The sequence below is a fragment of the Rhodococcus antarcticus genome (assembly GCF_026153295.1).
GTDB classification, from domain to species: Bacteria; Actinomycetota; Actinomycetes; order Mycobacteriales; family Mycobacteriaceae; genus Rhodococcus_D; species Rhodococcus_D antarcticus.
Genome location: NZ_CP110615.1, coordinates 739,906 through 797,576 on the forward strand (window position 1 = coordinate 739,906; position 57,671 = coordinate 797,576).

Consider the following 57,671-nt stretch of genomic DNA (forward strand, 5'->3'; position numbering starts at 1 on the left):
CGGTCCGGCCGCTGCCCTCCGCCGCGGGATCGGCTACGTCATCCAGCAGGCCGGGCTGTTCCCGCACCGGAGCGTGCTGGACAACGTCGCCACCGTCCCGGTGCTCTCCGGCCAGAGCAAGAAGGCTGCCCGCACGCGGGCGGCCGAGCTGCTGGAGATCGTCGGGCTCACCCAGGAGATCGGCAGGCGCTACCCCGCGCAGCTCTCCGGTGGGCAGCAGCAGCGCGTGGGCGTGGCCCGGGCGCTGGCCGCTGACCCGCCCGTGCTGCTCATGGACGAGCCGTTCAGCGCCGTCGACCCGGAGGTCCGCGAGCGGCTGCAGGACGAGCTGCTGCACCTCCAGCTCGACCTGGGCAAGACCATCGTGTTCGTCACCCACGACATCGACGAGGCCGTCCGCCTGGGCGACAAGGTCGCGGTGTTCCGGCAGGGCGGGGTGCTCGCCCAGTACGACACCCCCGCCGAGATCCTGTCGCGCCCGGCCGACGACTTCGTGGCGGGCTTCGTCGGGCGTGACCGCGGCTACCGGGGCCTGAGCTTCACCGACGACGACGGCCTCGACGTGGAGCCGCTGCCCACCGTCGAGGTCGGCGGCACGGCCCCCTCGGCGGGGTGGACCCTGGTCACCCGGGACGGCGTGCCCGCGGGCTGGGCGCCGCCGGGCTCGGGCACCGAGGCGGGCCAGCTCGTCCCCGGCGGATCCCTGCACACCCGGGGTGGGGCGCTGCGCTCGGCCCTGGACGCCGCCCTCAGCTCGCCCAGCGGGCTCGGCATCGTCGTCGGCGCCGACGGGCGGGTGGTGGGAGCGGTCCGTGCGGGCCAGGTGCTGGAGCGCATCGACGCCCACCGTGCGCTCGAGGAGAGCCAACCGACCCCGGTGGCGGGCTCGTGAGGGAGTACCTGTCCAACGCGATCTACCGGTCGCAGCTGATCGACCTGTTCTTCCAGCACATCTACCTCGCCCTGCTGCCGGTCCTGCTGGCGGTGGTGATCGCGCTGCCGCTCGGGTGGGCCGCGCACCTCAACCGCACGGCCACCGCGGTCATGCTGGGCGTCTCCAGCGTCGTCTACACGATCCCGTCGCTGGCGCTGTTCATCATCCTGCCGCTCGCGATCGGCACGGCCTTCACCAGCACCATCAACATCGTCATCGCGCTGACCCTCTACACGGTGGCCCTGCTGGTGCGCACCGTGGTCGACGCGCTGGAGTCGCTACCGGGTCCGGTCCTGGCCGCGGCCACCGCGATGGGCTACCGGCCGCTCCGGCGTGCCGTCACCGTCGAGCTCCCGATGGCCATCCCGGTGCTGGTCTCCGGCCTGCGGGTGGCGGTGGTCAGCAACGTGAGCCTGGTCAGCATCGGTGCGCTGCTGGGCAGCGGTGGCCTCGGTCTGCTGTTCATCTTCGGGCTCAACCGCAGCTTCGTCGCTCCGCAGATCGCTGCCCTGGTGCTCAGCGCCCTGATCGCGCTGGTCGCGGACGCGCTGCTCGTGCTGGCCCAGCGCCTGGCCACGCCGTGGCTGCGCGTCAGGAGCGCATCGTGAGCTTCCTGGACACCCTCGTCACCACGTTCCACCTGCTGACCACCCGCGACCGCTACCTGGGCACCGACGGGATCGGCCGCTACCTGCTCCAGCACGTCGAGTACACCGTGGTGTCGCTGCTCATCGCCGTGCTGATCGCCGTCCCGCTGGGCGCCGTCATCGGCCACACCGGGCGCGGGGCCTGGTTCGTCGTCGGTACCTCGACCGCACTCCGTGCGCTGCCGAGCCTCGGGGTCGTGGTGCTGCTCGTCAGCACCCAGGGGATCAGTGCCACCTGGCTCGTGCTCACCCTGGTGGTCCTGGCGATCCCGCCGGTGATGCTGGGCACCCTCGCCGGCGTCGCCGGGGTGGACCCGGACGTGGTGGACGCGTCCCAGGGCGTCGGCATGACCGGTCGCCAGGTCCTGCTGCAGGTGGAGCTGCCCAACGCCATGCCGGTGCTCGTCGGGGGGGTGCGCACCGCGGCGCTGCAGATCGTGGCGACCGCCTCGATCGCCGCCATCGTCGGTTTGCAGGGCCTGGGCCAGCTGGTCATCAACGGTGTCTACAACCGTGACGTGCCCCAGGCCATCGCCGGCGCCATCCTCATCGCCCTGCTCGCCGTCGCCGTGGACCTCGTCCTCGCCGGTGTCCAGCGCCTCCTCGTGCCCACCGGTGTGCAGCTCCTCGCGGGTCCGCGCCGCACCCCGGTCCTCCTCCGTCGCGGACCCGCACGAGAAGGGACACCCGCATGAGAAGGACACATGGAGTGCGCGCCGTGGCGCTGCTGGCGACCGGGGCCGTCGTGCTCACCGCCTGCGGCAGCTCGTCGGACGCACTCGGCGGGGGGCAGGCCACCCAGGACAAGGTCATCGTCGCCTCGGCGAACTTCCCGGAGAACGAGCTCATCGCCGAGATGTACGCCGGGGCCCTGGAGTCGGCCGGAATCACGGTCGAGAAGAAGCTCAACATCGGTGCTCGTGAGCTGTACGTGCCCGCCATTCAGAACGGTGAGATCTCGGTGGTGCCCGACTACACCGGCAACCTCCTCCTGCTGGAGGACACCAAGGCCACGGCGGCGAGCTCGGCCGACGTGTACACCGCGCTCAAGGCCGCGCTCCCCGCCGACCTGAAGGTCCTGGACTACTCCCCGGCCGAGGACAAGGACGCGCTGGTGGTCACCCCGGCCATCGCCGCGCAGTACAAGCTCAAGTCGATCGAGGACCTCACGCCGGTGTGCAGCCAGCTGGTGGTCGGCGCCTCGGCGTCGTTCCCGCCGCGGCAGGCCGGTCTGGTCGGCATCACGGAGAAGTACAGCTGCACCTTCAAGGAGTTCCGCTCCCTGGACACCGGTGGGCCGCTCACGCTGAACGCCCTGCTGAACAACGACATCCAGGTGGCGGACCTCTACACCACCGACTCCAACATCCCCGACAACAACCTCGTGGTCCTCGAGGACCCGAAGAACGTGTTCCCGGCCCAGAACGTCGTCCCGCTGTACAAGGACGGTTCGCTGTCGGACGCGGCGAAGCAGAAGCTCAACGACGTGTCGAAGGCGCTGGACACCGCCACGCTGACGACGCTGCTGCGCCAGGTGACCACCGACAAGATGCCGGCCCAGACCGTCGCCATGAAGTGGCTCAAGGACAAGGGCCTGGTCTAGCCCCACCGCACGCACGACGGAGCCCCGGTCACGCTCGTGACCGGGGCTCCGTCGTGCGTGGGAGGTGCGTCTCCGGCCGGCGGGTCCGCCGGCGCGCGGGTCGTCCCGGCACGGCACGAACCGTGGCGTGACCGGGGATCAGTCGTCGAGCTCGTCGGACCCGTCGTCGTCGCGCGCCAGGAACGTCGCGAACCGGTCCGCGGCATCCTCGAACTCCGGGTGCAGGTCCACGAACACCCGCAGACGTCCCGCGAGCCACTCCAGGCTCACCTGCTCGCCACCGCGACGGGACTCCAGCTCCTCGATGCCCCGGTCGGTCGCATACATCAGCGACCTCCCGCAGCACGTGGCCGCCGGCTCACGCGAACGCCGCCCGGATCAGCTCCTCCTGCTCGACGGCGTGCACCTTGGACGAGCCCGCCGACGGTGCGGCCATCGCGCGACGGGAGACCCGGGTCAGCCGCGGCAGCACGTCGCCCAGCAGGTCCGGCAGCGCCAGCCCGAAGAACGGCCAGGCCCCCTGGTTCGCGGGCTCCTCCTGCGTCCAGCGCACCTCGGTGGCGCTCGGGTAGCGCTCGAGCATGGCGGCCAGGCGCTTGCGGGGCACCGGGTACAGCTGCTCCACCCGCACCACGGCGGTGTCGGTGATGCCGTCCTTGGCCTGCTTGGCCGCCAGCTCCCAGTAGAGCTTGCCGCTGCACAGCACGATCTTGGTGACGGCCGACGGGTCCGCGACGTTCGGGTCGTCGATGACGGACATGAACTTCCCCTCGGTGAAGTCCTCCACCGCGCTGACCGCAGCCTTGGACCGGAGCATCGACTTCGGGGTGAACACCACGAGCGGCCGGTGCACGCCGTCGGTGGCGTGCCGGCGCAGCAGGTGGAAGTAGTTCGCCGGGGTCGAGGGCACCGCGACGGTCATGGAACCCTCCGCGCACAGCAGCAGGAAGCGCTCGATGCGGCCGGAGGTGTGGTCCGGGCCCTGGCCCTCGTGGCCGTGCGGGAGCAGCAGCACCACGTCGCTGCGCTGGCCCCACTTGGCCTCGCCGGAGGAGATGAACTCGTCGATGATGCTCTGCGCACCGTTGACGAAGTCACCGAACTGCGCCTCCCACAGGACCATCGCGTCCGGGTTGCCCACCGAGTAGCCGTACTCGAAGCCCACGGCTGCGAACTCGCTCAGCGCCGAGTCGTAGGCGAGGAACTTGCCCTCGGCGCCGCTCAGGTTCTGCAGCGGGGTGTACTCCGCACCCGTGCGGCGGTCGATGACCACCGAGTGGCGCTGGGTGAACGTGCCGCGCCGGGTGTCCTGGCCGGAGAGCCGCACCGTCTTGCCCTCGAGCACCAGGGAGCCGAGCGCGAGGAGCTCGCCGTAGGCCCAGTCGACGCCCCCCTCCACCGACATCTTCGCGCGACGCTCGAGGACCGGCTTGACCCTCGGGTGTGCGGTGAAGCCCTCGGGCAGGCGGACGTGGGCTTCACCGATCGTGCGCAGGACGGAGGCGTCGACGGCGGTGCGCACGCTCGCCGGCACCACCTGGTCCTGCTCGACCGAGGGGCTGGGCTTGGCCGTGTACTTCTCCAGGTCGCGCACCTCGTTGAACACGCGCTCCAGCTGGCCCTGGTAGTCGCGCAGGGCGTCCTCGGCCTCCTTCATGGAGAGGTCCCCACGGCCGATCAGGCTCTCGGTGTAGCTCTTGCGGACGCTGCGCTTGGTGTCGATCACGTCGTACATCGCCGGCTGGGTCATCGACGGGTCGTCGCCCTCGTTGTGGCCGCGGCGGCGGTAGGAGATGAGGTCGATCACCACGTCCTTGCCGAACGCCTGGCGGAACTCCACGGCGATCCGGGCGACCCAGACGCAGGCCTCGGGGTCGTCGCCGTTGACGTGGAAGACCGGCGCCCCGATCATCTTCGCGACGTCGGTGCAGTACTCGCTGGAGCGGGAGTGCTCGGGCGCGGTGGTGAAGCCGACCTGGTTGTTGACCACGATGTGCACGGTGCCGCCGGTCCGGTAGCCCCGCAGCAGGGCCAGGTTCAGGGTCTCGGCGACCACGCCCTGGCCCGCGAAGGCAGCGTCCCCGTGCAGCATCAGGGGCAGCACGGTGAAGCCGGACTCACCCATGTCGATGACGTCCTGCTTCGCGCGGACGATGCCCTCGAGCACCGGGTCCACGGCCTCGAGGTGCGAGGGGTTGGCGGTCAGCGACACGGTGACCTCGTTGTCGCCGAACATCTGCATGTACTTGCCCTCGGCGCCGAGGTGGTACTTCACGTCCCCGGAGCCGTGCGCCTGGGTCGGGTTCAGGTTCCCCTCGAACTCGCTGAAGATCTTCGAGTAGGGCTTGCCGACGATGTTGGCGAGCACGTTGAGCCGACCCCGGTGCGGCATGCCGATGACGACCTCAGCGAGCCCGGCCTCGGCGGAGGCGTCGAGCACCGTGTCCATCATGGGGATGACCGACTCGCTGCCCTCCAGCGAGAAGCGCTTCTGCCCGACGTACTTGGTCTGCAGGAAGGTCTCGAAGGCCTCGGCCGCGTTGAGCTTGCTGAGGATGTACTTCTGCTCGGCGGTGCTGGGCTTGGTGTGGGGGGCCTCGACGCGCTCCTGGATCCAGGCCTGCTGCTCGGGCTCCAGGATGTGGGTGTACTCGACCCCGGTGGTGCGGCAGTAGGAGTCGCGCAGCACGCCCAGGACGTCGCGCAGCTTCATCCGCGCCTTGCCGTTGAACCCGCCCACCGGGAACTCGCGGTCGAGGTCCCACAGCGTCAGGTCGTGGTTGAGCACGTCGAGGTCGGGGTGGTTGCGGATGCCGTAGGACAGCGGGTCGGTGTCGGCCATGAGGTGGCCGCGGTTGCGGTATGCCTCGATGAGCTCGAGCACGCGGGCGGTCTTGTCGACCTCGCCCTCGGGGATGTCCTGGCGCCAGCGGATGGGCTCGTAGGGGATGTGCAGCGAGGCGTAGACGCGGTCGTAGAAGTCCTTCTCGCCCAGCAGGAGCTGGTGCACGGTGCGCAGGAAGTCGCCCGACTCCGCGCCCTGGATGATCCGGTGGTCGTAGGTCGAGGTGAGCGTCATGACCTTGCCGATGCCGAGGTCGGCCAGGCGCTGCTCGCTCGCACCCTGGAACTCCGCGGGGTACTCCATGGCGCCGGCACCGACGATCGTGCCCTGGCCCTGCACCAGCCGCGGCACCGAGTGCACCGTGCCGATGGTGCCGGGGTTGGTGAGCGAGATGGTGGTGCCGGAGAAGTCCTCGGCGGTGAGCTTGCCCTCGCGCGCCTTGCGGACCACGTCCTCGTAGGCGGACCAGAACTGCTGGAACGTCATGGTCTCGCAGTTCTTGATCGCGGCCACGACCAGCGAGCGGTTGCCGTTCCTGCCGGGCAGGTCGATGGCGAGGCCCAGGTTCACGTGCGCCGGCTGCACCACGGTGGGCTTGCCGTCGACCTCGGCGAAGTAGCGGTTCATCGACGGGAAGTCGTTGACGGCCTGGACGATCGCGTACCCGAGCAGGTGGGTGAAGGAGACCTTGCCGCCACGGGTCCGCTTGAGGTGGTTGTTGATGACCACGCGGATGTCGGCCAGCAGCTTGGCCGGCACGGCGCGCACGCTCGTCGCGGTGGGCACGCTGAGCGAGGCGCTCATGTTCTTCGCCACGGCGGCGGACGCGCCGCGCAGGACGGTCGAGGTGGGCTGCGCCTCGGTGTTCTCGGGCGGCGGACCGGCCGGGGCGGTGGTGGTCGGGTCCATCGGTGCGGAGGACTTGGCCGGCACGCTCGGGGTGGACGCGGGCCGCGCGGGGGCCGGCGGGGCGACCGTCGCCCGGATGGTCGGGGCGGCGGCGGGACTGCTCTGCACGGAGGCCTTCGGGGTGGTCTTCGGGGCGGGGGACGGCGCGGCTGCTGCGCTGCCGTCGTCGGCGGGCGCCGCGCTGGGGGTGGAGGCGGCGCCGGCGGTGGTCGCGGTGACGGGCCGGGTGCTGCTGGAGCGCCGCGAGCCGTTGGGACGCCCGCCGTTGTGAGCAGCCTCACCACCTCCCCCGGCGCTCTCGGGGGAGTAGTCGGCCAGGAACTCGTGCCAGGCCGGGTCCACGGAGGAGGGGTCCTCCTGGAACTTGGTGAACATCTCGTCCACCAACCACTGGTTGGAGCCGAACTGGGAAGCGGAACTGCTGGACACGGACGGTGTCGCCTCGTTTCGTGCTCGATGCCTGGCTGACTGCGCTCGGCGTCCGAGGTTAGTCCTCCGAGGCAGGAGCGTGGGGCAGGGGGACTCCCGCCGCGGCGCGGGCTCAGACCGCGGCGACCACGGCGCCGGAGCGCCACAGGCGGGCGTAGTTGCCGTCCGCGGCGAGGAGCTGGGTGTGGGTGCCCTGCTCCACCACCCGGCCGCCGTGGACCACCACCACGAGGTCGGCCCGGGCGGCCGTGGCGAGGCGGTGCGCGACGACGACGGCGGTGCGGCTGCGGGCCAGGCGGTCGCTCGCGTCGAGCACCGCAGCCTCGGTGGAGGGATCGAGCGCCGCGGTGGCCTCGTCGAGCAGCAGCAGGTCCGGGTCGACGAGCTCGGCGCGGGCCAGGGCGACCAGCTGGCGCTGCCCGGCGGAGAGCCCCTGCCCCCGCTCGCCCGTCGGCTGGCGCAGTCCCGAGGGCAGGGCCCCGAGCACGCCCAGCGCGCCCACGTCGCGGACGGCCGCCTCGATCTCCGCGCGGGTCGCACCGGGACGGCCGAAGGCGATGTTGCTGGCCACGTCCCCGGTGAACAGGTGCGCCTCCTGCGGCACGACCCCGAGCCGGTGCCGGTAGCCGGCCAGGTCGAGCTCGCGGACGTCCGTGCCGTCGACCAGCACCGCACCGGCGGTGACGTCGTAGAAGCGGGCCAGCAGCTTCACCACGGTCGACTTGCCCGCCCCGGTCTCGCCGACGAGGGCGACCGTGGTGCCGGCCGGGATGTGCAGGTCCACGTCGGTCAGCGCGTCCGTGTCGGCCCCGGCGTAGCGGAAGCTCACCCCGCGCAGCTCCACGTCGCCCCGCAGGTGCGCCGGGACCGCGCGGGGGTGCTCGGCGGCCAGCACGGTCGTCGGGGTGCGCAGCAGGTCCCCGATCCGGGACAGCCCCACCCGCGCCTGCTGGTAGCCGTCGAACACCTGGGAGAGCTGCTGCACGGGCGTGAAGAACAGCCCGAGGTAGAGGACGAAGGCGGTGAGCGCACCCGCGGACGTCTCACCGGAGGCGACGCGTCCGGCGCCGACGAGCAGCACCCCGGCCTGGGCTGCGTCGGCGAGCAGGCCCACGAACGGGAAGAACACCGAGATGGCCGTCTGCGCGCGCATCCGGGAGCGCCGGTAGTCCGCGCTGCGACCGACGAAGCGCTGCGCGGAGCGGTCCTCGCGCACGTAGGCCTGGGCGGTGCGCATGCCCGCGACGTTCTCCTGCAGGTCGGCGTTGACGGTGCTCACCTTTTCGCGCGCCTCGGTGTAGGCCACCGAGGACCAGCGGCGGAACACCCACGTCGCCACCAGCAGCACCGGCAGGACGGCCAGCGCCAGCCCGCCCAGCGTCGCGTCGAGCAGCAGCAGCGCCACGGAGATGCCCACGACGGTGATGACGCTGACGACGGCCGTGGCCAGGCCGGTCTGCAGGAACGTCGAGAGCGCGTCGACGTCGGTGGTCATCCGCGTCATGATCCGGCCGGCCAGCTCGCGCTCGTAGTAGTCCAGGCCCAGGCGCTGCAGGTGGGCGTAGCTGCGCACCCGCAGCGCGTAGAGCACCCGCTCGCCGGCCCGCGCGGTGAGCACGGTCTGCACCGCCACCACCAGCCAGTCGGCGGCCACCACCACCAGGCCCAGGACGGCCGCGACCTGCAGCGCACCCACCGAGCCGCCCACCACTCCCGCGTCGATGGCGTGCTTGACCAGGGAGGGGAAGGCGATGGTGGCGCCGGCGTCCAGCGCCACCAGGGCGACGACGCCGGCGAGCGCCCACCGCACCGGGCGCAGCAGGGAGCTCAGCGCGAACGCGGGGTCGGGGGCCCGCAGGTCGGTGCCGTCGAGCCCGGGGGAGTCGGTGGCCGGCGGCAGGGCGGCAACGGCGGCGGCGAGTCCCGGGGTGAGCGGAACCCCGGCCAGCGCCCCGCTGATGGTGCCGCCGCCGCCCCCGCCGGTGGGGGCGTGCCGGTGCTCGACGCTGGTGTCGGCGACCTCGGGCCACAGCTCGCGACCGGTGTCGATCGTGGTCAGCGCCTCGTCGAGCCCATCGCCCGGTCCGGCGAGCAGGGCGCGGAACAGGGCGCAGCGGCGGGTCAGCTCGGCCTCGGTGCCCACGTCGAGCACGGCACCGTCCTGGAGCACGGCGATGCGGTCGGCCAGCTGCAGGGTGGAGCGTCGGTGGGCGACCAGCAGGGTCGTGCGCTCGGCGGTGACGGCGCGCAGGGTCTCCTGGATGGCGGCCTCGGTGGTGGCGTCCACCGCCGAGGTGGCGTCGTCGAGCAGCAGCACCCGGGGGTCGGTGATGAGCGCGCGGGCCAGGGCGATGCGCTGGCGCTGCCCGCCGGAGAGGGTGAGCCCGCGCTCGCCGACCACGGTGTCGTAGCCCAGCGGCAGGGCCCGCACGAACTCGTCGGCCTGGGCCATGGCGGCGGCCGCCCGGACCTGCTCCAGCGTCGCGTCCGGCCGGCCGTAGGCGATGTTCGCGGCCACGGTGTCGGAGAACAGGAACGCCTCCTCGAACACCACGCCCACCGCCGAGCGCAGCGAGTGCAGCTCGAGCTCTCGCACGTCCACCCCGCCCAGGCGCACCGAGCCGGTGTGCACGTCGTAGAACCGCGGTAGCAGCAGCGACACGGTGGACTTTCCCGAGCCCGCGGGGCCGACCAGGGCCAGCGTCTCCCCGGGAGCCACGTGCAGGTCCACCCCGCGCAGCACGGGTTCGCCGGGGGTGTAGCCGAAGCCCACCCCGTGCAGGTCGAGGGCCACCGGTCCGTCGGGCAGCGGCCGTGCGTCGGGGGCGTCGGTCACCTCGGGCTGGGCGTCGGTCACCTCGAAGACCCGCTCGACGGCGGCGCGGGCGAGCTGGGCGCTGACGATGAGCGCGGCCAGGGTGCGGGCCACCCCGGCGAGCGCGGTGACGTAGGTGGCGAAGGCGAGGAAGGTGCCGACGGTGATCTCCCCCCGCAGGGCGAGGTAGCCGCCGAGGGCGATGACCCCGACGAGCCCGAGCTGCGGCAGCGCGGACAGCGTGGGGGCGAAGCGGGAGTTCAGCCGCGCCACGCGCAGCCGCTCGGCGTACAGGGTCCGGGCCGCGCCCTCGAGCTCGGTCACCGCGCGCTGCTCCTGGCCGAACCCCTTCACCACCCGCACCCCGGTCACGGTCTCCTCGACGTGCTGGGCGACGTCCGCCGCCCGCTGCTGGGCCGACCAGGTGGCGGGGAACAGGGAGCGGCGCGACACCGCGGCGGACACCCCCACCAGGGGCGCCACGACGAGCGCGACGACGGTGAGCAGGGGGGAGAGGTACACCATGGCGGCGATCGAGATGGCCAGCTGGAGCAGCGAGCCCAGGGCCAGCGGGACGATCGCGAGCAGTCCCTGGACCAGCTGCAGGTCGGTGATGGAGCGCGAGACCACCTGCCCGGTGCGCAGCCGGTCCTGGGCCGCCCCGTCCAGGCGCTGCAGGGCCAGGAAGACCGCGGTGCGCAGGTCGTGCTGGACGTCGAGGGAGAGCCGGCCCGCGAGGTAGCGGCGGGAGAACAGCGCACCGAACTTCAGCAGCGCGAGCACCAGCAGCGCGACGACCACGGGGGCGACCACGCCGGTGGTGCCGGCCACCGCCCCGTCCACGGCACGGCGCGTGAGCAGCGGGACCGTGGCCTCCGTGCCCGTTCCGATCGCCGAGACCACGAGTGCACCCACGACCAGGCGGGGGTGGCGCCAGCACGCGGCGACGAGGCGCCGTGACCACGAGGCCGCGGGTGGGGTCGGGTCCGACGGGAGAACTGCTCGGGTGGACTGCGCGACACTCACTGGTGCGAGGTTAGCCCGGCGCGGCCGCGCCGCCCGCCGGGACGCGTGGGCCCCGCTCAGCCCACGTCGCGCACCCGGTTCAGGGCCCACCCCCCGGTGCACAGCGCGACCGCCCACCCCGCGAGGGTCAGCAGCCCGCCCCACCACGGCAGGAAGGTTCCGTCGCTCTCGACGACGACGCCGACCAGCGCACCCAGGGTCGCCTGCTGGGGGAGGAGCTTGGTGACCTCCCCGGCCCCGGCCGAGCTCAGCAGCGCGCTGACCAGGAGCTCGCCGAGCAGGTAGTAGACGACGATGCCGATGGACGAGCCGACCGAGCTGGCGAGCACCGTCCCGAGGCCCGCGCCGAGCAGCGTCCAGAGCACGGTCACGGCCATCGCCACCAGCAGGAACCCGACCACCTGGCCGTCCACGCCGGGCAGCGGGCCGTCGCTGACGAGGGCGATGAGCGCGAGGGTGACGATCTCGACGACCACCGCGTAGAGCAGCCCGACCAGTGCGCTCACCGCCAGCTTGGCCGCCAGGGAGCGCCCTCGGGAGCTGGTCGTCAGGAACGTGGTGGTGATCGTCTTGTGCCGGTGCTCCCCCGAGGAGTTCAGCGCACCGAAGATCGCGGCGAACATGAGGAGGAAGTACAGCGCCGTGAACAGCCCGATGACGCTGCTGAAGCCCGCCCCGCCGAGGTCCCCGCCGCCGGCGCCACTGCCGGCACCACTGCCGAACACGGCGAGGGAGAAGGAGCCGGCGAGCACGCCGACGGCCAGCGGGCCCAGGCCCATCGCCCACCAGAGCTTGACGGTGAAGGTCTTGCGCAGCTCCGAGCGCAGCAGGTCGGTCACCACGACTGCCCCCGACCCTGGTGCCGGCCCTGCGGCGGGCCGTACCCGGGGGGAGCGCCGTAGCCCTGCGGCGGGCCGTACCCCGGGGGAGCGCCGTAGCCCTGCGGCGGGCCGTACCCGGGCGGAGCGCCGGTGTACTGCCCGGCGGTGAGCTGCAGGAACTCCTGCTCCAGGTCCGGGTGCTCCTCGGTCATCCCCCAGATCGCGATGCGCGCCTCGAGCGCCACGGACCCGAGGTGCTGGACGTCGGCACCGGTGACGGCGAGACGACCGTCCTCGAGCACGGTCACGTCCCTGGTGCCCGCCGCGACCAGCGCCGAGTGCAGCCCGACCTGGTCCGCGCTGCGCAGCAGCACCCTCGAGCGACGCCGGCTTCCCAGCTCGGCCATGGTGCCCTCGTAGACGCGGACCCCTCGGCTCATGACCACCAGCGAGTCGACGGTCTGCTCGATCTCGCGCAGCCCGTGGCTGGACACCAGCACCGTCCGCCCGGTGCGGGCGAAGCTCTGCAGGAACCCGCGCAGCCACACGATGCCCTCGGGATCGAGGCCGTTGGAGGGCTCGTCGAGCACCAGCACCTGTGGGTCGCCGAGCAGGGCGGTGGCCAGCGAGAGCCGCTGTCGCATCCCCATGGAGAAGGCGCCCGCCTTGCGCCGGCCGGCCGAGCTGAGCCCCACGAGCTCGAGCACCTGGTCGGCGCGCGCGTCGGGGACCCCGGACGCGGCGGCGTACACGCGCAGGTGGTCGCGGGCGGAGCGGCGGGGGTGGAAACCCTGCGTGTCGAGCACCGCACCGACGGTCCGTCCCGGGTGCGCGAGACGGTGGAAGGGCACTCCGCTGATGGTGACCGAGCCGGCCGACGGGGTGATGAGCCCGAGCACCATGCGCAGCGTGGTGGTCTTGCCCGAGCCGTTGGGGCCGAGGAAGCCGGTGACCGTCCCGGGGTGGACGACGAAGCTGAGGTCGCTGACGGCGTGCACGGAGCCGAACTGCCGGGAGAGGTTCTGCACCACGATGCGACCGCTGCCGTTCTCCCGGGCGGTGGGTGCGACCGGAGCCGGGCCCGGCTGTGCGTACGTCATGTGCGTCCTCCCCGCGTCCGACCCCACGCGGTCGACCGTCGGCGGTCATCCTGCCCGAGGCGGCAGTGGGGGAGGAGGAACCGAGGTGGTGCGTGCCGCGCTGTGTGCTGGTGCCCCCGGCAGGATTCGAACCTGCGCCTACGCCTCCGGAGGGCGCCGCTCTATCCCCTGAGCTACGGGGGCGGGCCGGTGACGGCCTGCCGCTGGTGCGCCGCAACACTAGCGCACCGGCGCGGGACCTCCCGCCGCGCCGGGCGCCCGGACGCTCAGCTCGTGAGGGGCGCTGCGCCCCGCTGGGACAGCAGCTGAGTCATGTAGGTGGCTTCGGCGGACTGGGAGGAGCCGACCTGGGAGGCGAAGCTGCGCACCACCGGGTCGCCCGCCCGGTCGGAGGCGTAGGTCAGCATCTCGGCGCCGCCCTGGTGGTGGCGCAGCACGAGCTGCAGGAACAGCACGTCGAGAGAGGGCCCGGTGGCCTGCTTCAGCGCGGTGAGGTCCGCGGTGCTGGCCATCCCGGGCATCACCGCCACGGTGCCGTCGGAGCCGGCGGCCATCGACGTCCCGTTCATCGAGTGCCCACCCGCGTCCGACATCCATCCCATGTAGCCGCCCGTGCGCAGCAGCGGCTGGCCCCACAGGGAGAGCCAGCCCTGCATCTGGCCGATCTGGGTCTGCTGGGTGGAGGTGATGTCGAAGGCGAGGTTGCGCACCACCGGATCGGTCGAGCTGACCAGGGCCTGGTTGGCCATGGTGACGGCCTGGGTGTGGTGGACGATCATGTCCTGGGCGAACCCCACGTCGACGGAGTCGGTGGCCGGGATGCCGATGTCGCCGCCGCCGAGGGGAGGGCGGACCAGCGAGCCCAGCGCGAAGCCGACGGCCAGCACCGCCACGGCGGCCAGCACGAGCAGTGCCGGACGCTGTGAGCGGCGTGCGGGTCGGTCGGTGTCGTCCAGGGCGGGGACCTCTGAGAGGTCGCTCACGGTGTCCTCCGTCGGGCTACGAGGTCGGGGCTGCGGCGGTGGGTACGGCGGCGCCGGTGGGCACCGTCCCACCCGCCGACGGGGCGACCGGGGACGGCTCGGCCGAGGCGGCCCCGCCGACCGAGGCGGCACCGGTACCGTCCATCTGGACCGCGTCGGCAGGGACGGGGCCGGAGTCGGCCGGCGGCGGGTTCGTCGGGTCGAACAGCGTCGGCGAGGAGGTGTCGCAGGTCGCGCCCGGCTCGGGGTAGATGGACTGGTTGCCGCGCACGGCGCTGATGAACTCGCCGATCCGCTTGTCCGTGGGGTCGGTGAGCTTCAGCTGGCGGCCCCAGCCCTGCAGCGACAGCGGCTGGTCGAGCCCCGGGTAGGGCGACATGAGCAGGAACGGCTTGTTCTCGACCTTGCTCGCGAGCGTGGTGACCTGGTCGGCGGTGAGGTCGTCCGGGTTGTAGGTGATCCACACCGCGCCGTGCTCCAGCGAGTGCACCGCGTTCTCGCTGCGCAGGGCGTTCGGGTAGACCACGCCGTTGCAGGTGGCCCAGATCTGGTCGTGCGGACCGCCGAAGGGCGGGCTCTGGTCGTAGTTGACGCGCTGGGTGCCGGTGACGTGCACCCCGGCGGAGTAGGTCATGGAGACGACGCCGTCGATGCTCGTGGACGGGTCCGGGTTGGCCGCGCTGGGCACGAACTTGTCCGCCGCGGCCTTGCTCTGGAACTTCGGCACCAGGGCGACGGCGATGCCGGCCACCAGGAGCACCACGACGAACGCCGCGGCGATGGTCACCCAGGGGATGGTGCGCTGCTTGACCACCGAGGCCTGCGAGCCCTTGCGCGCGCCGCCGCTGCGGCTCTTGGCCGCCTGGAGCGCCTTGGCCGACTTGGCTGCGGTGGCCTTGTCGTCGTTCTTGCTGGTGCCGCTGGGCATCGGGGTGGCTGTCCTCACTCACCCGGCGCTGGAGGCCGGGCTCTCGGCGGGCGTGCACGGGTGCGTGCACGCGGGTCGGTCTCGTCGGGAGCCACTCTACGAGCACCCCTGGTCACACCTGCGTGAGCGCGGGGTGCACCGGGGCCGAGCAGCGGCGGTGGAGAACCTAGGATCGACCCCCGTGACTCCCGACGACCTCGCGCTCCTGCTCCGTGCCACCGCCGCCCGGGTGCTGGAGCGGCGCGGCCTGGACACGGGCGTGCTGCCCGAGCAGGTCGTGGTCGAGCGTCCCCGCAACCCCGAGCACGGCGACTACGCGACGAACCTGGCCCTGCAGGTGGGGAAGAAGGCCGGGGTGGACCCGCGGGAGCTGGCCGGCTGGATCGCGGCCGCGCTGGCCGAGGCCGTCGGGGTCGACTCCGCCGAGGTCGCCGGACCCGGCTTCCTCAACGTCCGGCTCTCCGCGCAGGCCCAGGGAGCGGTGGTGGCCGTGGTGCTCACCGAGGGGTCCGCCTACGGCCACGGCACGGCGATGGCGGGCACCCGGGTCAACCTGGAGTTCGTCTCGGCCAACCCGACCGGCCCGCTGCACATCGGGGGCGCTCGCTGGGCGGCTGTGGGTGACGCGCTCGGACGCATCCTCGCGGCGGAGGGTGCCGAGGTCACCCGGGAGTACTACTTCAACGACGCCGGCGCCCAGATCGACCGTTTCGTGCGCTCGCTGCTGGCCGCTGCGCTGGGCGAGCCAACGCCGGAGGACGGGTACGCGGGCGCCTACATCGCCGAGATCGCCGCCGAGGTGCTCCGGGCGCACCCCGACGCGCTCGCCCTGCCCGCCGCCGACCGGCACGAGACCTTCCGGGCCGTCGGCGTCGGGCTCATGTTCGACGAGATCCGGGCGAAGCTGCACGAGTTCGGCACCAACTTCGACGTGTACTTCCACGAGAAGTCGCTGTTCGACTCCGGCGCGGTCGAGAAGGCGGTGGACACCCTCAAGGCCAGCGGCTCGCTGTACTTCGAGGACGGCGCCTGGTGGCTGCGCTCCACCGAGTTCGGCGACGACAAGGACCGCGTGGTCGTCAAGAGCAACGGGGAGTCGGCCTACATCGCCGGCGACATCGCCTACTTCCAGGACAAGCGGGCCCGGGGCTTCGACCTGTGCATCTACATGCTCGGGGCGGACCACCACGGCTACATCGGCCGCCTCAAGGCCGCGGCCTCGGCCTTCGGCGACGACCCCGACACCGTCGAGGTGATGATCGGGCAGATGGTGAACCTGAGGTCCGGGGGCACCACGGTCAAGATGAGCAAGCGGGCCGGCACCATCGTGACCCTGGACGACCTCGTGGAGGCCGTCGGGGTGGACGCCGCCCGCTACGCGCTGATCCGGTCCTCGGTGGACTCCAACATCGACATCGACCTGGACGTCTGGGCCGCCCAGAGCAACGACAACCCGGTGTTCTACGTGCAGTACGCCCACGCGCGGCTCTCGGCGCTGCTGCGCTCGGCGGGCGAGCTCGGGATCACCTGGGACGCACCCGAGCTCGGCCTGCTCACGCACGAGCGGGAGGGCGCGCTGGTCCGCACCCTCGGCGAGCTGCCCCGGGTGGTCGCCAGCGCCTCCGAGCTGCGCGAGCCGCACCGCGTGGCCCGCTACCTCGAGGAGCTCGCGGGCACCTACCACCGGTTCTACGACTCCTGCCGGGTGCTGCCCCAGGGCGACGAGGAGCCGGCCCCGCTGCACTCGGCGCGCCTCGCCCTGTGCGCGGCCACGCGCCAGGTGCTGGGCACCGGCCTGGGCCTGCTGGGCGTCAGCGCCCCGGAGCGGATGTGAGGGCGCACCCCGCCGGCCCGCGGCACGCCGACGTCGCCCCGGCCGATGCCCGCCCCGAGCGCCCACAGTCCGCGCAGGCCGTCTCCGAGCTGCCCGTGCAGGTGTGGCCGCGCGGGGCCTGCCGTGGGGACGACGGCGTGGTCACCCTGGCCGGTGTGGACGTCCGTGAGCTCGCCGAGACCTACGGCACCCCGCTGTTCGTCATCGACGAGGACGACTTCCGCGGCCGCTGCCGCGAGATGGCGGTCGCCTTCGGTGCGCCCGAGAACGTGCACTACGCGTCCAAGGCGTTCCTCTCGGTGGAGATCGCGCGTTGGGTCGCCGACGAGGGCCTCTCGCTGGACGTGTGCTCCGGCGGCGAGCTGGCCGTGGCCCTGCACGCTGGGTTCCCCGCCGGCCGGATCGCCCTGCACGGCAACAACAAGTCCCTCGCCGAGCTCCGGGCCGGCGTCGCGGCCGGCGTCGGGTCGGTGGTCGTGGACTCGCTCGTCGAGATCGCCCGGCTCGACGCGGTGGCCGAGGCCGCCGGGCTCGTGCAGGACGTGCTCGTCCGCGTCACGGTCGGCGTGGAGGCCCACACCCACGAGTTCATCGCCACAGCGCACGAGGACCAGAAGTTCGGCTTCTCCCTCGCCGGTGGGGACGCCGCCGAGGCCGCACGCTGCGTGCTCAACGCCCCGCACCTGCGCCTGGTGGGGCTGCACAGCCACATCGGCTCGCAGATCTTCGACGTCGACGGCTTCGAGGTGGCCGCGCACCGTGTCATCGGGCTGCTGCGCGCCCTCACCGACGAGCACGGTGCGGAGAAGCTGGCCGCCCTCACCACCGTCGACCTCGGTGGCGGCATGGGCATCAGCTACACCGCCTCCGACGACCCGCCCCCGGTGGCGGAGCTCGCCGCCAAGCTGGCCCGCATCGTCGAGGCGGAGTGCGCAGCGCACGGCCTGGACCGTCCCACCATCACGGTGGAGCCCGGGCGCGCCATCGTCGGACCCGGCACCGTGACCCTCTACGAGGTGGGCACGCTCAAGGACGTGCGTCTCGGGGCCACGAGCGCCCGGCGCTACGTCAGCGTGGACGGGGGGATGAGCGACAACGTGCGCACCGCCCTCTACGACGCGATCTACGACTGCCGCCTCGTCTCCCGCGACAGCGATGCCGCCCCCGCCCTGTCCCGGGTGGTCGGCAAGCACTGCGAGAGCGGGGACGTCGTGGTCCGCGACGCCTGGCTGCCGGCCGACACCGCACCGGGGGACCTGATCGCCGTGGCGGCCACCGGTGCCTACTGCTACTCCATGTCCAGCCGCTACAACCTGCTGACCCGGCCCGCCGTGGTCGCCGTCCGCGACGGGAGCGCGCGGCTCGTGCTGCGCCGGGAGACCGTCGAGGACCTGCTCAGCCTGGAGGTCTCGTGAACACCCGTCCCATCGGAGTGGCCCTGCTCGGCTGCGGGGTGGTCGGCAGCGAGGTCGTCCGGCTGCTCACCGAGCAGGCCGACGAGCTCACCGCCCGCACCGGCGCGCCCATCGAGCTGCGTGGCATCGCCGTGCGCAAGCTCGGGAAGCACCGCGACGTGCCCGCCGAGCTGCTCACCACCGACTCGGCCGCCCTGGTGGCCCGCGAGGACGTGGACGTGGTGGTCGAGGTGGTCGGGGGTATCGAGCCCGTCCGCACGCTGCTGCTCCAGGCGCTCAGGGCCGGCCGGTCGGTGGTGACCGCGAACAAGGCGCTGCTGGCCGAGCACACCGCCGAGCTGGCCGAGGCCGCCGACGCCTCCGGCGCCGACCTGTACTTCGAGGCGGCCGTGGCCGGGGCCATCCCCATCGTGCGACCGCTGCGGGAGTCCCTCGCCGGTGACCGGATCACCCGCGTCGTGGGGATCGTCAACGGCACCACCAACTTCATCCTCTCGGCCATGGACGCCACCGGGGCGGGGTACGCCGAGACGCTGGAGGAGGCGGGCCGCCTGGGCTACGCCGAGGCCGACCCCACCGCGGACGTGGACGGCTTCGACGCGGCGGCCAAGGCGGCGATCCTGGCCAGCCTGGCGTTCCACACCCGGGTCACCGCTGCCGACGTGCACCGCGAGGGCATCCGCGACATCACCGCCTCCGACCTGTCGGCCGCCCGCGCGCTGAGCTGCACCGTCAAGCTGCTGGCGCTGTGCGAGCGGGTGCCGCAGGCGGACGGCAGCGAGCGGGTCTCGGCCCGGGTGTACCCCGCGATGGTGCCGCTGAGCCACCCGCTCGCCTCGGTGGACGGCGCGTTCAACGCCGTCGTCGTCGAGGCCGAGGCCGCCGGCCGTCTGATGTTCTACGGCCAGGGCGCCGGCGGTGCCCCCACCGCGTCGGCCGTGGTCGGCGACCTGGTGGCGGTGTGCCGCAACCAGGTGCAGGGTGGGCGCGGACCGCGCGAGTCGGCCTACGCCCAGCTGGCCGTCTCGCCCATGGGGGACACCCCCACCCGGTACCACGTGAGCATGGAGGTGGCCGACGTCGCCGGCGTGCTCGCGACGGTGGCTGGGGAGTTCTCCCGCCGCGGGGTGAGCATCTCCACCGTGCGCCAGGCCGTCCGCGGCGACGGTGCCACCCTGGTGGTGGTGACCCACACCGCGCCGGACTCCGCCCTGGCGGCCACGGTCGCGGCCCTGCACGAGCTGGAGCACGTCACGTCCGTGACCAGCGTCCTCCGAGTGGAAGGTGACACCCCGTGACCGCACCCGTGCAGGCTCCCGAGCGGACCGGCCCGATCCACCGCCCCTGGCCCGGACTCATCGAGGCCTACCGGCACCGGTTGCCGGACGCCCGCGACTGGACGGCCATCACGCTGCTGGAGGGAGCGACCCCGCTCGTGCCGGCCCGGTACCTCTCCGAGCTGACCGGGTGCGAGGTGCACCTGAAGGTCGAGGGCGCCAACCCCACCGGTTCGTTCAAGGACCGCGGCATGACCATGGCCGTGACCGATGCCTGGACCAAGGGCCAGCGCGCGGTCATCTGCGCCTCGACGGGCAACACCTCCGCCTCGGCCGCCGCGTACGCCGCCCGAGCCGGCATGACGTGTGCGGTGCTCGTGCCGCAGGGCAAGATCGCCCTGGGCAAGCTGGCCCAGGCGGTGATGCACGGCGCGAAGATCATCCAGGTCGACGGCAACTTCGACGACTGTCTCGAGCTCGCCCGCAAGACCACCGCGGAGTTCACCCAGATCGCCCTGGTCAACTCGGTGAACCCGGTGCGCATCGAGGGTCAGAAGACCGCGGCGTTCGAGGTGTGCGACGCCCTGGGCCGAGCGCCGGACGTGCACGCGCTCCCCGTGGGCAACGCCGGCAACATCACGGCCTACTGGCGCGGGTACTGCGAGTACGCCGCCGACGGCACCACCGACCGCCGCCCCCGCATGCTCGGCGTGCAGGCCGCCGGGGCCGCCCCGCTGGTCCACGGTGCGCCGGTGAGCAACCCCGAGACCATCGCCACCGCCATCCGGATCGGCTCGCCCGCGTCCTGGAACGGGGCCGTGGCGGCCAAGGAGGAGTCGCACGGGGTGTTCCGCGCGGCCACCGACGAGAAGATCCTCGAGGCCTACCACCTGGTCGCCGAGCACGAGGGCGTGTTCGTCGAGCCCGCCTCGGCCGCGAGCATCGCGGGGCTGCTGGCCGCGCACGCCGAGGGTTGGCTCACCGCGGGCAGCACCGTGGTCTGCACCGTGACCGGGCACGGGCTGAAGGACCCCGCGACCGCGATCGACGGGATGGTCGAGGTGGAGGCGATCCCGGTGGACCCGGTGGCCGTGGCCCGCGCGCTCGACCTGTGAGCGCCACGACTCTCGTCCAGGGTCGCAGCGTCACCGTCCGCGTGCCGGCGTCCTCGGCGAACCTCGGCCCCGGCTTCGACTGCCTCGGCCTCGCCCTCGGGCTGCACGACGAGGTGACCGTGACCATCGGCGCTCCGGGGGTGCGGGTGACCGTCGAGGGTGAGGGTGCCGGCGCGGTGCCCACCGACGCCACCCACCTCGTGGTCCGGGCCGTCGTGTCGGGTCTGCAGGCGGCCGGCGCGATCTCCGACGGCGCCCCCGTTCCCGGGCTGGACGTCCACTGCCGCAACGCCATCCCGCACTCGCGCGGGCTCGGTTCCTCAGCGTCTGCGGTGGTCTGCGGGCTGCGCGCGGGGGTCGCGCTGGCGGGGGTGGAACTGGTCGACGAGGTGCTCGTGCAGCGGAGCTCGGAGTACGAGGGCCACCCGGACAACGCCGCCGCGAGCGTGCTGGGCGGGGCCGTGGTGGCGTGGACCGAGATCGGCCCGAGCGGACCCCGCTACCGCGCCGAGCGCATCGAGGTGCACCCGGAGATCGTGCCGGTGGTGCTGGTACCCACCGAGCAGTCCTCCACCGAGGCCACCCGCGGGATGCTGCCCGCTCGGGTGCGGCACGCGGACGCGGCGTTCAACGCCGGCCGCAGCGCCCTGGCCGTGCTGGCCCTGACCACCCGTCCCGAGCTGCTCCTGCCCGCGACCGAGGACCGGCTGCACCAGGCGCAGCGGGCGCCCGCCATGCCGACGACGGCGACGCTGGTCGCCCGGCTGCGCGCGGCCGGTGTCGCCGCCGTGGTCTCCGGGGCCGGCCCGAGCGTGCTGGCCCTGACGCTGGGTGGGCTCGAGGAGGTGCTGTGCGGGGTGGCCCGCAGCCACGGCTGGTCGGTGCTCGAGCTGCCGGTCGCGGACGGCGTCGCGCTGCTCTGAGGCCCGCACCCGACGACACGCACGGGGGCGACGTTGCTGCTGGTCTCGGAGCCGTCTACGCTCGGAGCCGTTCAGCCACCGTGCGTGTTGACGCCGGTGCCCGCTCCGGGGGTTCTCCTCGGGGATCGATCATCCGCAGGTCTTCTCGGGGGAACGGTCAGGCACCGCGTGCGCTCCAGCTCGCGCGCTGGTGGACCTGTCGCCGGCCCGGTCGGGGTGCGGCGGAGCCTTCCGAGCACGGCGACCTGCGTCGTGACCCGGGCCCGAGACCTCTGCGCTGCAGGACTGCAGGCCGAGGAACGAAAGGACCTCCGTGACCGATACGGACCTCAGCACCGCCCCGGCCAGCGTCGACGCTGCGGCCCCGCGCAAGCGCGCCGGCCTCACCGGGATGGTGCTCGCCGACCTGCGCGCGCTCGCCGACCAGGTCGGGGTGAGCGAGGCGGCCGGCATGCGCAAGGGCGATCTCATCGCGGCCATCAAGGAGCGCCAGAGCCCGACCGACACCCCCGTCCCCCCGTCCACCGCTCCCGCGCGGACCCGCGCACCCCGCACGTCGCGCGTGGAGGCCGCACCGGTGGTGCCCGCGTCCTCCACCCCCACGCCTTCCGCCGCGGAGACGCCTTCCGCCGCCGAGACGCCCGCCACCGCGGAGACGCCCCCCGCTACCGAGGCCCCCCGTCGCACGCGGCAGCGCCGCACCGCCACCCGGCCCACCGGTGCCCCCGAGGCCACCGGGTCACCCGAGCCCGCTGCCGAGGCCGCTCCCGAGGCCCCGTCGACCACCACTGGCCGCCCCCCCGAGTCCTCGCCGCCCGAGCGCGACGGCGTCCCGTCGCACGGTTCGGCCCAGGATGGTGCGACCCAGGACGGTGCGACCCAGGACGGTGCGACCCAGGACGGTGCGGCCCAGGACGGTGCGCAGGGTGCTGGGGCCGAGCGGGGCGAGCGGCAGGGTCGGCGTGAGCGGCAGACCCGCCGCGACCGCGGCGACCAGGACAGCGGCAGCCGCGACGACAGCAGCCAGAACGGTGGCGGCCCGAACGGCCAGGTTGCGCGGGACGGCCGCGGCCACGTGGCCCAGGGCAACCGCGACGTGGCGCAGGGCAACGGCCAGCTGACCCAGAGCAGCAGCCAGGGGTCGGGCCAGAACGGGAACGAGGCGAACGGAAACGGCCCGCAGAGCGGGGGCCGCACCAGCGCCGGCACCGACGACGAGGGGGAGGGTCGCGGACGCCGCGGCGGCCGTCGCTTCCGCGAGCGTCGCCGTGGGCGTGACGCCGGTGTCCAGGTCGCCAGCGGGGGGCAGGTCCGCGAGGACCGGGAGCTCGAGGTCCGCGAGGACGACGTGCTGCAGCCCGTCGCCGGCATCCTCGACGTGCTGGACCAGTACGCCTTCGTGCGCACCTCCGGCTACCTCGCCGGCTCCAACGACGTCTACGTGGCGATGAACATGGTGCGCAAGAACGGCCTGCGCCGCGGCGACGCCATCACCGGTGCCGTCCGGATCCCCCGCGAGGGCGAGGCGCCCACGAACCGGCAGAAGTTCAACCCCCTGGTGCGCATCGACACCATCAACGGCGGCGACGCCGAGGCCGCCCGCAAGCGCCCGGAGTTCGGCAAGCTCACCCCGCTGTACCCGAACCAGCGCCTGCGCCTGGAGACCACGCCGAACATCCTCACCACCCGGGTCATCGACCTGGTGATGCCGATCGGCAAGGGTCAGCGCGCGCTCATCGTCAGCCCGCCCAAGGCCGGCAAGACGAGCGTCCTGCAGGCCATCGCGAACGCCATCGCGGTGAACAACCCGGAGTGCCACCTCATGGTCGTCCTGGTCGACGAGCGGCCCGAGGAGGTCACCGACATGCAGCGCTCGGTGAAGGGCGAGGTCATCGCCTCCACCTTCGACCGCCCGCCGGGCGACCACACCGCCGTGGCGGAGCTCGCCATCGAGCGCGCGAAGCGGCTGGTGGAGGGCGGCATGGACGTCGTGGTGCTGCTCGACTCCATCACCCGGCTGGGCCGCGCCTACAACAACTCCTCGCCCGCCTCGGGTCGCATCCTCTCCGGCGGTGTCGACTCCACGGCGCTGTACCCGCCCAAGCGCTTCCTGGGTGCGGCCCGCAACATCGAGAACGGTGGCTCGCTGACCATCATCGCCACGGCCATGGTGGAGACGGGCTCGACCGGCGACACGGTGATCTTCGAGGAGTTCAAGGGCACCGGCAACGCCGAGCTCAAGCTCGACCGGAAGATCGCGGAGCGCCGGGTGTTCCCCGCCGTGGACGTCAACCCGTCCGGCACCCGCAAGGACGAGCTGCTGATGAACCAGGAGGAGTACGCGGTGGCCCTCAAGCTGCGCCGGGTGCTCTCGGGCCTGGACTCCCACCAGGCCATCGACCTGCTCATCGACCGGCTGCGCAAGTCCAGCTCCAACGCCGAGTTCATGATGCAGGTGGCCAGGACGGCGCCGGCCGGGACGGCCGCCTCCGACGAGAGCTGACCGTCGCGCGCCCGGGCGCTCCGGGAACACCCGGGCCCGCGGCTCGGTTGAGGAGATCGACGGTCGCTCTGGCACACTGGGCGATCGAGCACGGTTCCGGTTCACGGTCCCGATCTGCGAGACCGACCCGGCGACCACGACGAAGGGCACACCCATGAAGACCGGTATCCACCCCGCGTACAACGAGACGACCGTGACCTGCGGCTGCGGCAACTCGTTCACCACCCACAGCACCAAGGCGAGCGGCACGATCAACGCCGAGGTGTGCTCCCAGTGCCACCCGTTCTACACGGGCAAGCAGAAGATCCTCGACACCGGTGGTCGGGTGGCCCGCTTCGAGGCCCGTTACGGCAAGCGCGCCGGCTCGAAGGTTCCCGTCGAGTCCGAGTAGCTCCACCACCAGCGCCCGTCCTGCCCAGGCAGGGACGGGCGCTTCTGCTTTCCCACCCCGTCTCCCGGGAGGACCTCCGGTGACCACCCCGTCCACCAGCACGGCGATCGACGACCTGCTGGCCGAGCACGCGGGCCTGCAGCAGCAGCTCTCCGACCCCGCCCTGCACGCCGATGCGACGGCCGCGCGACGGGTGGGCAAGCGCTTCGCCGAGCTCGGCCCCCTCGTGGCCACCCACGACCAGCTCGTGGCGGCGCGGTCCGACCTCGAGGCCGCCACCGAGCTGTCGGCGGAGGACCCGTCCTTCGCCGAGGAGGCTCGGCAGCTCGTCGCCCGGGTCGCCGAGCTGGACGTCCGGCTGACCGACCTGCTGGCCCCGCGCGACCCGCACGACGGCGACGACGTCGTCCTGGAGGTCAAGTCGGGGGAGGGGGGCGAGGAGTCGGCCCTGTTCGCCGCGGACCTCGTGCGGATGTACGTGCGCTACGCGGAGCGCCACGGTTGGCGGACCGCGGTGCTCGACGCCACGACCTCCGACCTGGGCGGGTACAAGGACGCCACCGTGTCGGTCAAGGCCAGGGCCGACGACGTCGAGGGGGTGTGGGCCAGGCTCAAGTTCGAGGGCGGCGTGCACCGGGTGCAGCGCGTGCCCGTCACGGAGTCGGCCGGACGGATCCACACCTCGGCCGCCGGGGTCCTCGTCTACCCGGAGCCCGAGGACGTGGCGGCGGTGGAGATCGACGAGGGCGACCTGCGCATCGACGTCTACCGGAGCTCCGGCAAGGGTGGGCAGGGCGTGAACACCACAGACTCGGCCGTTCGCATCACCCACCTGCCCACCGGTGTGGTGGTCACCTGCCAGAACGAGCGCTCGCAGCTGCAGAACAAGGCCCGGGCCATGCAGGTGCTCGCCGCCCGGCTGCAGGCGGCGGCGGAGGAGACGGCCCAGGCCGAGGCCTCGGCGGGCCGGCTCAGCCAGGTGCGCACCGTGGACCGCTCCGAGCGGATCCGCACCTACAACTTCCCGGAGAACCGGATCGCCGACCACCGCATCGGCTTCAAGGCGCACAACCTGGACGCGGTGCTCGACGGTGAGCTCGACCCGCTCCTGGACGCCCTCGGGGCGGCGGACCGGGCGGAGCGCCTCGCCGCCGAGTGACCGGTTCCACGTGCCCGCCCCGGACCCTCCCCGTGGCACGCTGACCAGGTGAGTCGTCAACCGCTGCGCCTGGCCGTGCTCGAAGCCACGTCGACGCTGGAGGCGGCCGGGGTCGGCAGCCCCCGGGTGGACGCGGAGCTGCTCGCCGCGCACGTGGTCGGGGTCGAGCGCGGCCGGCTGCCGATGGTCCCGCTGGTGGACCCGCTGACCATCGAGACCTACCGCCGCCTCGTCGCCCAGCGGGCCGCGCGGGTGCCGCTGCAGCACCTCACGGGGTGGGCGGCCATGGGGGCCATCACGGTGGAGGTCGGCCCCGGGGTGTTCACGCCGCGACCGGAGACCGAGCTGCTCATGGCGTGGGCGCTGGCCGAGCTCGAGGGCACCCACGACCCGGTGGTGCTGGACCTGTGCACCGGCTCCGGGGTGCTGGCGCTGTCGATCGCCCAGGCCCGGCCCGACGCCCGGGTGCACGCGGTGGAGTCCGATCCCACCGCCCTGGCGTGGGCGCGTCGCAACGCCGACGCGCGCGCCGGGCGGGGGGACACACCCGTGCGCCTGCACCAGGGTGACGTCACCGACCGGCGCCTGCTCGTGCAGCTGGAGGGACAGGTCGACCTCGTCGTGGCCAACCCGCCCTACGTCCCGCTCGGCACCCCGGTGGAGCCGGAGGTGGCCGACCACGACCCGGCTGCGGCGGTGTTCGGCGGCGCCGACGGGCTCGCCGTGCTCCGTCCGATCGTCTACTCGGCGGCCACCTGGCTCAAGGTCGGCGGGGCGGTCGGGGTGGAGCACGACGACAGCCACGGGGTGGTGGTCCCGGCCCTGTTCTCCACCCGCACCGTGTTCACCGACGTGCAGGTGCACACCGACCTCGCGGACCGTCCGCGCTTCACCACCGCCAGGCGGGTGTCCCGCTCCGGCTGACACCTGGGAGGATCCCCACGTGAGCACCGTCTACGACTGCACCAGCACCGACACCCGCGCCGACGGCCTCGCCGCGGCCTTCACCAGCCTGCGGGCCGGGCGGCTGGTGGTGCTGCCCACCGACACCCTCTACGGGCTGGGCTGCGACGCCTTCGACAGCCAGGGGGTGAGCAACCTGCTCAAGGCCAAGAACCGCGGCCGCGACATGCCGGTGCCCGTGCTCGTCGGCTCCTGGCACACCATCGACGGCCTCGTCCACTCCGTGAAGACCGAGGCGCGGTCACTGGTGCAGGCGTTCTGGCCGGGTGGGCTCAGCCTCGTGGTGCAGCAGGCTCCGTCGCTGGCCTGGGACCTCGGCGACACCCGGGGCACGGTGATGCTGCGGATGCCGCTGCACCCGGTGGCCCTCGACCTGCTGCGCGAGATCGGCCCCATGGCGGTCTCCAGCGCGAACGTCTCCGGCGAGCCCCCCGCCACCACCGTCCAGGACGCCCGCAACCAGCTCGGCTCGCAGGTGGACGTCTACCTCGACGGCGGACCGTGCGCCAGGGCCACGCCCTCGACCATCGTCGATCTCACCGGGGACCGGCCCCTGGTGCTGCGCGAGGGTGCGGTGGCGGTGGAGGCCGTGGCCGAGGTCCTCGGCTGCGCCGCCGACGAGCTGCGTCCCGCCTGAGCACGGGCTGCGCCTGCCGGACCGCCGCCTAGACTCCTCCCGAGCACCCACCAGCAGCCGAGTTCGAGGAGAGCACCGCGTGAGCACGCCGTTCTGGGGACCCGACTTCGACGCACTCGAGCAGACCGACCCCGAGATCGCCGGGATCGTCCTCGAGGAGCTCGACCGCCTCCGCGGTGGGCTGCAGCTCATCGCCAGCGAGAACCTGACCAGCCCGGCGGTGCTCGCCACCCTGGGCTCCACGCTGAGCAACAAGTACGCCGAGGGCTACCCCGGGCGCCGCTACTACGGCGGCTGCGGGGTGGTCGACCAGGCCGAGACGATCGGGATCGAGCGGGCGAAGGCGCTGTTCGGCGCCGAGCACGCGAACCTGCAGCCGCACTCCGGGGCCAACGCGAACCTCGCCGTGTACGCCGCGTTCTGCCAGCCGGGGGACACGGTGCTGGCGATGAGCCTGCCCCACGGCGGGCACCTCACCCACGGCTCCAAGGTCAGCTTCTCCGGCAAGTGGTTCAACCCGGTGCCCTACAGCGTCCGCAAGGACACCGAGCTCATCGACTACGACGAGGTCCGCGACCTCGCCCGCACGCACAAGCCGAAGATGATCGTCGCCGGCGCCACCGCCTACCCGCGCCTGATCGACTTCGCCGCGTTCCGCGAGATCGCGGACGAGGTGGGCGCCATCCTCTGGGTCGACGCCGCCCACTTCATCGGCCTCGTCGCCGGCAAGGCCATCCCCTCGCCGGTGCCCTACGCCGACGTGGTCTCCGCCACGACGCACAAGGTCCTGCGCGGCCCCCGCGGCGGCATGTTGCTCTCGCGCGAGGAGCACGCCAAGAAGCTCGACAAGGCCGTGTTCCCGTTCACCCAGGGCGGCCCGCTGATGCACGCCGTCGCGGCGAAGGCCGTCGCCTACAAGGAGGCGGCCACCCCGGAGTACCAGGCCTACGCCTCGTCCGTGGTGGCCAACGCGGCGGAGCTCGCGAAGTCCCTCGAGGGGGAGGGCATGCGCGCGGTCTCCGGCGGTACCGACACCCACCTCGCCCTGCTCGACCTGCAGGGCCTGGGCATCTCGGGGGCGGACGCGGAAGCGCGGTGCGACGCGGCCGCCATCACGCTGAACAAGAACGCCATCCCCTACGACCCGGCGCCGCCGATGGTGGCCTCGGGCATCCGGGTGGGTTCGGCCGCCCTCACCACCCAGGGCATGGGCCAGGCCGAGATGGCCGAGGTCGCCACGCTGGTCGCGCGCGCGGTGAAGGCTGTCCACGGCACGGCCGACGGCGACGCCGAGCTCGCTGCCGTGCGCGTCGCGGTGGGCGAGCTCGTGGCTCGGCACCCCGCCTACCCGCGGGGCTGAGGGGCCCGGACCCGCACCGCGGGTAGCGTCGGACCCCGTGCACACCCCCGCCCTGACGCTGCTCGCGCAGCAGCAGGGCAGTGCCGGGGTCCCGCTGCGGGAGCTCTCCCTCGTGCTCGTGACCGCTGCGGCGGTCACCTTCCTGGCCACCGGGGTCATCCGGGTCCTCGCGGTGCGGGCAGGAGCCGTGGCGCGCCCCCGGGAGCGCGACGTCCACGTGACCCCCACCCCCCGTCTGGGCGGGATCGGGATGTACGTCGGCGTGGTCGCCGCCTTCGGGCTGGCCACCCAGCTCCCGTCGCTGACGCGGGGCTTCGCCTACAGCAGCGACGTCACCGCGGTGGTGGCGGCGGGCGGGGTGATCGTGGTCGTCGGTGCACTCGACGACCGGTTCGGCCTGGATGCCCTGACGAAGTTCGCCGGCCAGGTCACCGCGGCCGGGGTGATGGTCTACCTGGGGTTGAGCTGGGTGCTGCTGTACGGCCCGCTCGGCGACGGTGGCGCGATGGTGCCGGTGATCCTCGACCAGCTGCAGGGCGGCCTGGTCACCGTGCTGGTCACCGTGCTGCTGGCCAACGCCGTGAACTTCGTCGACGGCCTGGACGGGCTCGCCGCGGGTATCGGGCTCATCGCCGCGCTCGCCACGTGCGCGTTCTCCCTCGGCCTGCTGCACGACCAGGGCGGCGAGGTGAGCACCTACCCGCCGGCCGTGATCGCCGCGGTGCTGGCCGGGGTGTGCCTCGGCTTCCTGCCGCACAACTTCCAGCCCGCCCGGATCTTCATGGGCGACTCGGGCTCCATGCTCATCGGCCTCATGCTCGCCGCGGCCTCCACCAGCGCGTCCGGCAAGGTGCTGCCCACCGACTACAACCCGGGCGACCTGGTGGCGCTGTTCAACCCGCTGCTCGTGGTCGGTGCGGTGGTGTTCATCCCCGTGCTGGACCTGCTGATGGCCATCGTCCGGCGCACCAGGGCCGGACGCAGCCCGTTCAGCCCCGACAAGATGCACCTGCACCACCGCCTCCTGCAGCTGGGGCACTCCCACCGACGCTCCGTGCTGCTCATCTACACGTGGACCGCGCTGATCGCCTTCGGCACCGTGGCCACCACCCTCGTCGACCCACGGCTCGTGGCCGTCGTGGTCGGGGTGGGTGTGCTCGGCGCGCTCACGGCGTCCTTCCTGCCCCACGTCCGCGACCCCCGCCCGCCCGGCGTCCCGCCCGCGAGCACCCCGCCCGTCACCACCACCAGGAGCGCCTCGTGAGCACCGCCGCCGCCGACCCCTCCGCCCCGCTGCGCGCCGCCGCCCGCCACGGCGTCCTCGGGCTGGTGGTGCTCGCGGTGGTCGCGGCTGTCGTGGGCGGGCTGGCCGCAGGAGCGCCCGGGGTGTGGGGAGCCCTGCTCGGGGCCGCGGTGTGCGGGGCGTTCGTCCTGTTCACCGTGGCCGTCGTGCTCAGCACGACCGGATCGGCGCCGACCACCACGGCGGCGGTGCTGATGGGCACCTGGCTGCTGAAGCTGGTCGCGCTGATCGTGGCCCTGGCGGTGCTGCGCAGGTTCGACTTCTACGACCGCACCGCCTTCGGGGTCGTCGTCATCGTGGGGGTGGTCGTCCTGCTCGGCCTGGAGACCCTGGCCGTGGTCCGGACCCGGAACACCTACGTCGATCCGGTCCCCAGCGTCTCCGACGGCGAGTAGTACCCCGCGGTCGGGAGTGTCCCTGGCTGTTGGTAGGGTTCCGACCGCAGGCGAGGGACGAAGCGGACACGCGGTGCTCACGGGCACCGCGTGCTGGTGGCAGGCCCCCGTCGGATCCCGATTCCAGCGCCAGGCGCACGCATGGCAGACTCGGGTTCGTCGTCGACAACGTGGCCGGCACCGCAGGGGTGGCTCGCAGGAGCCCGAGGTGGTCCACGTGACGGCGATCGGCACCGTCCACGTCCGTACGAACCGGGAGCGCACTTCCGGCCCGACCACGGGAGAGACCGCTGAGCGTCATCGTCATGGCAGCCTCCGAGGGTGCTGGTTTCAGCCCACCCTCGCTGGCCGACTTCTACCCGCCCGCGATCCTCTTCGGCGGCACGCCGTTCGAGATCAACCGCGTCATGGCTGTCCGCCTCCTGATGACCGGTGTGCTCATCGGGTTCTTCTTCCTCGCGCTGCGCACCCCCAAGATCGTCCCGCGCGGCGTGCAGAACGTCGGCGAGATCGCGCTGGACTTCGTCAGGGTCCAGATCGCGGACGAGATCCTCGGCAAGAAGAACGGTGGACGGTTCCTGCCCGTCATCACCTCGATCTTCTTCATGGTGTTCGTCATGAACATCACCGGGGTCATCCCGCTGCTGAACATCTCGTCGAACGCCGTCATCGGTGCCCCGATCGCCCTCGCCGTGCTGGCGTACATCACGTTCAACTACGCCGGCATCAAGCAGAAGGGCTTCGGCGGGTACATGAAGAGCTCGGTGATCGTGCCGGGCCTGCCCCCCGCGCTGCACGTCCTGGTGCTGCCGATCGAGTTCATCTCGACGTTCATCCTCCGGCCGATCACCCTGACCATCCGGCTGCTGGCCAACATGCTGGCGGGTCACATCCTGCTGGTGCTGTTCTTCAGCGCCACCAGCTACTTCCTCTTCGAGGCGAGCGCCGGGCTCAAGGTCATCGGCCCCCTCACCCTCGTGGTGGGGTTCGCCTTCACGCTGTTCGAGATCCTGGTGGCGTTCCTCCAGGCCTACATCTTCGCCCTGCTCACCGCGGTCTACCTGGACCTGGCGCTGGCCGAGGAGCACTGACCCTCACCACCGGTCGGCACCCACGCCGGCACACCACCTGACCTGCACCGGGAGCTCGAGCCCGGTCCGGGCCAACCGAAAGGGAAACGGGAACACTGATGGACCTCGCTCAGACCCTCGCTCAGGCCAACGACTTCAAGGCGACCGGCTACGGCGCCATCGGCTACGGCCTCGCCGCGATCGGCCCCGGCATCGGCATCGGCATCGTCGTCGGCAAGACCATCGAGGGCATGGCGCGCCAGCCCGAGATGGCCGGCCAGCTGCGCACCACGATGTTCTTGGGCATCGCGTTCACCGAGGCCCTGGCCCTGATCGGCATCGTCGCCGGCTTCATCTTCTGATCCGGCCATGACCCCCACGACTGCGTTGCTCGCCGCCGAGGACATCAATCCCCTCGTGCCGGCGACGTACGACATCGTCTGGTCGTTCGTGTGCCTGATCGCGATCGTCTTCTTCTTCTGGAAGTACGCGCTGCCCGTCTTCAAGAAGGTGCTGGCAGAGCGGACGAACGCGATCGAGGGCGGGATCGCCCGGGCCGAGCAGGCCCAGGTCGAGGCCAAGGCGGCGCTGGACAAGTACAACGCCCAGCTGGCCGAGGCCCGGGGCGAGGCCGCACGCATCCGCGACGACGCCCGCGCCCAGGGACAGAAGATCATCGAGGAGATGCGCGAGCAGGCACAGCAGGAGAGCCAGCGGATCGTGGCCACCGGTCAGGCGCAGCTCGCCGCCCAGCGTCAGCAGATCGTCGCCGAGCTCCGCGCCGACCTCGGCCGCACCGCGGTCGACCTCGCGGAGCGGGTCGTGGGGGAGTCCCTCGCGGACGACGCCCGTCGCTCCGGCACGGTCGACCGTTTCCTCGACGAGCTCGACGCCATGTCCGGCTCCGCCCGGGCCACGACCGCAGGGGAGTGATCTGCTGATGCACGCCACCAGCCGTGACGCGCTCGCCGCCGTCCGGGAGCAGCTCGCGCCGGAGTCCGCGGCCGAGGTCGGGACCGAGCTCTTCTCGGTCGTGACCCTGCTGGACTCCGAGCGCGGTCTGCGCCGGACGCTGGCCGACGGGTCGACCGACCCCGACGCGCGCTCGGGCCTGGTCGGGCGGTTGTTCCAGGGCAAGATCTCCGACGCCACGCTCGCCGTGCTGACGGTGGTCGTGCGCCAGCAGTGGTCGAGTGCCCGCGACGTGGTCGATTCCCTCGAGCTGCTCGGCCGCGAGGTCCTGCTGCGCAGCGCCGAGCGCGACGGCCAGCTCGACACGGTCGAGGACGAGCTGTTCCGCCTCGGCCGCATCGTGGCGGCGAGCCCGAGCCTGGAGCGCGTGCTGGCCGACCGCAGCGCGGTGGCGGGCCAGCGCACCTCGCTGGTGCACAGCCTGCTGGACGGGAAGGTCGCCGCGGTGACCTCGGCGCTGGTCACCCAGGTCGTCGAGCGGCTCCGGGAGGAGCCGGCGGATGCCTTCGACGCGCTGTCCACGCTGGCCGCGCGCCAGCGCGAGCAGTCGGTCGCCCACGTGCGCAGCGCGGTGGCGCTGTCCGACGCCCAGCTCGAACGCCTCACCCGCACGCTGACCACCACCTACGGCCGTACCGTGACCGTGCACGTGGAGGTCGACCCCGCGCTGACGGGAGGGCTCGTCGTGCAGGTGGGCGACGAGGTCATCGACGGCAGCGTGGCCGGGCGCCTCGACGCCCTCCGCCGGAGGCTGGCCGGCTGAGCCCGCACCGCCCCCCGACGAGCACGTGCCCTTCCGAACACGAGACACCGAGAGCAGGACTGACATGGCGGAGCTGACGATCTCCTCCGACGAGATCCGCAGTGCGATCGAGAGCTACACCGCGAGCTACACGCCGGAGGCCTCCCGCGAGGAGGTCGGCGTGGTGACCGACACCGGCGACGGCATCGCGCACATCTCCGGGCTCCCGTCCGCGATGAGCAACGAGCTGCTGGAGTTCCCCGGCGGCATCCGTGGCGTGGCCCTCAACCTCGAGTCGCGCGAGATCGGCGCGGTCATCCTCGGCAACTACGAGGGCATCGAGGAGGGCCAGGAGGTCCGCCGCACCGGCGCCGTCCTCTCCGTCCCCGTCGGCGACGGCTTCCTCGGTCGCGTGGTCGATCCCCTGGGTCGCCCCATCGACGAGCTCGGTGACATCGAGTCCACCGAGGAGCGGGCCCTGGAGCTTCAGGCCGCCTCGGTGCTCGAGCGCCAGCCGGTGAAGCAGCCGATGCAGACCGGGATCAAGGCCATCGACGCCATGACACCGATCGGCCGCGGCCAGCGCCAGCTCATCATCGGCGACCGCAAGACCGGCAAGACCGCGGTCTGCGTGGACACGATCATCAACCAGAAGGACGCCTGGGCCACGGGTGACCCGGAGCAGCAGGTCCGCTGCATCTACGTCGCCATCGGTCAGAAGGGTTCCACCATCGCGGGTATCAAGACCGCGCTGGTCGAGGCCGGTGCGATGGACTACACCACGATCGTCGCGGCCCCCGCGTCCGACTCGGCCGGCTTCAAGTGGCTCGCGCCGTACGCGGGCTCTGCCATCGGCCAGCACTGGATGTACCAGGGCAAGCACGTCCTCATCGTCTTCGACGACCTGACCAAGCAGGCCGAGGCGTACCGGACCATCTCCCTGCTGCTGCGTCGCCCGCCGGGCCGCGAGGCCTACCCCGGTGACGTGTTCTACCTGCACTCGCGCCTGCTCGAGCGCTGCGCGAAGCTCTCCGACGAGCTCGGTGCCGGCTCGATGACGGGCCTGCCCATCATCGAGACCAAGGCCAACGACGTCTCGGCCTACATCCCCACCAACGTCATCTCCATCACCGACGGGCAGTGCTTCCTGGAGTCCGACCTGTTCAACCAGGGCGTGCGACCGGCCGTCAACGTCGGGATCTCGGTCTCCCGCGTCGGTGGCTCGGCCCAGGTGAAGGGCATGAAGAAGGTGTCCGGCTCGCTCCGGCTGGACCTGGCGCAGTACCGGGAGCTGGAGGCCTTCTCGGCGTTCGCCTCCGACCTCGACGCCGCGTCCAAGGCCCAGCTCGACCGTGGTGCCCGTCTGGTGGAGCTGCTCAAGCAGGGCCAGTACGCGCCCGTTCCGGTCGAGGAGCAGATCGTCGTGATCTACCTCGGCAGCGAGGGCTACATGGACTCGGTGCCCGTCGGCGACGTCCGCCGCTTCGAGAAGGAGCTCCTGGAGCACCTGCGCCGCAGCGACGACGACGTGCTCGGTGAGGTCCGCTCGACCAAGGTCCTCGACGACGACAACATCGAGCGCCTGGTCCGCCAGGTCAACGACTTCAAGTCCCAGTTCACCGCGTCCGACGGGTCGTCGGTCGTGGTGAACGAGGCGGAGGCCGAGACGATGGACGCCGACGAGGTCGGCCAGGAGCAGGTCTCCGTCACCAAGCCGCGACCCGCGGGGAAGTGACCCCCCTGACATGCCTGCCCAGCTGAGAGAGCTGCGTCAACGGATCCGCTCGGTCAACTCGACGAAGAAGATCACCAAGGCGCAGGAGCTCATCGCCACGTCGCGGATCACCCGGGCCCAGGCCCGGGTGGCCGCCGCGCGTCCGTACTCGGTGGAGATCACCGCCGTGCTGTCCGCCCTGGCCAGTGCCGCGTCCTCCCTCGACCACCCGTTGCTGAACGACCGGGCCAACCCCACCCGGGCCGCGGTCCTCATCGTGACGAGCGACCGCGGCATGTGCGGTGGCTACAACTCCAACGTCCTTCGCGCGGCCGAAGAGCTCCAGCAGCTTCTCCGCAGCGAGGGCAAGGAGCCGGTGCTCTACGTCCTCGGCCAGAAGGGCGTGAGCTTCTACGGCTTCCGGGACCGCACGGTCGCGGGCTCGTGGACGGGCTTCTCGCAGCAGCCGGCCTACTCCGACGCGGCCGAGGCCAGCCAGCAGATGGTGGCTGCGTTCCTCGCCGGGTCCGACGACACGGTCGACGGTGGTGGCGCGGACGGTGTCCAGGGCGTCGACGAGCTGCACATCGTCTACACGCAGTTCGAGTCGATGTTGACCCAGACCCCGGTCGTGCGTCGGATGGCGCCGCTGGAGGTCACCTACGCCGATGATGTCGAGGCACCCACGGAGGGTGAGGGCGGCGAGGTCGTCGTGCCCGCCGCGCAGGGTCCCCAGCCGGGCTACGAGTTCGAGCCCAGCCCGGAGACGCTGCTCGGGGCGCTGCTGCCGAAGTACATCGGCACCCGGATCTACGCCGCACTGCTGGACGCCGCGGCGTCGGAGTCGGCGGCACGACGCACGGCGATGAAGGCGGCGACGGACAACGCCAACGAGCTGGTGCGCACGCTGAGCCGGGAGGCCAACCAGGCCCGCCAGGCTCAGATCACCCAGGAGATCAGCGAGATCGTCGGTGGCGCGGACGCGCTGTCCGCGGGCGCGGAAGACGAGTGAGGGAAACACTGACATGACTGCAGCAACCACCCACGAGGCCGACAGCACCGCTGCCGCGGACCGCGCAGGGCGCGTCGTCCGGGTCATCGGCCCTGTCGTCGACGTCGAGTTCCCCCGGGGCGCGATCCCCGAGCTGTTCAACGCGCTGCACGCGGAGATCGTGCTGTCCACGGTCGCCAAGAGGCTGACCCTGGAGGTGGCACAGCACCTGGGCGACAACCTGGTGCGCACCATCTCCATGCAGCCCACCGACGGCCTCGTCCGCGGCGCCGAGGTCACCGACACCGGCGGGCCGATCTCCGTGCCCGTCGGCGACGTCGTCAAGGGGCACATCTTCAACGCCCTCGGTGACTGCCTGGACGCCCCCGGCACCGGCCGCGACGGCGAGCAGTGGGGCATCCACCGCAAGCCTCCCGCGTTCGCGCAGCTGGAGGGCAAGACGGAGATCCTCGAGACCGGGATCAAGGTCATCGACCTGCTGACCCCGTACGTGCAGGGCGGGAAGATCGGCCTGTTCGGCGGGGCCGGCGTGGGCAAGACCGTCCTCATCCAGGAGATGATCCGACGGGTCGCCCAGGAGTTCGGTGGTGTGTCGGTGTTCGCCGGGGTCGGCGAGCGCACCCGCGAGGGCAACGACCTCATCGAGGAGATGACCGAGTCCGGCGTCATCGAGCAGACCGCCTTGGTCTTCGGCCAGATGGACGAGCCGCCCGGCACGCGCATGCGCGTCGCGCTCTCGGCGCTCACCATGGCGGAGTACTTCCGCGACGTGAAGAACCAGGACGTCCTGCTCTTCATCGACAACATCTTCCGCTTCACGCAGGCCGGTTCCGAGGTCTCCACGCTGCTCGGCCGGATGCCGTCCGCGGTGGGCTACCAGCCCACCCTGGCCGACGAGATGGGCGAGCTCCAGGAGCGCATCACCTCCACCCGCGGCAACTCCATCACGTCGCTGCAGGCCATCTACGTCCCCGCCGACGACTACACCGACCCGGCGCCGGCCACCACGTTCGCCCACCTGGACGCGACCACGGAGCTCTCCCGAGCGATCACCCAGAAGGGCATCTACCCGGCCGTTGACCCGCTGAGCTCCACCTCGCGGATCCTGGACCCGATGATCGTGGGCGAGGAGCACTACCGCGTCTCGCAGGAGGTCATCCGGATCCTGCAGCGCTACAAGGAGCTCCAGGACATCATCGCGATCCTGGGCATGGACGAGCTCGCCGAGGAGGACAAGGTCCTCGTCGGTCGGGCCCGTCGACTGGAGCGCTACCTCGGCCAGAACTTCTTCGTCGCGAAGCAGTTCACCGGTCAGGACGGTTCGTACGTGCCGCTCAAGGACACCGTCGAGGCCTTCGACAAGGTGACCAAGGGCGAGTACGACCACCTGCCCGAGCAGGCGTTCTTCTCCACCGGTGGTCTCGACGACGTCGAGGCCAACGCCAAGAAGCTCGCCGGCAAGTGAGGGACTGAGCCGTGGCAGATCAGTCAGGGGCGCGGTCCATGAACGTCCAGCTCGTCGCCGTGGAGCGTCGCCTGTGGTCAGGTGAGGCCACCATGGTGGTCGCCCAGACCACAGAGGGAGAGATCGGGATCCTGCCCGGTCACGAACCGCTGCTCGGCCAGCTCGTCGAGGGCGGCACCGTCGCGGTGACCACCACCGACGGTGAGCGGATCGTGGCCGCGGTGCACGGTGGGTTCCTGTCGGTGACGGCGCAGTCCGTGTCCGTGCTCGCCGAGTCGGCCGACCTGTCCGGTGAGATCGACGTCGAGGCCGCCCGCAGCGCGTTGCGGGACGCCGGTGACGACGCCGGGGCCGCCGCGGTGGCCCAGGGACGGATCCGCGCCGTCGAGCGCGCGTAGATCGTCCGCGGCCGGAGCGACAGGAGGCGGCGGGGAGTGCACCTGGCAGAGGTTCTCTTGCTGGCGGTCGCGTCCCTCGCCGCCTCCTTCGTCGTCCACCGCGTCCAGCTCCTGCGCAGGGGCGGTACCGAGGTGGTGCTGCGCACGCTCCCGTCCGGCAGGGGGGCGGGCTGGCGCCACGGCGTCCTGCGCTACCGCGAGGACGAGGCGGTGTTCTTCCGCGTGGCGAGCGTCCGCCCCGGGTCTGACCGCACCGTCCCGCGCCGGACCCTGGAGCTGCTGGACCGGCGCAGCCCGGACGAATCAGAGCTCGACGTGCTGCCGGCCGGGTGCACGGTCGTGCGCTTCCGGGTGGGCGGGAGCGAGTCGGAGATCGCGCTCGGCGGCGGGGCGCTGACGGCCTTCCTGTCCTGGGTGGAGTCCAGCCCCCCGAACCGCGCGCGGCGCCGGGGTCCGGGCGCGGACGACTCCTAGACCGCGTCCGGGGTGGCGTCCTCGTGACCGCCTCCGGGGACCCACAGCACGTCACCGCCCGGGTTCGCGAGACGCCCGAGGATGAACAGCAGGTCGGAGAGCCGGTTGAGGTACGTGGCTGCGAGGGCGTTCGTGTCGTGCGGAGACGCGGTCACCTGGGCCCACGCCGCACGCTCGGCGCGCCGGGCGACGGTCCGCGCGACGTGCAGCAGCGCTGCGGCCGGGGTCCCGCCGGGCAGGATGAACGACGTCAGCGGGTCGAGCTTCTCGTTGAGCTCGTCGCACCAGGCCTCGAGCCGGTCGACGTAGGGCTGGGTCACGCGCAGCGGCGGGTACTTCGGGTCCGGGACCACGGGAGTCGCGAGGTCCGCCCCGACGTCGAACAGGTCGTTCTGCACCTGCCGCACGACGTCGGTGAGCCCGGGGTCGAGCTGGCCCATCGCGACGACCACGCCGAGTGCGGCGTTCGTCTCGTCGACATCGGCGTAGGCAACCAGCCGGGGGTCGTTCTTGGACACCCTGGAGAAGTCGCTGAGCCCCGTCGTCCCGTCGTCGCCGGTCCGGGTGTAGATCCTCGTCAGGTGCACGGCCATGTCGGCGAACGTACCGCCGCCGGGCCGGGTCCCGCCCGCCGGACGGGATAGTGTCGGCGTCCGTGAGCGAGCACTTCCGGGTGACCGGTGGAGGACGGCTGTCGGGCGAGGTCCACGTCGGAGGGGCGAAGAACAGCGTCCTGAAGCTCATGGCGGCGGCGTTGCTGGCCGAGGGCACCACGACCATCACGAACTGCCCGGACATCCTCGACGTGCCCCTGATGGCGGAGGTGCTCCGGGGTCTCGGCTGCACTGTGCAACTCGACGGCACCACCGCCCGGATCACCACCCCTGCCGACCTCAGCCACCACGCCGACTTCCCGGCCATGGGCAAGCTGCGCGCCTCGGTGTGCGTCCTCGGCCCGCTGGTGGCGCGGTGCCGTCGCGCGGTCGTGGCCCTGCCGGGCGGGGACGCGATCGGGTCCCGACCGCTGGACATGCACCAGGCGGGGCTGCGCCAGCTGGGTGCGAGCAGCAGCATCGAGCACGGTTGTGTCGTCGCCGAGGCCGAGGGACTGCACGGCGCAGAGGTGTGGCTGGACTTCCCGTCGGTGGGGGCGACGGAGAACATCCTCATGGCGGCCGTGCTCGCCGAGGGGACCACCACCATCGACAACGCCGCACGGGAGCCGGACATCGTCGACCTCTGCCAGCTGCTGAACGAGATGGGCGCGCGGGTCGAGGGTGCGGGCTCGTCGACGCTGACGATCACCGGCGTCGCGACGCTGCACCCCACCCAGCACGAGGTCATCGGCGACCGCATCGTCGCCGCCACCTGGGGGATCGCTGCGGTGATGACCGTCGGGGACGTGACGGTCCACGGGGTCGACCCGGCCCACCTGCACCTGGTGCTGCAGAAGCTCCGGGGCGCCGGTGCCGAGGTGACGACCGACGGTCAGAGCTTCCGGGTCCGCCAGGAGCGGCGGCCCAGGGCGGTGGACTTCGTGACGCTGCCGTTCCCCGGGTTCCCCACCGACCTGCAGCCGATGGCGATCGGGCTCGCCGCCATCAGCGAGGGCACGTCGATGATCACCGAGAACGTCTTCGAGGCCAGGTTCAGGTTCGTGGAGGAGATGGTCCGGCTGGGGGCCGACGCGCGGACCGACGGCCACCACGCCGTGGTGCGTGGCGTCCCGCGGTTGTCCAGCGCTCCGGTGTGGGCGTCGGACATCAGAGCCGGTGCCGGACTGGTGCTGGCCGCCCTCTGCGCGGAGGGCACCACCGAGGTGTGGGACGTCTTCCACATCGACCGTGGGTACCCGCGCTTCGTGGAGAACCTGCAGCGGCTCGGGGGCGACATCGAGCGGGTGGGGGCTCCACCGCGGGTCAGTCCAGGGAGTGACGGCTGAGCACCGTGCGGGCGTCGGCCTCGTCGGCCGGGAACACCAGCACCCGGTAGCCGCCGGCGTCACCGCGCGAGACGGTGGCGCGGACGCCGGACTCGGCGAGTCGGCGGCGCAGCACCGAGGCGGCATCGACGCTCGGGACCACGCTCACCTGTCGCAGCAGACCGTCGCCCTCACCGTGGGTGTTCGGACCGGTCTTGGAGGTCCCGAAGGTCCAGTAGAGCAAGAACGCCAGCAGTCCCAGCAGCGCTGGGGCGAGGACGAGCTCCGAGGGACCCACCCGCACATGGTGCGCCACGGGCCGCGGCCCGGCCAGCGGAGGTTGTGAGCAAGTGCACGGGGAGGGCGGGGTACCGGCCAGTACGCTCAGCCGGCATCTCGTCACCGACGACGGAGGTCTCCGTGCCGTACCCCACCGACCGTGAGCGCGACCGCCCCTGGGTGATGCGCACCTACGCCGGGCACTCGTCCGCCGCGGCCTCGAACGCCTTGTTCCGGCGCAACCTGGCCAAGGGCCAGACGGGGTTGTCGGTGGCCTTCGACCTCCCGACGCAGACCGGCTATGACCCCGACGACGAGCTGGCCAGGGGCGAGGTCGGCAAGGTGGGGGTCCCGCTGACCCACCTGGGGGACATGCGTGCGCTGTTCGACCAGATCCCGCTGGCCGAGGCGAACACGTCGATGACGATCAACGCGCCAGCGATGTGGCTGCTGGCGCTGTACCAGGTGGTGGCCGAGGAGCAGGCGCAGGCATCGGGCCTGGACCGCGAGACCGTGCTGGCGACCCTCGCGGGCACCACCCAGAACGACATCATCAAGGAGTACCTGTCGCGGGGGACCTACGTCTTCCCGCCAGGTCCCAGCTTGCGGCTGATCACCGACATGGTGGCCTACTCGGTGACGGCGATCCCGAGGTGGAACCCGATCAACATCTGCAGCTACCACCTCCAGGAGGCGGGCGCGACGCCGGTGCAGGAGGTGTCCTACGCGCTCTGCACGGCCATCGCGGTGCTGGACTCGGTCCGCGACTCCGGCCAGGTGCCGCCCGAGCGCTTCGGCGACGTCGTCGGACGCATCTCGTTCTTCGTCAACGCCGGCCTCCGGTTCGTCGAGGAGATGTGCAAGATGCGTGCGTTCTCCCAGCTGTGGACGGAGCTGGTGGCGGAGCGGTACGGGGTGAGCGACGCGAAGCAGGCGCGCTTCCGCTACGGGGTGCAGGTCAACTCGCTGGGCCTGACCGAGGCGCAGCCCGAGAACAACGTCCAGCGGATCGTGCTCGAGATGCTCGCGGTCACCCTGTCGCGGGACGCGCGGGCACGTGCGGTCCAGCTGCCCGCCTGGAACGAGGCGCTCGGGCTGCCGCGCCCGTGGGACCAGCAGTGGGCGTTGCGCATGCAGCAGGTGCTCGCGTTCGAGACCGACCTGCTGGAGTACGAGGATCTCTTCGCGGGCAGCCACGTGGTCGAGCGCGCGGTGGCGGACATCGTGGACGGTGCCCGTGCGGAGATCGACCGCGTGCAGGCCATGGGCGGCGCCGTCGCCGCCGTGGAGACCGGGTACATGAAGTCGGCCCTCGTGTCCTCGCTCGCGGAGCGTCGTCGGCGCATGGAGTCCGGGGACGACGTAGTGGTGGGGGTGAACCGGTTCGACGGATCGGAGCCGAGCCCGCTGCAGGCGGAGGGGGCCGGGGCGATCGAGGTCGTGGACCCGGCCGTCGAGGCGGCTGCCGTGGCCGCGGTGCAGTGCTGGCGCGCAGGTCGCGACCCGATCCGGGTGGAGGAGGCCCTCCGCGCTCTGCGGGACGCTGCCGGGACCGATGCCAACCTGGTCGGGGCCAGCGTCGTGTGCGCCCGAGCGGGGGTGACCACGGGGGAGTGGGCGGGTGCCCTGCGCGAGGTGTTCGGCGAGTACCGGGCGCCGACCGGGGTCTCGGCCGCCTCCGGGGGCGGGGACCCCGGCAGCGAGATCGCTCGGGTCCGGGAGAACGTCCGCGTGGCCGGTGAGCAGGTGGGCGGGCGGCTGCGGATGCTCGTGGGCAAGCCGGGCCTGGACGGGCACTCGAACGGAGCCGAGCAGATCGCCGTCCGCGCACGGGACTGCGGCTTCGAGGTGGTGTACCAGGGGATCCGGCTGACGCCGGCTCAGATCGTCTCCGCCGCGGTGCAGGAGGGCGTCCACGTGGTGGGGCTGTCGGTGTTGTCGGGGTCACACATGGAGGTCGTCCCCGCGGTCGTCGAAGGGCTCGCTGCCGCCGGGGCGGGCGACGTGCCCGTCGTGGTGGGCGGGATCATCCCCCCGGAGGACGCCGCCGCACTCCTGCGCAGAGGCGTGAGCAGGGTGTTCACCCCGAAGGACTACTCGATGACCGACATCATGGACGAGATCGTGACCGTGGTCGTGAACGCTCACACACCGTGAGCCGGGCGGGCTGTCCCACCGCCCCGGGAGCGTGACCAGGCGATTTGTGTTCCGGGGGTCCACCCCGTAGCTTTCTCCATGCACCGCACGACAGAGTGCGAACACGGTGGCCCTGGAGCCACGAAGTTCGCCCATCGACGTAGGTGCCACCCAGTTCGGAAGCTCGGAGCAATGCTCCGTGCCGGGCCAAGGTGCGAGACGGGCGGAGTTGCACTCCGCGGGCCGGATCGGGTAGGTTTGAGAGGTTGCCCCAGCGGGGCCGGGCGAACGGTCCGGATCCGAGGGTGTGCGTGTGTTCTTTGAGAACTCAACAGTGTGCCGATGATTGTCAGTGCCAATTGTTTGGATTTGGCTCTTGCGCATCTTTTGGGGTGTGTGGGGGTTGCTAGTTGAGTTTTAAGTGCAGTGATTGTTCTCTTCGAGAACTTACGGAGAGTTTGATCCTGGCTCAGGACGAACGCTGGCGGCGTGCTTAACACATGCAAGTCGAGCGGTAAGGCCCTTCGGGGTACACGAGCGGCGAACGGGTGAGTAACACGTGGGTGACCTGCCCTCCACTCTGGGATAAGCCTGGGAAACTGGGTCTAATACCGGATATGACCACATGTCGCATGGTGTGTGGTGGAAAGCTTTATGTGGTGGGGGATGGACCCGCGGCCTATCAGCTTGTTGGTGGGGTAATGGCCTACCAAGGCGACGACGGGTAGCCGGCCTGAGAGGGCGACCGGCCACACTGGGACTGAGACACGGCCCAGACTCCTACGGGAGGCAGCAGTGGGGAATATTGCACAATGGGCGAAAGCCTGATGCAGCGACGCCGCGTGAGGGATGACGGCCTTCGGGTTGTAAACCTCTTTCAGCAGGGACGAAGCGAGAGTGACGGTACCTGCAGAAGAAGCACCGGCCAACTACGTGCCAGCAGCCGCGGTAATACGTAGGGTGCGAGCGTTGTCCGGAATTACTGGGCGTAAAGAGCTCGTAGGCGGTTTGTCACGTCGGCTGTGAAAACCCATCGCTCAACGGTGGGCTTGCAGTCGATACGGGCTGACTTGAGTACTGCAGGGGAGACTGGAATTCCTGGTGTAGCGGTGAAATGCGCAGATATCAGGAGGAACACCGGTGGCGAAGGCGGGTCTCTGGGCAGTAACTGACGCTGAGGAGCGAAAGCGTGGGTAGCGAACAGGATTAGATACCCTGGTAGTCCACGCCGTAAACGGTGGGTGCTAGGTGTGGGTTTCCTTCCACGGGATCCGTGCCGTAGCTAACGCATTAAGCACCCCGCCTGGGGAGTACGGCCGCAAGGCTAAAACTCAAAGGAATTGACGGGGGCCCGCACAAGCGGCGGAGCATGTGGATTAATTCGATGCAACGCGAAGAACCTTACCTGGGTTTGACATACACCGGAAACACTCAGAGATGGGTGCCCCGCAAGGTCGGTGTACAGGTGGTGCATGGCTGTCGTCAGCTCGTGTCGTGAGATGTTGGGTTAAGTCCCGCAACGAGCGCAACCCCTGTCCTGTGTTGCCAGCACGTTATGGTGGGGACTCGCAGGAGACTGCCGGGGTCAACTCGGAGGAAGGTGGGGACGACGTCAAGTCATCATGCCCCTTATGTCCAGGGCTTCACACATGCTACAATGGCCGGTACAGAGGGCTGCTAAGCCGCGAGGTGGAGCGAATCCCTTAAAGCCGGTCTCAGTTCGGATCGGGGTCTGCAACTCGACCCCGTGAAGTCGGAGTCGCTAGTAATCGCAGATCAGCAACGCTGCGGTGAATACGTTCCCGGGCCTTGTACACACCGCCCGTCACGTCACGAAAGTCGGTAACACCCGAAGCCAGTGGCCCAACCCTTGTGGAGGGAGCTGTCGAAGGTGGGATCGGCGATTGGGACGAAGTCGTAACAAGGTAGCCGTACCGGAAGGTGCGGCTGGATCACCTCCTTTCTAAGGAGCTCACAGCGCCTGTCGGTGTCCATCGCGTCCAGTACCAGCTGTGCTCACCTCTCGGGGTGGGTGGTGGCAGGGAACGGGTGGTGGGCTTGAGTGCAGGATGTGGCCCCGTTCGCAGGCGTTCGTCTTGCGCGGGGTTCGCTCATGGGTGGAACGCTGACACGTCCCGGCATCGTCTTCTGGCCCTGTGTGGTCGGGGGGTGGTGGTGGGCATCGGTGCACTGTTGGGTCCTGAGAGAACACACGCTTGGTTGGGTGTGTCTCTTGGTTGCGGGCTCCTGCAGCCGGCCACATCAGCTTGTCGTCTCCCGCGTGTCGCCTTCGGGTGGTGGTGTGGGTGTGGTGGGTGTTGGTGGCGGTGTGTGTGGGGGTTTCCCGTGTGTTGTTTGAGAACTGCACAGTGGACGCGAGCATCTTTGTGGCCAAGTTTGTAAGGGCGCACGGTGGATGCCTTGGCACCAGGAGCCGATGAAGGACGTAGGAGGCTGCGATAAGCCTCGGGGAGCTGTCAACCGAGCTGTGATCCGAGGATGTCCGAATGGGGAAACCCGGCCCCAGTGATGTGGGGTCACCCTCACCTGAACACATAGGGTGAGTGGAGGGAACGTGGGGAAGTGAAACATCTCAGTACCCACAGGAAGAGAAAACAACAGTGATTCCGTGAGTAGTGGCGAGCGAAAGCGGAAGAGGCCAAACCATGGGTGTGTGATAGCTGGCAGGCGTTGCACTCGTGGGGTTGTGGGACTCAACGTACCGGGACTGCTGTACCGGTGGAGAGTAAGAAAGTGATGTGGTTAGCGGAAGTCGCCTGGGATGGCGTGGCGTAGAGGGTGAGACTCCCGTACGCGAAAACCTGTCACCTCTCTTGTTGAGCACCCAAGTAGCAGCGAGCCCGTGAAATTCGCTGTGAATCTGTCGGGACCACCCGATAAGCCTGAATACTCCCTGGTGACCGATAGCGGACTAGTACCGTGAGGGAAAGGTGAAAAGTACCCCGGGAGGGGAGTGAAATAGTACCTGAAACCGTGCGCTTACAATCCGTCGGAGCTTTCGCACACCTTGTGTGTGGGGGGTGACGGCGTGCCTTTTGAAGAATGAGCCTGCGAGTTAGTGGTACGTGGCGAGGTTAACCCGTCGTGGGGTAGCCGTAGCGAAAGCGAGTCCGAACAGGGCGAATCAGTCGCGTGCTCTAGACCCGAAGCGGAGTGATCTACCCATGGCCAGGGTGAAGCGACGGTAAGACGTCGTGGAGGCCCGAACCCACTTAGGTTGAAAACTGAGGGGATGAGCTGTGGGTAGGGGTGAAAGGCCAATCAAACTCCGTGATAGCTGGTTCTCCCCGAAATGCATTTAGGTGCAGCGTCGCGTGTTTCTCACCGGAGGTAGAGCTACTGGATGGTCTAGAGGGCCAACAAGCTTATCGAAACCAGCCAAACTCCGAATGCCGGTGAGTGAGAGCGCGGCAGTGAGACTGCGGGCGATAAGGTTCGTAGTCGAGAGGGAAACAGCCCAGATCACCGGCTAAGGCCCCTAAGCGTGTGCTAAGTGGGAAAGGATGTGGGGTCGCGAAGACAACCAGGAGGTTGGCTTAGAAGCAGCCACCCTTGAAAGAGTGCGTAATAGCTCACTGGTCAAGTGATCCTGCGCCGACAATGTAGCGGGGCTCAAGCACACCGCCGAAGCCGTGGCATTCACACTTGTGATTCACTTCTCCCTGCGGGGTGGGGTGCAGTCGTGTGGATGGGTAGGGGAGCGTCGTGCAGCCAGGGAAGCTCCGGAGTGATCCAGGGGTGGAGGCTGCACGAGTGAGAATGCAGGCATGAGTAGCGAAAGGGGAGTGAGAAACTCCCCCGCCGAATGACCAAGGGTTCCTGGGCCAGGTTAATCCGCCCAGGGTGAGTCGGGACCTAAGGCGAGGCCGACAGGCGTAGTCGATGGACAACGGGTTGATATTCCCGTACCCGTGTGAACGCGCCCATGGCGAACCCCGTGATGCTAACCGCCCGAAGCGCCTCGTAGCGCCGGCTTTCGAGCCGGTTGCGTGGGGTGTGGAGCGCGGGAACCGACCGGGTAGTAGCCAAGCGATGGGGTGACGCAGGAAGGTAGCCGCGCCAGTGAGTGGTAGTACTGGTGTAAGGACGTAGGGCGGGACACAGGCAAATCCGTGTCCCACGAAGCCTGAGATCTGATGCATAGCCGACTGAGGCGAATGTGGTGATCCTATGCTGCCGAGAAAAGCCTCTAGCGAGCTTTCACACGGCCCGTACCCCAAACCGACACAGGTGGTCAGGTAGAGAATACCAAGGCGATCGAGATAACTATGGTTAAGGAACTCGGCAAAATGCCCCCGTAACTTCGGGAGAAGGGGGGCCATGGCATGTGACGCTCTTCTCGGGCTGAGCGTGTTGTGGCCGCAGAGACCAGTGGGAAGCGACTGTTTACTAAAAACACAGGTCCGTGCGAAGTCGTAAGACGATGTATACGGACTGACGCCTGCCCGGTGCTGGAAGGTTAAGAGGACCGGTCAATCACTTCGGTGGTGAAGCTGAGAATTTAAGCCCCAGTAAACGGCGGTGGTAACTATAACCATCCTAAGGTAGCGAAATTCCTTGTCGGGTAAGTTCCGACCTGCACGAATGGCGTAACGACTTCCCAGCTGTCTCAACCATAGACTCGGCGAAATTGCAGTACGAGTAAAGATGCTCGTTACGCGCGGCAGGACGGAAAGACCCCGGGACCTTCACTACAGCTTGGTATTGGTGTTCGGTTCGGCTTGTGTAGGATAGGTGGGAGACTGTGAAGCGGCCACGCTAGTGGTGGTGGAGTCGCCGTTGAAATACCACTCTGGTCGAATTGGATGTCTAACCTCGGTCCGTGATCCGGATCAGGGACAGTGCCTGGTGGGTAGTTTAACTGGGGCGGTTGCCTCCCAAAATGTAACGGAGGCGCCCAAAGGTTCCCTCAGCCTGGTCAGCAATCAGGTGTTGAGTGCAAGTGCACAAGGGAGCTTGACTGTGAGACTGACAGGTCGAGCAGGGACGAAAGTCGGGACTAGTGATCCGGCACCGGCAAGTGGAAGCGGTGTCGCTCAACGGATAAAAGGTACCCCGGGGATAACAGGCTGATCTTCCCCAAGAGTCCATATCGACGGGATGGTTTGGCACCTCGATGTCGGCTCGTCGCATCCTGGGGCTGGAGTAGGTCCCAAGGGTTGGGCTGTTCGCCCATTAAAGCGGCACGCGAGCTGGGTTTAGAACGTCGTGAGACAGTTCGGTCCCTATCCGCCGCGCGCGCAGGAAACTTGAGGAAGGCTGTCCCTAGTACGAGAGGACCGGGACGGACGAACCTCTGGTGTGCCAGTTGTCCCGCCAGGGGCACGGCTGGTTGGCTACGTTCGGAAGGGATAACCGCTGAAAGCATCTAAGCGGGAAGCTCGTTCCAAGATGAGGTTTCCCACCCCCTTGAGGGGGTAAGGCCCCCAGCAGACCACTGGGTTGATAGGCCGGAACTGGAAGCACCGCAAGGTGTGCAGGTGACCGGTACTAATAGGCCGAGGACTTACCACAAAGCTGCTACGCGTCCACTGTGCGGTATCTGAGACAACACACCGCACCACCCACCCTTCCCGGGGCCACCGGGTCGGGAGGGTGAGAAGTGTTGTCCCGCCTTGTTACGGTGGTCATAGCGGAGGGGAAACGCCCGGTCCCATTCCGAACCCGGAAGCTAAGCCCTCCAGCGCCGATGGTACTGCACTCGCCAGGGTGTGGGAGAGTAGGACACCGCCGAACACCATTCCCAGAAAGGGGACCCCACACGTTGGGGTCCCCTTTTCTGCGTTCACAGCACGAAGCGCTCCGTCCGTCGGCCACGACGGTGGGAACGCTGGCAGTGGATCCTCCGACGTCCTGCGCGTTCCCTGCGAGGGTCGTGCGCCGAGGGTGGTTGTGCCACCCTGACCGCCATGACACCGTCGCCGACGCCCGGCTCGTCCCCTCTCGTCCTTGTCCAGGAACGGGGGCCGCACACGACGATCACGCTCGCGTGTCCGGAGCGGCGCAACGCGTTGTCGGAGCAGATGTTGTCCGAGCTGTTGGCGGCCCTCACCTCGGTGGGTACATCGGCTGCGACGGGCATCGTCCTCGCGGCCCAGGGGTCGGTGTTCTCGGCCGGCCACGACTTCGCGGACGTGCACGCGCGTGACGAGGGCGGTGTCGAGGACCTGCTCGAGCTCTGCACCCGGGTCATGCGCACCGTGGAGTCGGTGCCGCAGGTCGTCGTGGCCAGGGTCCAGGGGCTGGCCACGGCTGCGGGCTGCCAGCTGGTGGCGTCCTGCGACCTGGCGGTGGCCGCCGTCTCGGCCGGGTTCGCGCTGCCCGGTGGCAAGGGTGGTTGGTTCTGCCACACCCCGGCGGTTCCGGTGGCGCGCTCGGTGGGACGCAAGCGCCTCATGGAGATGGCGCTGACCGGGGACGTGGTGGGCGCGCAGCAGGCGGCGGAGTGGGGTCTGGTCAACTACGCGGTGCCGGACGCCGAGCTCGACTCCGCCGTGAGCGGGCTCCTGGAGCGGGCGACGCGTGGCAGCGTGGTCTCCAAGGCACTGGGCAAGCAGACGCTGTACGGCCAGCTCGACCGGCCCGAGGACGAGGCCTACGTCATCGCGGTCGCCGCCATGGCCCGCTCGTCCCAGCTGCCGGACGCGGTCGAGGGCCGGGCGTCCTTCCTGGAGAAGCGTTCACCCGCCTGGCTGTGACCGCTGGCGCTCGTGCAGCAGCAGGAGTGCGTAGGCGGCGAGGGACTGTGAGTCGCTCACGCGTCCCTGGCGCACCGCATCGTCGAGGGCCGCGCGCGTCCACCACGCAGAACGCATGTCCTGCTCCTCGAGCTCCCGCTCGGGCGGCCCGGCCGTGAGATCGGTGGCGAGGAAGACGTTGCCGCGCTGGCTGCTCATCCCGGGGGCCACGTCGAGGGTGCCCAGCGCGACGAGCGTGCCCGCGCGCAGGCCCGTCTCCTCCTGCAGCTCACGTCGGGCGAGCTCGGCCGGCTCCAGCTCCTCACGACCGGGAGCCGTGCCCTGCGGGAACTCCCAGCGGCGGGCGCCGAGCGGGTAGCGGAACTGCTCCACCATGTGGACGCGGTCTTCGTCTGCGGCGATGACGAGGGCGTAGGTCGGCTTGTCGACCACTCCGTAGGTCCCGGTCGACCCGTCGTCCCGCCGGAACGTGTCCTCCCGCACGGTCATCCAGGGGTTCTCGTACACCGGCCGACTGCTGAGGGCGTCCACGCCCTGAGCCTGCCCTAGGGTGGCGCGGTGCGTCTCGTCATCGCGGAGTGCCAGGTCGACTACGTCGGGCGGCTCAAGGCCCACCTCCCGCTCGCGCGGCGGTTGTTGCTGGTGAAGGCCGACGGGTCGGTGAGCATCCACGCCGACGACCGTGCGTACAAGCCGCTGATGTGGATGAGTCCCCCGTGCTGGACCGTCGAGGAGGCCGGCACCTGGACGGTCACCAACAAGGCCGGTGAGCAGCTCGTCATCTCGATGGACGACGTCCTCAGCGACAGCAGCCACACGCTGGGCGTGGACCCGGGGCTGGTCAAGGACGGGGTGGAGGCCCACCTGCAGGTCCTGCTGGCCGAGCACGTGCAGACCCTGGGCGCGGGGTTCACCCTGGTCCGTCGGGAGTACCCCACCGCGATCGGTCCGGTGGACCTGCTGTGCCGCGACCCCGCGGGCGCCAGCGTCGCGGTGGAGATCAAGCGTCGCGGGGACATCGACGGCGTGGAGCAGCTCACCCGGTACCTGGAGCTGCTCAACCGGGACCCGCTGCTGGCGCCGGTGACGGGTGTCTTCGCTGCCCAGCAGATCAAGCCGCAGGCCCGCACGCTCGCCACGGACCGCGGGATCCGGTGCGTGACCGTGGACTACGAGGCGCTGCGGGGTGCGGAGACCACGGAGATGCGGCTGTTCTGACCGCGCCGCGTGTCCGTCGGGCGCCCGTGGTGTGATGGGCGCTCCCGGAGGAGGAACCATGACCCAGACCATCGCGCCACCCGTCGCCAGCACGTTCGACTCCCTCGACCCCCGCACGGGCACGGTCCTCGGGTCCTACCCGGTGCACACCGCCGACGACGTGGCGGCGGCCGTGCTGCGAGCCCGCAGGGGAGCGCAGCACTGGGCGGGGCTCACGGCCGGGGAGCGCCGCAGCCGGCTGCTCAGCTGGCGCTCGGTGCTCGCCCGCCGGGCCGACGAGCTGGCCGCTGTCATCTCGAGCGAGACCGGCAAGCCGCTGGACGACGCGCGCCTGGAGGTCACGCTCGTCATCGACCACGTGCACTGGGCCGCGCGCAACGCCGAGAAGGTCCTCGGGCGCACGGCCGTCTCGGTCGGGCTGATGATGGCGAACCAGCGCGCGACCGTCGAGCACAAGCCCGTCGGGGTCGTCGGTGTGATCGGCCCGTGGAACTACCCCGCGTTCACGCCCATGGGTTCCGTCGTGTATGCCCTGGCGGCCGGCAACGCGGTGGTGCTCAAGCCCAGCGAGCTCACCCCCGGGGTCGGCCGGTGGCTGGTGGAGTCCTTCGCCACCCCGTCCGGCAGCCCGGACGGCGCGCCCGTGCTGCAGCTGGTCACCGGGTTCGGCGAGACGGGCGCTGCTCTGTGCACGGCGGGGGTGGACAAGGTCGCCTTCACCGGGTCCACCCGCACGGCCAAGCGCGTGATGGCGGCGTGCGCGGAGACCCTCACCCCTGTGGTGCTCGAGTGCGGTGGCAAGGACGCCATGATCGTGGACGCGGACGCGGACCTCGAGGCGGCGGCTGACGCTGCGGTCTGGGGCGGCATGTCCAACAGCGGCCAGACCTGCATCGGCATGGAGCGGGTGTACGTGGTCGACGCGGTGCACGACCGGTTCGTCGAGCTCGTCGCAGCCAAGGCCCGCGCACTGCGCCCCGGTCCCACCGACCGCGCCTCCTACGGGCCCATGACCATGGCGTCACAGGTCGACGTGGTGAGGAGCCACGTGCAGGCCGCGCTCGAGGGTGGTGGTCGTGCGGTGGTCGGAGGCGCGGAGTCGGTTCGTGCGCCCTACGTGGACCCGGTGGTGCTGCTGGACGTGCCCGAGGACAACCTCGCCGTGACCGAGGAGACCTTCGGGCCCGTCCTGGTGGTCAACCGGGTCGCGGACGCCGACGAGGCCGTCGAGCGCGCCAACGGGGGCACCTACGGGCTGGGCGCCTCGGTGTTCGCGAAGGCACGCGGCGACGAGCTGGCCGGGCGGCTCCGGGTGGGCATGGTCGCGGTCAACAGCGTCATCTCCTTCGCCGCCATCGCCGAGGTGCCGTTCGGCGGGGTCGGCGACTCCGGCTTCGGGCGCATCCACGGGGCCGACGGGCTGCGCGAGTTCACCCGCACCCACAGCGTCGTCTCCCAGCGCTTCGCCCTGCCGGTCAAGCTCATGAGCTTCGACCGCGGCCCCCGGATGGCGGGACAGCTCGTCCGGGCGCTGAGGCTGACCAGGGGACGGCGACGCTGATCGGGTGCTCCCGGTCACGCCGGGAGCCCCTGCCGCGGTGCGCCGTGCGACCATCGGCGTCGTTACCCGTCGGTAGCGCGGATCACCGCGTCCGGCGGACCCTCGACGAAGCGGGAGACGACAGGTGGCACGCGAGTTCTCGACGATCGGTGTGGTCGGGCTGGGCACCATGGGTGCGGGCATCGCGGAGGTGTTCGCGCGCAGCGGCTTCGACGTGATCGCGGTCGAGACCGACGAGGCCGGGATCGCGCGGGGTCGGGGTCACCTCGAGCACTCCACCGGCCGCGCGGTGGCCCGCGGAAAGCTCGACGAGACCGAGCAGGCCGCCCTGCTCGGCCGCATCACGACCACCACCTCCCTCGAGGACCTCGCCGACGTGGACTTCGTCGTCGAGGCTGTGCCCGAGCGCCTGGAGCTCAAGGCCGCCGTGCTGAAGAAGCTCGACGAGGTGTGCCGGCCCGAGGTCGTGCTGGCCTCGAACACGTCCTCGCTCTCGGTCACCGAGCTCAGCGTCCAGACCGCCCGTCCCGGCAAGGTGGTCGGCGTGCACTTCTTCAACCCCGCGCCGGTGATGAAGCTGCTGGAGGTGGTCCGCACCGTGGTCACCGAGCCCGACGTGATCGAGGACGTGACCGCACTGGCGGAGAAGCTCGGCAAGTCGCCGGTGGTGATCGGTGACCGGGCGGGGTTCATCGCCAACGCCTTGCTCTTCGGCTACCTCAACCACGCCGTGCGCATGCTCGAGGCCAGCTACGCGAGCCGGGAGGACCTCGACGCCGGGATGAAGTTCGGCTGCGGCTACCCCATGGGACCGCTGGCCCTGATGGACCTCATCGGTCTCGACACCGCCTACGAGATCCTCGACACGATGTACCACCAGTCGCGCAACCGGCTGCACGCGCCCGCCCCGATGCTGAAGCAGATGATCACGGCGGGTCTGCTCGGCCGCAAGACCGGTCGCGGCTTCTACACCTACGCGGCCGCCGACTCGCAGGAGGTGGTGCCGGACGCCCTCACCCCGAGCGCGGCCACCGCGGACGGTGCCGTGCTGCGCCCCGTCCGCTCCGTCGGGGTCGTGGGCACCGGCACCATGGCTACGGGCATCGTCGAGGTGTTCGCCAAGGCGGGCTACGACGTCCTCGTGCGCGGGCGCAGCACGGCCAAGACCGAGGGTGCGGTGGCGGCCGTCCGACGCTCGCTGGACAAGGCCGTCAACCGCGGCAAGCTCGAGGAGGCGGACCGCGACGCCGCGCTGGCGCGGATCACGACCACCACGTCGCTGGAGGACTTCGCAACGGTGGACCTCGTGGTGGAGGCGATCGCCGAGGACCTCGAGGTGAAGCGGTCGACCTTCGCGACGCTGGACGAGGTGTGCAAGCCCGGTGCGATCCTGGCCACCACCACGTCCTCGCTCCCCGTGGTGGAGTGCGCCGCGGCCACCTCCCGGGCCGGCGACGTGGTCGGGCTGCACTTCTTCAACCCGGCCCCGGTGATGAAGCTCGTGGAGATCGTGCACACCATCGCCACCGACGCCGACGTGGTGGCCACCGCGAACCAGCTCTGCCGGGACCTGGGCAAGGTGCCGGTGACCTGCGGTGACCGCGCAGGGTTCATCGTCAACGCCCTGCTGTTCCCGTACCTCAACGACGCGGTGAGCATGCTCGAGGCGCACTACGCCACCGCCGACGACATCGACACGGCCATGAAGGTCGGCTGTGGCATGCCCATGGGGCCGTTCCAGCTGCTCGACGTCGTCGGGCTGGACGTCTCGCTGGCGATCCAGAAGACGCTCTACCTGGAGTTCCGCGAGGCAGGGTTCGCCCCCGCGCCGCTGCTGGAGCACCTGGTCACCTCCGGACGGCTGGGCCGCAAGACAGGCAAGGGCTTCCGGGACTACTCCTGAGGCGGCTGGGCACAGCACGCGCGCCTACTGTGCACGACCGTGCCGCGCCGTCGTCCTGACCGTCCCCGCCGGGGCACCGCTGCCCGACAGCCCTCGCCGACCGTCCCGGGGGAGGGAACGGGCTTCTCGCGCACGGAGGCCGGACCGGACGGCGAGGACTGGCAGGTGCGCACCGTGTCCGGTGCCCAGGCGGTGAAGACCTACCGGTGTCCGGGCTGCGACCACGAGATCGCCCCTCGGGTGGCCCACGTGGTGGCGTGGCCGAGCGCGGAGTTCGGGGGCGCCGACGAGCGCCGGCACTGGCACTCGGGCTGCTGGGCCGGGCGCGGACGACGCGGGCTCACCCGTCGCTGGAGCTGACGGCGGGGCGGGGCTCGGGGGAGGGCACCGGAGCATCGGGGACCGTCGGGCTCGGTGCGGTCTCCTCGGGCAGCAGCCCGAGCCGGTCGTGCGCGGTCGCGGCGAGCGCGGCCACGTCGGAGATCTGGTCGGCCACCCGCTGTCGCAGCTGCTGCATCTGCTGCACGCTCGTGGTGGCCGCGGCCACGCGGTGCTCGGACTGCTCCGTGGCGCGGGCGAGCCGGCGCTGGGCCTCGGTGGTGGCGTCGCGCACCCGGCGCTCGGCCTCGGCCTTGCTCGTGGACTCGGCCTGGTGCAGGGCGGTGAGCGCCTCCGAGCGCCGACTGCCCATGGCGAGCTCGAAGTCCTCCTCGACCTGGGTCCGCCGGGCAGCCGCGACGGCGTCGGCCCGGTCGCGCTCGACCGCCGCCGTCTCGACGGTGCGGGTGGCCTCGGCGCGGGCTGCGTCCATCGTGGCCGTGTGCTCGGCCTCCATGTCCGAGCGGCGCTGCTCCACCTCGGCGATGAGCTGGTCGAAGCGGGCGCGCAGCTCGGCGGCCTCCTGCTCGGCGACCGAGCGGACCTCCGCGGACTCCGCCTGCGCCCGGGCCCGGATGTCCGACGCCTCGTCCTGGGCGAGGCGCAGCATGCGCTGCAGCCGGTCGCTGAGCCCCTCGGTGTCGTTCGGCACGACGGCCAGACGATCAGCCTGCGAGCGCAGCGCCTCGATCTCCGAACGGGCCGCGTCCAGCTGGCTGGCGAGGTCGGCGGACTGCGACGCCGCCGCGTCGCGGTCCGCCGCCGTGACCCGCAGCTCGGCGTCCGCGCGCTCCAGGTGCTCGTCGACCTGCTCCTTGTCGTACCCCCTGCGGACGACGGGGAACGGCGAGGTCAGCGGTAGGAAGTCGGCGTCGGAGGACATGGCGCCCACGCTACCGGCCGGGTGACGCGCCGGACCGGTCCGCGCCGCGCCCGAGCCGGGTGGCGGCGCGGGCCACGGCTCAGACGCCCCGGAAGCGGTTGATGGCCGCGAGGTGCTTCTCCCGCTTCACCGTGTCCCGCACGCCCAGGCCCTCCTCGGGGGCCAGGCACAGCACGCCGACCTTGCCCTGGTGCAGGTTGCGGTGGACGTCGTAGGCGGCCTGGCCGACCTCGTCCATCGGGTACACGCGGGACAGCGTCGGGTGCACGAGCCCCTTGTCGATGAGCCGGTTGGCCTCGAAGGACTCGCGGTAGTTGGCGAAGTGCGAGCTGACGATCCGCTTGAGGTTCATCCACAGGTAGCGGTTGTCGTAGGAGTGCATGTACCCCGACGTGGAGGCGCAGGTGGCGATGACGCCGCCCTTGCGGGTGACGTAGACGCTCGCGCCGAAGGTCTCCCGGCCCGGGTGCTCGAAGACGATGTCCGGGTCCTCGCCGCCGGTGAGCTCACGGATCTTCTTGCCGAAGCGCTGCCACTCCTTGGGGTCCTGGGTGTGCTCGTCGGACCAGAAGCGGTACCCCTCGGCGTTGCGGTCGATGATCAGCTCCGCGCCCATGGCCCGGCAGACCTCGGCCTTCTCCGGGCTGGAGACGATGCAGACGGGGATCGCGCCGCCGTTGAGCGCCATCTGGGTGGCGTAGGAGCCGAGCCCGCCCGAGGCGCCCCAGATCAGGACGACGTCGCCCTGCTTCATGGCGGCACCGTTCTTGCTGACCAGCTGGCGGTAGGCGGTGGAGTTGACCAGCCCGGGGGAGGCGGCCTCCTCCCAGGTGAGGTGGTCGGGCTTGGGCATGAGCTGGTTGGACTTGACCAGCGCGAGGTGTGCGAGCCCGCCGAAGTTGGTCTCGAAGCCCCAGATGCGCTGCTGGTCGTCGAGCATCGTGTCGTTGTGGCCGTCGGGGCTCTCGAGCTCGACGGACAGGCAGTGGGCGACCACCTCGTCACCGGCCTTCCACCGGCTGACGCCCGGACCGGTGCGCAGCACGACGCCGGCGAGGTCGGAGCCGACGACGTGGTAGGGCAGGTCGTGGCGCTTGGTGAGGTCGTTGAGCTTGCCGTAGCGGGAGAGGAAGCTGAACGTGGAGACGGGCTCGAAGATCGACGTCCAGACCGTGTTGTAGTTGATGGAGCTGGCCATCACCGCGACGATCGCCTCGCCGGGACCGAGCTCGGGGACCGGGACGTCCTCCACGTGCAGCGACTCACGGGGGTCCTTGTCCCGGGTCTCGCGCCCGGCGAACATGTCGACCTCGTCCGCGTGGACGGTGACCGCCCGGTAGGTCTCGGGCAGCGGGATGTCGCCGATCGTCGCGAGCTCGTCGGCCTGGATCGCCTCGAGGATCTTCTGCACGTGCACGCACCTCCGTTGGTGTCTCGGGCGGTCCCGGTGTCGGCCGGGCCGCGAGTGCTCGGAGGCTACCCAGGAGTAACCCCCCGCGGGAGTGGTTGTGACGTGGTCCGGGTCACTCGGGCAGGTGACCTGGGTCCAGGAGGACGGTCGTCCGGGCGCGTTCCTGACGCTGCCAGCATCCACCCGCCACATTCACAGGTCGGTCTCAGCAGCGCCGGGCTCGCCGGGAGGACAGTGGGGGTTGCGCCGGTCAACGGTGCGTCGAGGAGGTACGGGTCATGGCGAAGACGGAGCAGGTCGTGGAGATCGTGCGGGACGGTGCGGTGCTGGTCGCCGGGGTGGTGCTCGTGCTGAGCACCCCGTGGCTGCCCGTGGCCGGGGACCGGGAGATCACCGGAGCGCTGCTGCTGCTCGGGCTGCTGCTGGCGGGCAGCGCGCTGTGGGCGATGGGCCTGGCGTCCCGGTCGAGCCACTGGACGCACGTGGTGCTGGGTCTCGTGCTGGTGGCCGCGCCGTGGTTGCTGGTCTACCCCTCCGGCGTCACCACCGCGGACGTGATCACCGTGGCCGCGGGAGCGGTGGCGCTGGTCGCCGGGCTGCTCGGGGTGCGGGAGCGCCGCGGCGCCGTGGCGCTCGCAGCCTGAGGCGGCCCCTCAGCGGGCGCTCGGTGCAGCCGGCTCGACCAGCTCGACGAGCACGCCGCCCGCGTCCTTGGGGTGCACGAAGTTCACCCTGGACCCGGCTGTGCCCCGCCGCGGGCTGTCGTAGAGCAGGCGCAGGCCCTTGTCGCGCAGCACCTGGGACACGGCCTCCACGTCTGTGACCCGGTAGGCCAGCTGCTGCAGCCCCGGGCCCGAGCGGTCCAGGAACTTCGCGATGGTCGAGGTCTCGTCCAGCGGGGCGAGCAGCTGGACCTGCGCGTTGCCGACGCCCACCATCGCCTCCTCCACGCCCTGCTCGGCGTTGGTCTCCCGGTGGGTGACCTCGAGGCCGAGCACGTCGCGGTACCAGGCGATCGCCACGTCGAGGTCGGGCACGGCGACGCCGACGTGGTCGATGGCGGTGACGAGCGCGGAGGGCAGCAGGGGCGTGGTCATGGC

At 70.9% G+C, this 57,671-nt stretch carries 47 protein-coding genes, 1 tRNA gene and 3 rRNA genes (1 of these 51 running past the window's edge); 37 read left to right on the top strand and 14 right to left on the bottom strand.

Annotation, left to right across the window (positions count from 1 at the left end):
* The 4 genes in view from RHODO2019_RS03710 to RHODO2019_RS03725 are tightly spaced (at most 23 nt apart) and all read left to right on the top strand, a layout consistent with a single transcriptional unit that may run on beyond the window.
* Positions 1-892: the 3' portion of an ABC transporter ATP-binding protein gene (locus tag RHODO2019_RS03710; protein WP_265383683.1), read on the top strand. 203 nt of this gene lie to the left of the window's left edge; 892 of the gene's 1,095 nt are visible here — the last part of the coding sequence; the start codon falls outside the window, past its left edge; the stop codon is at positions 890-892.
* Positions 889-1,542: an ABC transporter permease gene (locus tag RHODO2019_RS03715; protein ID WP_265383684.1), complete on the top strand. Its 654-nt coding sequence runs from the start codon at positions 889-891 to the stop codon at positions 1,540-1,542. Before RHODO2019_RS03710 ends, RHODO2019_RS03715 begins: the two co-directional genes overlap by 4 nt.
* Positions 1,539-2,276 carry an ABC transporter permease gene (locus tag RHODO2019_RS03720; protein WP_265383685.1) on the top strand — a complete coding sequence of 246 codons (738 nt, stop codon included), beginning with the start codon at positions 1,539-1,541 and terminating at the stop codon, positions 2,274-2,276. Before RHODO2019_RS03715 ends, RHODO2019_RS03720 begins: the two co-directional genes overlap by 4 nt.
* 23 nt (positions 2,277-2,299) lie before the next feature.
* The gene (locus tag RHODO2019_RS03725; protein ID WP_265383686.1) at positions 2,300-3,184 is read left to right on the top strand and encodes an ABC transporter substrate-binding protein; all 885 of its coding nucleotides are present in this window, start codon (positions 2,300-2,302) and stop codon (positions 3,182-3,184) included.
* Between the two features lie 138 nt (positions 3,185-3,322).
* Here the strand turns inward: RHODO2019_RS03725 and RHODO2019_RS03730 are convergent, their stop codons facing one another.
* From RHODO2019_RS03730 to RHODO2019_RS03765, 8 genes are all read right to left on the bottom strand, one after another.
* A complete protein-coding gene (locus RHODO2019_RS03730; RefSeq protein WP_265383687.1) occupies positions 3,323-3,511 on the bottom strand; it encodes a DUF6104 family protein in 189 nt (62 codons plus the stop codon).
* Positions 3,512-3,542: 31 nt separating this feature from the next.
* Positions 3,543-7,367 carry a multifunctional oxoglutarate decarboxylase/oxoglutarate dehydrogenase thiamine pyrophosphate-binding subunit/dihydrolipoyllysine-residue succinyltransferase subunit gene (locus tag RHODO2019_RS03735; RefSeq protein WP_265383688.1) on the bottom strand — a complete coding sequence of 1,275 codons (3,825 nt, stop codon included), beginning with the start codon at positions 7,365-7,367 and terminating at the stop codon, positions 3,543-3,545.
* A gap of 112 nt (positions 7,368-7,479) precedes the next feature.
* Positions 7,480-11,208: an ABC transporter ATP-binding protein gene (locus RHODO2019_RS03740; protein WP_435532170.1), complete on the bottom strand. Its 3,729-nt coding sequence runs from the start codon at positions 11,206-11,208 to the stop codon at positions 7,480-7,482.
* A 56-nt stretch (positions 11,209-11,264) separates the two neighbouring features.
* Complete coding sequence (locus RHODO2019_RS03745; RefSeq protein WP_265383689.1) at positions 11,265-12,047, bottom strand: DUF2705 family protein; 783 nt, start codon at positions 12,045-12,047, stop codon at positions 11,265-11,267.
* Complete coding sequence (locus tag RHODO2019_RS03750) at positions 12,044-13,129, bottom strand: ATP-binding cassette domain-containing protein (RefSeq protein WP_265383690.1); 1,086 nt, start codon at positions 13,127-13,129, stop codon at positions 12,044-12,046. Before RHODO2019_RS03750 ends, RHODO2019_RS03745 begins: the two co-directional genes overlap by 4 nt.
* 108 nt (positions 13,130-13,237) lie before the next feature.
* Positions 13,238-13,312: transfer RNA gene (locus RHODO2019_RS03755), tRNA-Arg, on the bottom strand.
* Between the two features lie 83 nt (positions 13,313-13,395).
* On the bottom strand, positions 13,396-14,112 hold the full coding sequence (locus RHODO2019_RS03760; RefSeq protein WP_265383691.1) for a DUF305 domain-containing protein: 717 nt from the start codon (positions 14,110-14,112) through the stop codon (positions 13,396-13,398).
* A gap of 16 nt (positions 14,113-14,128) precedes the next feature.
* On the bottom strand, positions 14,129-15,040 hold the full coding sequence (locus RHODO2019_RS03765; protein ID WP_265383692.1) for a thioredoxin-like domain-containing protein: 912 nt from the start codon (positions 15,038-15,040) through the stop codon (positions 14,129-14,131).
* Positions 15,041-15,221: 181 nt separating this feature from the next.
* On the opposite strand from RHODO2019_RS03765, the gene argS reads away from it, so the two are divergent.
* The 22 genes from argS (at position 15,222) to RHODO2019_RS03875 (ending at position 38,162) form a co-directional block, all read left to right on the top strand.
* Positions 15,222-16,874 (top strand): arginine--tRNA ligase, encoded by a 1,653-nt coding sequence (gene argS / locus RHODO2019_RS03770; RefSeq protein WP_265383693.1) that lies wholly within the window; start codon positions 15,222-15,224, stop codon positions 16,872-16,874.
* Entirely contained in the window at positions 16,871-18,289 is a 1,419-nt protein-coding gene (gene lysA, locus RHODO2019_RS03775; protein ID WP_265383694.1) for a diaminopimelate decarboxylase, read from the top strand. The genes argS and lysA overlap by 4 nt, the downstream gene beginning before the upstream one ends.
* Complete coding sequence (locus RHODO2019_RS03780) at positions 18,286-19,587, top strand: homoserine dehydrogenase (protein WP_265383695.1); 1,302 nt, start codon at positions 18,286-18,288, stop codon at positions 19,585-19,587. Before lysA ends, RHODO2019_RS03780 begins: the two co-directional genes overlap by 4 nt.
* Positions 19,584-20,681, top strand: coding sequence for a threonine synthase (gene thrC / locus RHODO2019_RS03785; RefSeq protein WP_435532171.1), 1,098 nt, complete (start codon positions 19,584-19,586; stop codon positions 20,679-20,681). Before RHODO2019_RS03780 ends, thrC begins: the two co-directional genes overlap by 4 nt.
* Positions 20,678-21,604 (top strand): homoserine kinase, encoded by a 927-nt coding sequence (gene thrB / locus RHODO2019_RS03790; protein ID WP_265383696.1) that lies wholly within the window; start codon positions 20,678-20,680, stop codon positions 21,602-21,604. Before thrC ends, thrB begins: the two co-directional genes overlap by 4 nt.
* Before the next feature lie 313 nt (positions 21,605-21,917).
* Entirely contained in the window at positions 21,918-24,107 is a 2,190-nt protein-coding gene (gene rho / locus RHODO2019_RS03795) for a transcription termination factor Rho (RefSeq protein WP_265383697.1), read from the top strand.
* 154 nt (positions 24,108-24,261) lie between these two features.
* Positions 24,262-24,498 (top strand): 50S ribosomal protein L31, encoded by a 237-nt coding sequence (gene rpmE / locus RHODO2019_RS03800; protein WP_265383698.1) that lies wholly within the window; start codon positions 24,262-24,264, stop codon positions 24,496-24,498.
* Positions 24,499-24,577: 79 nt separating this feature from the next.
* Complete coding sequence (gene prfA, locus RHODO2019_RS03805; RefSeq protein ID WP_265383699.1) at positions 24,578-25,657, top strand: peptide chain release factor 1; 1,080 nt, start codon at positions 24,578-24,580, stop codon at positions 25,655-25,657.
* Between the two features lie 48 nt (positions 25,658-25,705).
* Positions 25,706-26,581, top strand: coding sequence for a peptide chain release factor N(5)-glutamine methyltransferase (gene prmC / locus RHODO2019_RS03810; protein WP_265383700.1), 876 nt, complete (start codon positions 25,706-25,708; stop codon positions 26,579-26,581).
* A gap of 19 nt (positions 26,582-26,600) precedes the next feature.
* On the top strand, positions 26,601-27,257 hold the full coding sequence (locus RHODO2019_RS03815) for an L-threonylcarbamoyladenylate synthase (protein ID WP_265383701.1): 657 nt from the start codon (positions 26,601-26,603) through the stop codon (positions 27,255-27,257).
* Positions 27,258-27,336: 79 nt separating this feature from the next.
* Positions 27,337-28,617, top strand: a complete 1,281-nt coding sequence (gene glyA / locus RHODO2019_RS03820; RefSeq protein WP_265383702.1) for a serine hydroxymethyltransferase — start codon at positions 27,337-27,339, stop codon at positions 28,615-28,617.
* 37 nt (positions 28,618-28,654) lie between these two features.
* Positions 28,655-29,881: a glycosyltransferase family 4 protein gene (locus RHODO2019_RS03825; RefSeq protein WP_265383703.1), complete on the top strand. Its 1,227-nt coding sequence runs from the start codon at positions 28,655-28,657 to the stop codon at positions 29,879-29,881.
* Positions 29,878-30,315, top strand: a complete 438-nt coding sequence (locus RHODO2019_RS03830; protein WP_265383704.1) for a Cg1360 family ATP-synthase-associated protein — start codon at positions 29,878-29,880, stop codon at positions 30,313-30,315. Before RHODO2019_RS03825 ends, RHODO2019_RS03830 begins: the two co-directional genes overlap by 4 nt.
* Positions 30,316-30,620: 305 nt before the next feature.
* Positions 30,621-31,406 carry a F0F1 ATP synthase subunit A gene (gene atpB, locus RHODO2019_RS03835; protein WP_265383705.1) on the top strand — a complete coding sequence of 262 codons (786 nt, stop codon included), beginning with the start codon at positions 30,621-30,623 and terminating at the stop codon, positions 31,404-31,406.
* Between the two features lie 98 nt (positions 31,407-31,504).
* Positions 31,505-31,747 carry an ATP synthase F0 subunit C gene (locus RHODO2019_RS03840; protein WP_265383706.1) on the top strand — a complete coding sequence of 81 codons (243 nt, stop codon included), beginning with the start codon at positions 31,505-31,507 and terminating at the stop codon, positions 31,745-31,747.
* Positions 31,748-31,754: 7 nt separating this feature from the next.
* Positions 31,755-32,318 carry a F0F1 ATP synthase subunit B gene (locus tag RHODO2019_RS03845; protein ID WP_265383707.1) on the top strand — a complete coding sequence of 188 codons (564 nt, stop codon included), beginning with the start codon at positions 31,755-31,757 and terminating at the stop codon, positions 32,316-32,318.
* Positions 32,319-32,325: 7 nt separating this feature from the next.
* Complete coding sequence (locus RHODO2019_RS03850; protein ID WP_265383708.1) at positions 32,326-33,120, top strand: F0F1 ATP synthase subunit delta; 795 nt, start codon at positions 32,326-32,328, stop codon at positions 33,118-33,120.
* A gap of 64 nt (positions 33,121-33,184) precedes the next feature.
* Positions 33,185-34,834, top strand: coding sequence for a F0F1 ATP synthase subunit alpha (atpA, locus tag RHODO2019_RS03855; protein ID WP_265383709.1), 1,650 nt, complete (start codon positions 33,185-33,187; stop codon positions 34,832-34,834).
* A 10-nt stretch (positions 34,835-34,844) separates the two neighbouring features.
* On the top strand, positions 34,845-35,825 hold the full coding sequence (locus RHODO2019_RS03860; protein WP_265383710.1) for a F0F1 ATP synthase subunit gamma: 981 nt from the start codon (positions 34,845-34,847) through the stop codon (positions 35,823-35,825).
* A 13-nt stretch (positions 35,826-35,838) separates the two neighbouring features.
* A complete protein-coding gene (atpD, locus tag RHODO2019_RS03865; RefSeq protein WP_265383711.1) occupies positions 35,839-37,290 on the top strand; it encodes a F0F1 ATP synthase subunit beta in 1,452 nt (483 codons plus the stop codon).
* Between the two features lie 38 nt (positions 37,291-37,328).
* Complete coding sequence (locus RHODO2019_RS03870) at positions 37,329-37,688, top strand: F0F1 ATP synthase subunit epsilon (protein ID WP_265384610.1); 360 nt, start codon at positions 37,329-37,331, stop codon at positions 37,686-37,688.
* Between the two features lie 36 nt (positions 37,689-37,724).
* The gene (locus RHODO2019_RS03875; RefSeq protein WP_265383712.1) at positions 37,725-38,162 is read left to right on the top strand and encodes a DUF2550 domain-containing protein; all 438 of its coding nucleotides are present in this window, start codon (positions 37,725-37,727) and stop codon (positions 38,160-38,162) included.
* Here the strand turns inward: RHODO2019_RS03875 and RHODO2019_RS03880 are convergent.
* Positions 38,159-38,755, bottom strand: a complete 597-nt coding sequence (locus RHODO2019_RS03880) for a cob(I)yrinic acid a,c-diamide adenosyltransferase (protein WP_265383713.1) — start codon at positions 38,753-38,755, stop codon at positions 38,159-38,161. The genes RHODO2019_RS03875 and RHODO2019_RS03880 overlap by 4 nt on opposite strands.
* Positions 38,756-38,817: 62 nt before the next feature.
* On the opposite strand from RHODO2019_RS03880, the gene murA reads away from it, so the two are divergent.
* On the top strand, positions 38,818-40,104 hold the full coding sequence (gene murA / locus RHODO2019_RS03885) for a UDP-N-acetylglucosamine 1-carboxyvinyltransferase (protein WP_265383714.1): 1,287 nt from the start codon (positions 38,818-38,820) through the stop codon (positions 40,102-40,104).
* On the opposite strand, the gene RHODO2019_RS03890 is transcribed toward murA, so the two are convergent.
* A complete protein-coding gene (locus tag RHODO2019_RS03890) occupies positions 40,082-40,381 on the bottom strand; it encodes a hypothetical protein (RefSeq protein ID WP_265383715.1) in 300 nt (99 codons plus the stop codon). The genes murA and RHODO2019_RS03890 overlap by 23 nt on opposite strands.
* 122 nt (positions 40,382-40,503) lie before the next feature.
* Here RHODO2019_RS03890 and RHODO2019_RS03895 point away from each other — a divergent pair, with 122 nt between their 5' ends.
* The 5 genes from RHODO2019_RS03895 to RHODO2019_RS03915 all read left to right on the top strand — a co-directional run bounded on the left by RHODO2019_RS03895 (position 40,504) and on the right by RHODO2019_RS03915 (position 49,217).
* A complete protein-coding gene (locus RHODO2019_RS03895; protein WP_265383716.1) occupies positions 40,504-42,519 on the top strand; it encodes a protein meaA in 2,016 nt (671 codons plus the stop codon).
* Between the two features lie 425 nt (positions 42,520-42,944).
* A 16S ribosomal RNA gene (locus RHODO2019_RS03900) occupies positions 42,945-44,461 on the top strand.
* A 426-nt stretch (positions 44,462-44,887) separates the two neighbouring features.
* Positions 44,888-48,032, top strand: a 23S ribosomal RNA gene (locus RHODO2019_RS03905).
* Positions 48,033-48,138: 106 nt separating this feature from the next.
* Positions 48,139-48,255, top strand: a 5S ribosomal RNA gene (gene rrf / locus RHODO2019_RS03910).
* Together the 16S, 23S and 5S rRNA genes form the textbook arrangement of a ribosomal RNA operon.
* A gap of 287 nt (positions 48,256-48,542) precedes the next feature.
* Entirely contained in the window at positions 48,543-49,217 is a 675-nt protein-coding gene (locus RHODO2019_RS03915; RefSeq protein ID WP_265383717.1) for an enoyl-CoA hydratase-related protein, read from the top strand.
* On the opposite strand, the gene RHODO2019_RS03920 is transcribed toward RHODO2019_RS03915, so the two are convergent.
* Positions 49,200-49,706 carry an NUDIX domain-containing protein gene (locus RHODO2019_RS03920; protein ID WP_265384611.1) on the bottom strand — a complete coding sequence of 169 codons (507 nt, stop codon included), beginning with the start codon at positions 49,704-49,706 and terminating at the stop codon, positions 49,200-49,202. The genes RHODO2019_RS03915 and RHODO2019_RS03920 overlap by 18 nt on opposite strands.
* A gap of 69 nt (positions 49,707-49,775) precedes the next feature.
* Here RHODO2019_RS03920 and nucS point away from each other — a divergent pair, with 69 nt between their 5' ends.
* The 4 genes from nucS (at position 49,776) to RHODO2019_RS03945 (ending at position 54,259) form a co-directional block, all read left to right on the top strand.
* Positions 49,776-50,435, top strand: coding sequence for an endonuclease NucS (gene nucS / locus RHODO2019_RS03925; RefSeq protein ID WP_265383718.1), 660 nt, complete (start codon positions 49,776-49,778; stop codon positions 50,433-50,435).
* Positions 50,436-50,493: 58 nt separating this feature from the next.
* Positions 50,494-51,996, top strand: a complete 1,503-nt coding sequence (locus RHODO2019_RS03930) for an aldehyde dehydrogenase family protein (protein WP_265383719.1) — start codon at positions 50,494-50,496, stop codon at positions 51,994-51,996.
* Between the two features lie 124 nt (positions 51,997-52,120).
* Entirely contained in the window at positions 52,121-53,899 is a 1,779-nt protein-coding gene (locus tag RHODO2019_RS19300) for a 3-hydroxyacyl-CoA dehydrogenase family protein (RefSeq protein ID WP_354005574.1), read from the top strand.
* A 39-nt stretch (positions 53,900-53,938) separates the two neighbouring features.
* The gene (locus tag RHODO2019_RS03945; protein WP_265383720.1) at positions 53,939-54,259 is read left to right on the top strand and encodes an Rv1322 family protein; all 321 of its coding nucleotides are present in this window, start codon (positions 53,939-53,941) and stop codon (positions 54,257-54,259) included.
* On the opposite strand, the gene RHODO2019_RS03950 is transcribed toward RHODO2019_RS03945, so the two are convergent.
* Both RHODO2019_RS03950 and ccrA read right to left on the bottom strand, forming a co-directional pair.
* Positions 54,240-55,160, bottom strand: a complete 921-nt coding sequence (locus tag RHODO2019_RS03950) for a coiled-coil domain-containing protein (RefSeq protein ID WP_265383721.1) — start codon at positions 55,158-55,160, stop codon at positions 54,240-54,242. The two genes, RHODO2019_RS03945 and RHODO2019_RS03950, sit on opposite strands and share 20 nt — an antisense overlap.
* A gap of 79 nt (positions 55,161-55,239) precedes the next feature.
* On the bottom strand, positions 55,240-56,571 hold the full coding sequence (gene ccrA / locus RHODO2019_RS03955) for a crotonyl-CoA carboxylase/reductase (protein WP_265383722.1): 1,332 nt from the start codon (positions 56,569-56,571) through the stop codon (positions 55,240-55,242).
* 278 nt (positions 56,572-56,849) lie between these two features.
* Here ccrA and RHODO2019_RS03960 point away from each other — a divergent pair, with 278 nt between their 5' ends.
* Positions 56,850-57,215: an SPW repeat domain-containing protein gene (locus tag RHODO2019_RS03960; RefSeq protein ID WP_265383723.1), complete on the top strand. Its 366-nt coding sequence runs from the start codon at positions 56,850-56,852 to the stop codon at positions 57,213-57,215.
* 9 nt (positions 57,216-57,224) lie between these two features.
* On the opposite strand, the gene mce is transcribed toward RHODO2019_RS03960, so the two are convergent.
* Complete coding sequence (gene mce, locus RHODO2019_RS03965) at positions 57,225-57,668, bottom strand: methylmalonyl-CoA epimerase (RefSeq protein WP_265383724.1); 444 nt, start codon at positions 57,666-57,668, stop codon at positions 57,225-57,227.
* Positions 57,669-57,671: the final 3 nt, after the last annotated feature.

Excerpts from the sequence above, each read along its gene's own strand:
- RHODO2019_RS03730 (WP_265383687.1), bottom strand. The coding sequence starts at position 3,511 with ATGTATGCGACCGACCGGGGCATCGAGGAGCTGGAGTCCCGTCGCGGT.
- RHODO2019_RS03750 (WP_265383690.1), bottom strand. The coding sequence starts at position 13,129 with ATGACGTACGCACAGCCGGGCCCGGCTCCGGTCGCACCCACCGCCCGG.
- RHODO2019_RS03765 (WP_265383692.1), bottom strand. The coding sequence starts at position 15,040 with ATGCCCAGCGGCACCAGCAAGAACGACGACAAGGCCACCGCAGCCAAG.
- rpmE (WP_265383698.1), top strand. The coding sequence starts at position 24,262 with ATGAAGACCGGTATCCACCCCGCGTACAACGAGACGACCGTGACCTGC.
- atpB (WP_265383705.1), top strand. The coding sequence starts at position 30,621 with ATGGCAGCCTCCGAGGGTGCTGGTTTCAGCCCACCCTCGCTGGCCGAC.
- RHODO2019_RS03840 (WP_265383706.1), top strand. The coding sequence starts at position 31,505 with ATGGACCTCGCTCAGACCCTCGCTCAGGCCAACGACTTCAAGGCGACC.
- RHODO2019_RS03845 (WP_265383707.1), top strand. The coding sequence starts at position 31,755 with ATGACCCCCACGACTGCGTTGCTCGCCGCCGAGGACATCAATCCCCTC.
- RHODO2019_RS03850 (WP_265383708.1), top strand. The coding sequence starts at position 32,326 with ATGCACGCCACCAGCCGTGACGCGCTCGCCGCCGTCCGGGAGCAGCTC.
- atpA (WP_265383709.1), top strand. The coding sequence starts at position 33,185 with ATGGCGGAGCTGACGATCTCCTCCGACGAGATCCGCAGTGCGATCGAG.
- RHODO2019_RS03860 (WP_265383710.1), top strand. The coding sequence starts at position 34,845 with ATGCCTGCCCAGCTGAGAGAGCTGCGTCAACGGATCCGCTCGGTCAAC.
- atpD (WP_265383711.1), top strand. The coding sequence starts at position 35,839 with ATGACTGCAGCAACCACCCACGAGGCCGACAGCACCGCTGCCGCGGAC.
- RHODO2019_RS03870 (WP_265384610.1), top strand. The coding sequence starts at position 37,329 with ATGAACGTCCAGCTCGTCGCCGTGGAGCGTCGCCTGTGGTCAGGTGAG.
- RHODO2019_RS03880 (WP_265383713.1), bottom strand. The coding sequence starts at position 38,755 with ATGGCCGTGCACCTGACGAGGATCTACACCCGGACCGGCGACGACGGG.
- RHODO2019_RS03915 (WP_265383717.1), top strand. The coding sequence starts at position 48,543 with ATGTTGTCCGAGCTGTTGGCGGCCCTCACCTCGGTGGGTACATCGGCT.
- RHODO2019_RS03920 (WP_265384611.1), bottom strand. The coding sequence starts at position 49,706 with ATGACCGTGCGGGAGGACACGTTCCGGCGGGACGACGGGTCGACCGGG.
- RHODO2019_RS03930 (WP_265383719.1), top strand. The coding sequence starts at position 50,494 with ATGACCCAGACCATCGCGCCACCCGTCGCCAGCACGTTCGACTCCCTC.
- RHODO2019_RS03950 (WP_265383721.1), bottom strand. The coding sequence starts at position 55,160 with ATGTCCTCCGACGCCGACTTCCTACCGCTGACCTCGCCGTTCCCCGTC.
- RHODO2019_RS03960 (WP_265383723.1), top strand. The coding sequence starts at position 56,850 with ATGGCGAAGACGGAGCAGGTCGTGGAGATCGTGCGGGACGGTGCGGTG.
- mce (WP_265383724.1), bottom strand. The coding sequence starts at position 57,668 with ATGACCACGCCCCTGCTGCCCTCCGCGCTCGTCACCGCCATCGACCAC.